The following is a 57671-nucleotide window of genomic DNA, read 5'->3' on the forward strand; positions in this document are numbered from 1 at the left end:
TGATATAAAAAGTCGTTTCTTTAGAAACGGCTTTTTTTCTTAACATCTTTTGGAATGACTTTTGACGTATTTAATTAAACCTTAATTAAGTAATAAGGTCTAATCATTATGCATAGCAAACACATACAACATTTATATTGGAGAGCTTGTTTTGGTATACTTCCAAAACAACAGTATGCGATTCAAAATTATTCCAGAAAAGAAGTTGTTGTCGAATTACTCAAATCAACAAGGAAGGTTAAGCCTATTAAAATTGATCTTTCTCATTATGATGGCGTTAGCTTTATGCAGTTTAAAAATGATAAAAACTTACGTAAGAACCTTGCAGCTATAAATAGGGAAAAGATAAGAAAGCTTAATACAGCTTGGATTAATAGTTTAATGAATAATGGTGACTTAACAGAGCGTATGACTTTGTTTTGGGCCAATCATTTTTCTTGTGAAGATTCAAGTCCAGTGTATATGCAGCAGTTTATCAATGTTTTACGCAAGCATGCTCTTGGAGATTTTGGAGATTTCATTAGAGCAGTTTCTAAATCTGCTGCTATGATAAGGTATCTTAATAACAACCAAAATAAAAAAAGTAGCCCAAATGAGAATTTTGCAAGGGAGTTATTAGAACTTTTCACCTTAGGAATAGGGCATTATTCTGAAAATGATATTAAAGAATGTGCGAGAGCATTTACAGGTCATGGACATAATTTTGAAGGGAAGTTTTTCTTTAGAGCCTACCAACATGATTATGGTGTTAAATTTTTTCTAGGCAGATCGGGAGGTTTTGATGGTAACGATATTATTGATATAATTTTAAAGGAAAAACAATGCGCACGTTTTATCTGTGAAAAGATTTATTGTTATTTTGTTAATCAAAATCTGGTAAAGGAGCATATTAACCAAATGGTTGAGGTGTTTTATGGGAATTATAATATCGCTAAATTAATGCGTTTTGTATTTATGTCTAATTGGTTTTATGATAATAATAATATAGGCACAAAAATAAAATCTCCAATAGATCTTTTAGCAGGAATATATAAGACTATACCTGTAGAGTTTGAAGATGAAAAAGACATCTTTAAAATTCAATATTTGTTAGGACAAGTATTGCTAAAACCACCTAATGTTGCTGGCTGGGAAGGTGGTAGCTCTTGGATTGATGTCAACACCATTATGGTTCGTTTGCGTTTACCTTCTTTATTATTGAATCATGCTCAAATTCCTTATAAAGCTAAAGGTGATTTTAATGATGCTTTTAGAGACTATTACACTAAGAAAAATAAAAACAAATTACCTTTTAAAGTAAAAGCTAGTTGGGATTACTTTTTCAAATCTTATGGTCATTATTCTAATACAACATTAAGAGACAACCTCATCAATTCTAGATTAAGTGAAGGAACACGACAATATTTAGACTCATTGAGTAAAGTGTCACAACGAGATTTTTGCGTGCAATTGATGTCTATACCAGAATACCAAATGTGCTAGTTATGGAGAGAAGACAATTTTTAAAAAATTCAGCCCTAGCTAGTAGCGCATTTATGGTGCCTAGCTTTGTTAAAGCCTTGGAAGGCGCAACATTTAGAACCAAAGGATTTAAACGATTAGTTATTGTGCAATTGTCTGGTGGGAATGATGGACTAAATACTATAATTCCTTACACTAATGATTTTTATTACAAGGCTAGACCAAGTCTTGGTATTGCTAAGAACATTATTAAAATTAATGGCACGCTAGGTTTTCATGAGAGCTTGGAGCCTTTACAACGATTATATGATGATGGCTACCTAAGTATTGTAAATAATGTTGGTTATCCAAATCCTAATCGATCTCATTTTAGATCCATGGATATTTGGCAAACAGCTAGTGATTCTAATTCATATTTAAAAACAGGTTGGATTGGTAGGTACTTGGATATGCATGCTAAAAAAGCTTACAATGCTATAGAGGTAAATGAAACTTTATCCTTGGCAATGAAAGGTAAGCATCATAGAGGTATTGCAACTAAAGATCATAGGGTACTTTACAGAACAGGTAAAGATCCTTTTTTATCAGATATTGCTGAACATTATAATGATGCGCATTTAAGTGAGCATAACTTAGGTTATTTGTATAAAACGCTTATTCAAGCCAAATCTTCTGCCCAGTATATTTACGAAAAAACAAAAATAAAGTTAGGTACTGCAGATTATCCGCAACATTCATTTGGCAAGCAGTTAAAAACGACAGCTCAATTTATTAATTCTGGTTTAGACACATCAGTATATTATGCCTCTTTGGGAGGTTTTGATACACATGCTAACCAGCAAGGAACACAAAAGCGTTTGCTCGGAATTTATGCAGAAGCTATTGAAGCTTTTGTAGAGGATTTAAAATCTCAAGACACCTTTAGAGATACACTTATTTTAACCTTTTCAGAATTTGGAAGACGAGTAGCTCAGAATGCAGCTAATGGAACAGATCATGGTACAGCAAATAATGTATTTATCTTAGGCGAAGATTTAAAAACACCAGGATTCTACAATGAACTTACTAAACTAAACGATCTTGATGATAATGGAGACATTAAGTTTGAAATTGATTTTAGAACAATCTACGCAACAGTCTTAAATAAATGGTTAGAAGTGGATGATAGAGAAATATTAAATAAAGAATTTAATTATCTAAACTTCATTTAAGTGTAGAACAAAAAAAATCTTGCTCAACTGACCGTCGCCAACTTTACAAGATTTGTTTTATTGATTAATAGCAGTACAAACATCGCTATTAAGTTTTAAGGATTCTAAAAAAACCTACAAAAAGCATAAAAAATCTACAAAAAACAACAGGTGGTATTTAGTCGTTTTTTAAGGTCGTTTATCGTGCTGTTTATTTTTTTTTGGATAAGATTTTGCAGAATGAAAAAAATCTTGACGAATACAACATAAGTTGATCCAATCAAGATTTATCCCATTGATTAATAGCGAAGTAAATTTGAGGATAATTAATGTAATCAACGTTGATAATAGTATAATTGGTAAGAAAAATTGTATAGTTGGTAGCTGTGGATTATTGGATTAACTATACTTTACTTTTCGTAAAATTCTTACAGCTTCTTTATAGGCTACATAAGCTGCTTTATGATGTGTTTTTAAATAAGGTTTTGCTTCGTGAAGCTTATCTAAAGCATCATTAAAATTGTTTAAATAGCATATCAAATAGGTAGCTGGAAGGTTATTAACATCCACCAATTCATTTTTTGTTAGCTTTAATCCTTTCTTTATTTTTTCTAATAAAGCGTTATTGGCATTGAGAATATGATATAATGATCGTTTATTAAACTGTGGAGGCTTAAATAATAATTGAGTGTCTATTTGGTAATTAGCATTATCATCAAATTTAATAATGGTCTGTTCAAGTTCAAGATACTCAAAAGAGTTTTGAAGTCCTAAACTCACATACTCAACAATTTCAAAAGAATCATTATTATAACTAATACTGACCTCGTCTAAGGTTGAAAAAAATAAACGAACTTGTTCGTTAATGAGTTCTATATCTACTCTTGAATAAAGTGTTTCGTTTTTTATCATCTTTTTTAAACCAGACCAACACACCACAAAATACTCTTTAAAGACTTTATACTGAGGATTAAAATCTTGTCGCTTTTCCATGAATTCAAATACGGCATCTAAAGTGTACTGAATATTATTTTGAGCATGCGCTTCAATAGCTGCGACTATTTTAGAATTAACGTCTTCAATTTTAATATCGAAAACTTTTGGCATACTCATGCTTCCGTCTCTAAAAAACACAGAGCCTCCATAATATTTCCAAATATTTTTTCTGAGCGAGGTTAGTTTTTCAATAGCTCTAATGGTTACTAAACCAACAACCTTATGATCGGGAAGGTGTGGAAAAGGAATATTCTCGTACTGAACAATTGGTGGATTTTCTAAATACGCATTAATTAGGTTTTGAATTTTACTGTCATCAAAAAAATCAACACCAATAATTTTATTGTCTTCATCTTGGACACCAACCACGATGTAAGAGTTGTTTTTTGGGTTGCTATTAGACAGTGCGCAAATATGTTTCAAAAATTTAGCCTTACCTTCTTTTTCGCTAATGTTTATTTTTCGTTTTTTATCATAGAAACTGTTCTCATCATTGTGAGCCAAAAGATTCTTGATAAGTAAACGTTTATTAATCATAATTGTCATTCCTTTAAGGCAGGAATCTTCTTAATTTATAATGATTTTTTAACTATTGTTGAGTTTGCCTGTGCTTGAGGAAACACTAAAACATCAGCCATATTAACATGTGAAGGCCTACTTATGCAGAAGTGAATAATTTCTGCAATGTCTTCTGCCTGCAACGCTTTATAACCTTTGTAAACATTATCTGCTTTAGCATCACCTTTAAAACGAACCTCGGAAAATTCGGTTTCAACTAAACCTGGATTAATAGCAGAAACTTTAATATCGTAAGGATTCAAATCAATACGCATACCTTCTGTTACAGCCAAGACAGCATGTTTACTTGCACAATATACATTACCTTTAGGATAGACTTCTTTACCAGCAGAGGAACCAATATTAATAATATGACCAGATGTTCTATCTTTCATTTGTGGAATAATGGCTTTACTAACGTATAGTAATCCTTTTACATTAATATCTATCATTGCATCCCAATCATCTAAAGAGGCAGTATCTACAGGATCAAGACCATGAGCATTACCAGCATTATTTATTAATATTTCAATATGTTTATAATCTTCAGGAAGATTATTAATTGATTTTAGTATAGCATCATTATCTCTAACATCAAAGTTTAAGGTTGTTACTTTAGTTAGTTTTAATAGGTCTTTAGAAATAGAATCTAAGCGATGTTGTCGTCGTCCACAAAGTATAAGTTTATAGCCATGTTTGGCTAACTCATAAGCCGTTGCTTTACCAATACCACTAGTGGCTCCTGTTATTAATACTGTTTTACTCATAATTAAATTATTAAGGAACTTTATGACCTTGACAAGCCACTAATATTAAAAACCAATCTTCTAACTCTAACTCAATTTTGCAAGCCTCCATAGCTTGTGATAGTCGTTTAGTAATAGTTGTACCAATAACTGGGGAAATGTTAGCAGGATGCTTAAGTATCCAAGCTAATAATAGCTGATCTTCAGTTGCATTATACTTGTCTAGTAATTCACCCAATTGTTTATGTATACGTCTGGTTTGCTCAGTATCGTCTCTAAAAACGTTTCCTAATGGCGACCAAGCCATTGGTTTAATGCCGCAAGTTTTCATATAGTCTAGTGTTCCATCGTGCATAGCACTATGTTGAGTAAGTGAAAACTCAATCTGATTGACATCTATATCTGAACGCAAACTAATCATTTCTATTTGCGAAGGCGTAAAGTTTGAAACACCAAAGTCAATGATTTTACCGTCTTTTTTTAAAATAGCTACAGCTTCTGCTATAATGTTGGCATCCATTAATGGACTTGGTCTATGAAGTAATAGTAGGTCTAAATAATCTGTTTCTAAATGTTTTAGTGACTCTTCAACAGACCAAATTATATAGTCTTTACTATAGTTATAGTGTTTTACTTTATTAGTACGATTTTCAGCCATATACTGAATGCCACACTTAGAGATTAGTTGTATTTCTGATCTATCTATATTGCTATTTGTCAATGCTTTACCAAATTCTTTTTCAGTGGTGTAACCTCCATAAATATCGGCGTGATCAAAAGTTGTAATACCTAATTCTAAGCAATGATTAATTAAAGAAACCATGCCATTTGTATCTAATGCTTTTCCCCATTGTCCCCAAGTCATGGTTCCAGAAATGATTTTGGAATAATTTCTATTCTTCATAATTTAAATTTCGAGATTAAAAATAGAAAACAAAAAACTCTTAAACCTATTTTAAATACTGAATTTTTAACCAATTGTTAACAGCAATACAAGAATAATTTTAACAATTTGCATCTCTTAAAAAACGAACCTAAATTGGAGGCTCAAAATTTTTTAAAATATGGAAGAAACAGGTACAATTGATATTAAATCGATTAATGAGAAAATAGAAAAGGAAAGTGCTTTTGTAGACTTATTAACCTTAGAAATGAACAAGGTTATTGTTGGACAAAAACATATGGTTGAACGATTGCTGATTGGTTTGTTAGGACAAGGTCATATTTTACTAGAAGGTGTTCCGGGTTTAGCAAAAACTTTGGCCATTAATACCTTATCTCAGGCTGTTGATGGTAGTTTTAGCCGAATTCAATTTACTCCAGATTTATTACCAGCAGATGTGGTTGGTACTTTAATCTATAATATTAAAGAAAATGATTTCTCAATAAAAAAGGGGCCTATTTTTGCCAACTTCGTTCTTGCAGATGAGATTAATAGAGCTCCAGCTAAAGTGCAGTCTGCTTTGTTAGAGGCTATGCAAGAGAAACAAGTAACTATCGGAGATGAAACCTTTATTTTAGATAAACCATTTTTAGTTATGGCTACTCAAAACCCTGTTGAGCAAGAAGGAACGTATCCTTTACCAGAAGCTCAAGTAGACCGTTTTATGCTAAAAACTGTAATCGATTATCCAAAATTAGCTGAGGAACAATTAATTGTTAGAGCAAATTTAAAAGGTGCTTTCGATAAGGTTAATCCTGTAGTTTCTGTAGAACAGATTCTAAAAGCACAAGAGGCTGTGAGAGAAGTTTACATGGATGAAAAGATAGAGAAATATATTTTAGATATTGTTTTCGCTACACGTTATCCAGACCAATATAAATTATCTGATTTGCAGCCATTAATTTCTTTTGGTGCATCGCCACGTGGAAGTATTAATTTGGCTACAGCAGCAAAATGCTATGCTTTTATTAAACGCAGAGGTTATGTAATACCAGAAGATGTTAGAGCAGTTGTTCACGATGTTTTAAGACACAGAATAGGCATAACTTATGAGGCAGAAGCAGAAAATGTAACCTCAGAGGATATCATTAATAAAATTGTTAATGTTATTGAAGTACCATAGTATTGTCATTCCTGCGAGGGCAGAAATCTCATGAATATTTTTAACAAATCTAATTTGATAGATTCCGCATCAAGTGCGGAATGACAAAGCAGAAAAATGGATACTAAAGAATTACTAAAGAAAGTTCGTAAAATTGAGATTAAGACACGTCGTTTGTCAGATCACATTTTTGGTGGCGAATATCATTCAACATTTAAAGGTAGAGGTATGACCTTTTCTGAGGTAAGACAATACCAATATGGTGATGATGTTAGAAATATAGATTGGAATGTTACTGCGCGTTATAATGAGCCTTACATAAAAGTTTTTGAAGAAGAGCGTGAGTTAACCATGATGCTTATGGTCGATGTTTCAGGATCAGAACTCTTTGGTACTGAGCAACAATTTAAAAATGAAATTATCACCGAAATTGCAGCAACACTTGCTTTTTCTGCAACCCAGAACAATGATAAAATAGGACTTATATTGTTTTCAGATGAGATAGAATTATATATTCCTCCAAAAAAAGGAAGATCTCATGTTCTTAGGATTATTAGAGAACTCATAGAGTTTCAGCCTAATAGTAATAAAACAGATATTGCTGAAGCTTTAAAATTTTTGTCTAATGTTATGAAGAAAAAAGCCATTGTGTTTTTAATGAGCGATTTTATAGCCCAGGATTATGAGCAGACTTTAAAAATTGCCTCTGGCAGACATGATGTAACAGGAATACGTGTCTATGATAAGCACGAAGAATCCATTCCAAATATTGGTGTTGTGCAGATGCAAGACGAAGAAACAGGTGAGCTTCTTTTAGTGAATACAACATCAAAAAAAGTAAGACGTAATTACGAAGCATTTTACAAGGACAAAGTTGACTATTATAAAAATAGTTTCACAAAATCTGGAGCAGGAATCATTGACTGTAGAGTTGGAGAAAGCTATGTAAAAAAACTATTAGGATACTTTAAACGAAGATGATAAAACGACTAATATTTATGACTAATAATTTTAGATTTAAAAACCTTAATAAAGTTTTAGGTTTTAAACCTAAAGCTTCATTATGTGTATTTATTTTCTTTTTTCTAGTCTCATACTTTTCTTTTTCGCAGGTAACGTCTTCCATAGACACGACCTCAATAAAAATTGGTGAACAAATCACCTTTAAAGTCCAAGTAGAAACGGATACAACTAAAGTTGTAATTTTTCCTAAAGGTCAGACGTTTTCACCTTTAGAAGTTATAGAATCTTTTGATATTGATACCACAAAAAAAGATGCCAGATATAAACTCATTAAAAAATACGGACTTACTCAGTTTGATTCTGGTCGATATAGTATTCCTCAGCAAAAAATAGTTGTTGGTGATAAAGTTATCCTAACAGATTCTGTAAGTGTAGAAGTTAATAACGTCGTTGTAGATACCACAAAACAAGGGCTTTATGATATTAAACCAATTATTGAAGTTGAAAAACAAAGTAGTAATTGGTGGTTATGGTTGCTCTTAATTATTTTAGCTGTAGCACTTGTAGCATTTTTATTGTATTGGTTTATTTGGCGAGTAAAACCCTTAACCGAAGAAGAAAAAGTAGCCTTATTACCACCATACGAGCGCGCAAAATTAGCCGTAAAAAATGTAGCTGAGAGTAATTATTTAGAGTCAGGTGAAATTAAAAAATACTATTCCCAGCTCACCTTAGCCATCCGAAAATATATTGATGAAAAAGTATACAATCGTGCCTTAGAAAGTACTACGAATGAACTTGTAGATAGATTAAATTTACTAAGAGAAGGTAATCAATTAGATATTAGTGCTGATACCATAAAAAATATTGACTCTATTTTTAAACGTGCCGATTTAGTGAAATTTGCTAAGTCAACTCCAGATTTTGAATTAGCACGTTTTGATAAAGATACAATTGACAAAGAATTAGATGAAATAAAGCAAACGTTACCAGAGCCTTCCGAAGAAGAAAAATTATTAAATGAAGAATATAAACAACAACAAGAACATAAAAAGAAACGACGTAAAGTACTATTAACAATAGCTATCTCTTTACTTCTATTGATTGCAACTTTTATTGGTTTTGGACTTAAATATGGTTTTAATTACGTAAAAGACACTATTGTTGGTAACGAAAGCAAAACTCTGTTAGAAGGGAAATGGGTAAGGAGTGAGTATGGTTTCCCATCAATAATTATTGAAACTCCGCAAGTATTAAAACGTCTTGAATTAGAAGTTCCAGAGGATTTTAAAGATAAAATTGAAGTTGCTGAGTTTGGTTTTGGTGACTTAACCAGTCCTTTAGGAATTGTTAGTAAAACACAACGTAAAAAAGCGTTGCAGCAAAATCTACAAGGTCAAGTTCAAAATGCACAGCCACCTAAAATAGACCCGAATGTTTACATAGAAGCTATGTTAGCATTAATGGAAGAAAAAGGTGCAAAAAACATCATTACCAAGAGTGATAAATTTTCAACACCAAATGGTGGAGAAGGAATCAAAACAGCTGGATCTGCTGATTTCCCCTTAACCAATTCCGAAGAATTAGAAAAAGGGAAATATGCTTTATATACTTTTATTTCTGATAATGGTAATGTGCTTCAACAAGTATATTTAACTTGGAGAACAGATGATGATTATTTAGAAGATATTATAGATAGAGTGGAAGCATCCATAGAAGTACAAGAAAAACAAGAAGCTCCAAAACAAAACAATTAATGTTAGAACAGTACGAATTTTTAAATAAAGAACTTTTCTGGTTATTCTTGTTAATACCATTAGCAATACTATGGTATATTTTAAAATATAAAAGACAAACAGCCGAACTTAAAATCTCGAGCTTAAAAGGGTTTAAAGTAGGGAGTTCTATCCTACCAAAACTAAGACATCTTTTATTTGTTTTAAGATTACTAGCTCTGGCAGCTCTTATAATTGCTATTGCAAGACCAAGAACTGTAGATGTAAGTTCTAAAACAAAGACTACAAAAGGAATTGATATTGTAATGGCAATAGATGTTTCGGCAAGTATGTTGGCAAAAGATTTAAAGCCTAATCGTTTAGAAGCCCTAAAAAATGTAGCTTCAGAATTTATTAAAGGAAGACCAAATGATCGTATTGGTTTGGTAGAATATGCTGGTGAAGCTTTTACGAAAACACCAATAACTACAGATAAGGCTATTGTTCTTAGATCTTTAGGAGATGTTCGTTATAATAGAATCATTGAAAGTGGCACAGCTATAGGAATGGGATTAGCTACTTCTGTAAACAGATTAAAAGATAGTAAGGCACTGAGTAAAATAATTATTCTACTTACTGATGGTGTTAATAACTCTGGAGAGATAGATCCAAAAATCGCTTCAGATTTGGCTGTAGAATTTGGTATTAAAGTATATACTATTGGCTTAGGAACCAATGGTATGGCGTTATCACCAGTTGCAGTAAAGCAAAACGGCGATTTTCACTACAGCAGAGTCCAAGTAGAAATAGACGAAGAGCTTTTAAAGGAAATTGCAGAGGTTACCAATGGTAAATATTTTAGAGCAACAAATAATAAAAAATTAGCTCAGATTTATGAAGAAATTAATAAACTAGAAAAGACTGAAATTGAAGAATTTAAGTTTTATAATTACGAAGAAAAATATAGACCGTTAGTTTTATTAGCTGGTTTATTATTACTATTTGAGTTTTTACTTCGATTTACCATTTTTAGAAGTTTTGTATAGATGTATCAGTTAGAAGAAAAAATATGGTTTTGGGCTTTTATTATAATTCCAGTAATACTAATGGTATTTATGCTATTACAGTTCTGGAAAAAAAGAGCACAAAAGCGTTTTGCTAATTCAGAGATATTAGAACGTTTAAGTCCTAATAAATCTGTTTTAAAATCAACAATTAAAGTTTTAGTACTCAGTTTAGCTTTTGCATGTTTAATTATAGGCTTGGTGAATCCTAAAATAGGTACCAAGTTAGAGACTATTAGAAGCCAAGGTGTGGATATTGTATTTGCTCTAGATGTTTCCAAGAGTATGTTGGCCGAAGATATTGCACCAAATAGATTAGATAAATCTAAACAACTCATGACCCAGATTATCAATAATTTGGTGAGTGATAGAATTGGTATCATCGCATACGCAGGAAAAGCGTTTCCTCAATTACCAATTACAACAGATTATGCGTCTGCTAAGATGTTTTTACAAAACATGAATACAGATATGCTATCATCACAAGGTACAGCGATTAACGAAGCCATAGAATTAGCCAAAACGTTTTATAATGATGATGAGCAAACGAGTAGAGTACTTATTATTATTTCTGATGGTGAAGATCATAGCGAGGTAGCAGCTGATGTTGCAGAGGAAGCCAGTGAAGAAGGGATAAGAATTTTCACGATAGGTGTTGGTGATGTTAAAGGCGGTCCAATTCCTATTAAGAGAAATGGTGTAATACTTAATTACAAGAAAGATAGCAATGGCGAAACGGTAATTACAAAACTTAATGAAGAGACTTTAAAAAATATAGCTAATGAAGCCAATGGTGCTTACATAAATGGTAAAAGCACAACTAATGTAGTGGAGTCTATAAAAGAAGTTCTTATTAGGATGGATAAGAAAGAGTTTGAAGCCAAACAATTTGCTGATTTTAAATCACAGTTTCAATGGTTTTTAGGATTTGCAATTTTGCTCCTATTTGCAGACATATTTTTATTAGAACGAAAGACTGCGTGGTTAAAACGCCTTAATCTATTCAATGAAAATTTATAGCAATGTTAGTACAAAGGAGCTTCTATTCATTAAACTTGAAGTCAAATTTTATGAAAACATTAAAACGATATCATTTTTGAGTTTAATATATTGCTAAAGAAGATGACAACAATAAAAATGAAAATATTTTTTGCAATTATAGCATTGATTTTTAGCAGCTTATCTTTTTCCCAAGAAGATGATAAAAAAGATTTAAAAGCTCAGAAAAAAGCAACAAACTATGTTTTTGAAGCTAATAAATTAGTCTCTGAAGATTTTGTCTCTGCTGAAATGGAATACAGAAAAGCTATTTCAGAATCAAAAAAAGCTGTTGCTGCGCCATACAACTTAGCACATTCTTATTATAAAGAAGGGAAGTTAGAAGAATCTCTGATACGCCATCAACAAGCCGCACGTTTAGCTTCAACTAAAGAAGAAAAACATAGAGCATATCATAATATTGGTAATATTTTAATGCAAAACGAGCTTTGCAAAGAAGCTGTTGAAGCCTTTAAAAATGCACTTAGAAACAATCCATCAGACGATGAATCTCGCTATAACTTAGCTATGGCAAAAGAGTGTGCAAAAAACCAAGATGGAGGAGGAGAAGATGAAGATAAAAAGAAGGACGAGCAAGAACAAAATAAAGAAGACGAGCAGAAAAAAGACGACCAAGGCGACGAGAAAAAAGAAAATAAAGACCAAGGCGAAGACGACAAAAAAGAAGGGGAAGAAAAGGAAGATGAAAACGGAAAGCCTAAAGACGAAAAACAGAAACAAGAGAATGAAAAAGGTAAAGGCGATAAAGAAAAAAAGCAACAAAAACCTAAACCTCAACCAGGTAAGCTATCGAAGCAACAAATAAAAAACTTGTTGCAAGCCATGAACGATAAGGAACAAAAAGTTCAAGAAAAAATAAACGCAAAAAAACAAAAAGGAGCTAAAGTAAAAACTGATAAAGATTGGTAGATACAGCAGTAAGATTTCATGTTAATGAATCTAATTTGAAGTTATGAAAATGAAGGCGATTTCATATGTTTTTTTCTTTTTGATGTTGATTGCATCAACAACATCTTATGCTCAAATAAAGTTTGAAGCCAAAGTCAGTAAAAAGAAACTTGGTATTAATGAAAGGCTAAGAATTGACTTTGAGATGAATAAAGATGGTGATAATTTTAATCCACCTAGCTTCTCTAATTTCACTGTTGTAGGAGGTCCTAACACTTCTGTAAGTAATTCTTGGTTAAATGGTAAGCGTTCTTTTAAAAAAACATACACCTATTTTTTAGCACCGAAAAAACGAGGAACATTTACAATTAAACAAGCTACTATAGAAATAGAAGGGAATGTTTATAAAACGATTCCTGTAACAGTAACAGTGACTAAAGCTGTTGATAAACCAAAGGATGGTAATAATGCAGAGTATATTGCATCAGAAACGGTTCATTTAGTTGCTGAGGTGTCTAACTCTAAACCTTACTTAAACGAACCTGTAACAGTAGTTTACAAACTCTATGTGTCGCCAACAACAGGTGTAAGTAATTGGAGAGAAGTAGACAATCCAAGGTATAATGATTTTTGGAGTCAAGACATAGAAATAAAATCGTATAAAGAACAAAATGCTACTTACAAAGGCGAAGATTATAGGTATGTTGTTTTAAAACGCACAGTACTTTACCCACAAAAAACAGGTAAGTTAGAGATTGAGCCTTTAAGTTTAGATATTACTGTTGAAGTACCTACAAATCGTCGTGATCTTTTTGGTACTCGTATAATGAGTCAGGTACATAAAATTGTATCGGCTGGTAGTAGAACACTAAATGTGAAACCTCTACCAGAACAAGGGAAACCTGATAATTTCACTGGAGCAGTAGGCGATTTTAAATTTAATGTATCCACATCTAAAAAAGAATTAGAAGCCTCAGAATCGTTTCAGCTTAAAGTCGAAGTTTCAGGAAAAGGAAATTTAAAATTATTTGAACTCCCAACACCAGTTTTGCCAAGTTCACTTGAAGTTTATGAACCAGAAAAAAATGATAGAGTCAGAACTTTACTTTCTGGCATGTCTGGTAGCAAAAGCGAAAGTTATACTGTTGTTCCGCAATACAAAGGAAAATATCCATTACCAAAAATGACGTTTTCCTATTTTGATTTAAACACTAAAAACTACAAAACATTAAGCTCAGATGAAATTATCATTGATGTTTTAGGCGGACCAGTTAATACAGAAAATCAAACGGTTGTTGAAAATACTAAAAAGCAATCAGTACCTACAATAAGTAATCAGTTTGCATTTATTAAAACGAAAACAAAATTCACACCTGTTAAACCAAGCTACTTTTTTAAAAGTAACTTGTTTTGGGCATTACTATTAGTTCCTTTTTTAATTATTCCGATAGCTATTTTTGTAAGAAAGAAAAAAGCTGAACGAGATGCAGATGTTAAAGGTAATCGCATAAGAAAAGCTGATCGTTTAGCTAAAAAATATTTAAGTAAAGCTAAATCTGAACTAGGTAAAAAAGAATCTTTTTATGTTGCTTTAGAGAAAGCACTTCATAATTATCTTAAAGCAAAGTTGCATATAGAAACTAGTGAGTTTAGCAAAGATAAAATCAAGGTGCTATTAAATGAAAAAGGAGTTGATGAGACTACAATTTCAAATTTTATCGCGATTCTAGAAAATTGTGAGTTGGCTAGATATACACCAATAACACAAGTTACCATGAATCATGATTATGAGAAGTCTGCATCAACAATTTCATCCATAGATAAACAAATGAGATAAGTAATGTTAGAACTAAAAAAAATTCATATTAAACAGATTCTTATCACTGTGGTTTTTTTTACTACTAGTATTATTTACAGTCAAAATGAAACCTTGTTTCAAAGAGGGAATGATTTGTATAATCAGGGAAAGTACGAGGATGCTATTGAGATTTATCAAAAAGTTATTGATAGTGACAAACACTCTTCAGAGTTGTATTTTAATTTAGGTAATGCGCATTATAAACTCAACAATATCGCTTCTAGTATTTATAATTATGAAAAAGCACTAATCCTTTCGCCTAGCGATAAAGAGGTAGAAAATAATTTGGCATTTGCGCGTAATATGACCATTGATGCCATAGATAATAGTCCTGAGGTAGGATTTAGTAAGCTCTTTAAATCGGTAGTAAATAAATTTTCATTTGATCAATGGGCAAAATTATCTGTAGGTTTTGTTATTGGTTTTGTACTTTTCTTTTTACTGTATTATTTTGCATATAATACCACTAAGAAACGAATTGCATTTATTGCTAGTACATTGTGTTTGTTTTTAGTATTAGTATCTCTAGCATTGGCATTTAAAAAGTCTGAGCTTGTAAAAAATGATACATCTGCTATAGTTTTTGCCACAGAGAGTATAGTAAAGAGCGATCCAAATTCTACAAGTTCCGATTTATTTAGATTACACGAAGGCACTAAAATCAAAGTATTAGAATCTTTTGATGATTGGGACAAGATTAAATTATCAGATGGTGAAACGGGTTGGATATCTTCTGAAGATATCAAACGCATAGAGTTTTAATACACAAATAACTAGTTACAACCTAAATCATTTTGAGATGTAGTGTCATTGTTTGGAAAACAATTACCAGACATCACAGAACTTGGTGTATAACGATTAAGATTATTATCATCTAAAGCCTCTTCAATAAAAATAGCTAACAAATTAATGTCTTGCTCAGTAAGCCCAAGAGGTAAAAACCTAGAGTCTAAAGCAGAATCTGGAACAGCAGCATTTTCTTTAACGCCAGCATTTTTATATTCTATTATAGATTTAATAGAGTTAAAAGAAGAACCATGACCATAAAAACCATTGTACTTTATACTATATAGTTGAGGTACTTTAAATTTATAATCATCTTCAGTATTTAGTGTAAAACCACCTCTACCTTTTTGAGTAGCTTCGTCTACTGTAGTAAAAATATCAGAACCTTCCAAGTCTTTAACACCAATCGCTGCAAATTCCATAGCACCTAATGATGGACCACTATGACAAGATACACATTGCGCTTTATCAAAAAACAATACAGCACCTTGTTTAGCTTCTTCAGACATTGCTGTATAATCACCTGCTAACCATTGTTGAAAAGGAGCTTCGTTAGCTAGTAAGGTTCTTTCATAAGCTGCAATAGCTAAGCCAGCAGTAGTTAAAGTATAACGTTCTGAAGGATCTATTTCTGGGAATGCAGCATCAAACATAGCTTTATAACCTAAATCGGTAACAATTTGCTCATCTACGACCATTCTATGCACACCAAGACCAGCAATTGCTTGTATCTCAACGCCTTCAAATCCTAAATTATTAGTTTCTTTTGGTGTGCCAACTGTCCATTGTGCTTCAGTTCCAATATTTTGATCTGTTGCACCAAATTGACCATTCCAAAGCATTAATTTTTGATAAGCACTATTTAGTGCTGTTGGAGATTTAATAGGTTGAACATCCAACATATCTGGAGTATATAACGGATTTATATCACGCGTTTCGCCAAATAAACCAAAACCCATTCCACCATCACCAATACCTTGTCGCTTACCAGCTTGGAAACCAGCATCTGCATGATGGCAACTTGCGCAAGAATAAGTTTCCATACCTTCATCTAACATAGGATTTTTTCCTAAACCAGTTTCATGAAAAAGTAATTGACCTAATTCTACCTTTTGAGGTGTTATAGGATTATTAATATCTTGAGGAATCTCTATATAGTTATCACTCTCTGGCAGCATAAAAAACGATTTACCTTGATTATTGGAGGCAAGCATTAATGCGTCCTCTAAAGCTAAATCTATACTAGATATAGGAACATAATTATCATCGTTGTTACATGAAAAAAGCGTAAGAACTATTGATAGTGCAAAGATTTTTGAGGCTTTCATAATAGTAAAATTTGGTTGTCAAATAAATAAATTCTAATGTGTTATAACAAAAACCAGTACTTATTTTAGATATAAGGGTTAAAATTTTGGAGCAAATAAAATTCCAAGTAATATTTATCGATTAAAAGCAAACTTATTTTGTGAAAGAATCTTTAATATTTGTTTAACAAAATTTCGTTTATATTTGTCATAATTAACTTATATCGATGACTAAATTCTTTGCTTCTTTGTTGTTTTCTTTAGCCCTATTGGGTTTTACAACAGCGCCAACAATTATTACAATATTAGATTGTGATTATGAGTTATCTATTTTCTCAGATGGTGAAGAGGAAGAAAAAGAAGGTAAAGAGTCTTTAAAAGATGTTGAGGTTAAACTTTTACAAGATTCAATTACACGTTCAGATTTTATAGATCAATATTCTTTATCTGAATTTGAATATTATTCGAAATTATATTCATCTACAATTAAGGAGCTTAATTCACCTCCACCAGAACGTATTTCGTAACATTTATTATCGCACATAAGTGCAATTCAAGTTTTATATTCAATTTAATTTCAGTATCGATTTCATCGATAAAAAAGTATAGTTTATGTTTAAAAATTTAAAAAATGACTTGCCAGCGAGTATAGTCGTATTCTTTGTCGCACTGCCATTATGTTTAGGTATTTCAGTAGCCTCTGGTGCCGAACCAATTACAGGTTTAATAGCTGGAATTGTTGGTGGTATAATTGTAGGTGCTGCTTCTGGTTCTAAAATAGGAGTCAGTGGACCAGCAGCTGGTTTAGCAGTAATCGTAGCAACAGCAATTGGGAACCTTGGTTATGAAAATTTTCTGGTAGCTGTAGTTTTAGCTGGTGTATTTCAAATAATTCTTGGTGTTTTTAAAGCTGGAATTATTGGCTATTATTTTCCGTCTTCAGTAATAAAAGGTATGCTTACAGGAATTGGTATTGTCATCATCTTAAAAGAAATCCCATACTTTTTCGGAATAGATAAAAATCCAGAAGGTGACTTTGCCTTTTTGCAAGTCGATGGTGAAAATACACTGACTGAATTATTGAAAGTAATCAATGCCTTAATTAGTGGGAATTTTGATTATGGTGCTACAATAATAGCTGTAATTGCTATGGCCATACTTCTATTATGGGGAAATGTACTAAGCAAAAAAGGTAAGTTTTTTCAGCTTGTACAAGGTCCTTTAGTTGCAGTTGTTATAGGTATTGTATATTATTTTTTAACTAAAGACTCTGGTTTAGAATTAAGTAAAGACCATTTGGTGTCTGTACCTATTCCTGATGGATTATCTGGATTAAAGGATTTACTTACTTTCCCTGATTTCTCAGCATTAACTAATCCAAAGATTTATATAACAGCATTTACTATTGGTTTGGTAGCGTCTTTAGAAACCTTATTATGTGTAGAAGCGACGGATAAATTAGATCCAAATAAAAATGTCACACCTACCAACAGAGAATTATTTGCACAAGGATCTGGAAATATAGTGTCAGGTTTAATTGGTGGATTACCAGTAACTCAAGTAATTGTTAGAAGTTCTGCAAATATTCAATCTGGTGGTAAAAGCAAAGCATCAGCTGTTATTCATGGGTTTTTTCTTTTAATTTCTATAGTGACAATTCCTACTGTACTTAATCTTATTCCACTTTCTGTTCTTGCTGCTATATTATTTATAGTAGGCTACAAATTAGCCAAGCCTTCTACATTTAAGGCAATGTACGATTCTGGATGGATGCAATTTGTTCCTTTTATTACAACTATAGTTGGTATCGTATTTATTGATCTCTTATGGGGAATTGGACTTGGACTGGCCGTAGGTATTTTTATTGTACTTTATAAAAGTTTTGGAAACTCTCATTTCTTACATAAGGAAGGCGAGAACGTAGATGATGGGAAAATAAAAATGACTCTAGCTGAAGAAGTAACCTTCTTTAATAAAGCTTCAATTTTAAAAGAATTAGATCAATTACCTGAGAATTCGTTTTTAGAGCTTGATGTAAGAAAAACGAGATATTTAGATAATGATATTATAGAAATTTTAGAAGATTTTGCATTTAAGGCAAGAGAACGTAATATAGATATTAAACTTATTTCTGAAAGAGGAATTATTGAAAATCCAGACAGCTTTATTGAGTTTTTTAAGCTTAAAAAACCAACAGAATAGAACTCAACATTAAAACTAAATAGTGAGTAATAACACAATAATAAATAAACAAATGAAAAGTATAGCAATAAATAAAGAAATGCAAGCTGCATTAACACCAAGCGCAGTATTACAAGATTTGCTCGATGGTAATACTAGGTTTACAGGTGGAAAGATACAGGCTGTAGATAATAGTGCTTTGGTTAATCAAACTACTACAGGTCAATATCCAAAAGCAGTGGTATTATCTTGTATAGACTCTAGAGTACCAGTAGAAACGGTTTTAGACCAAGCTATAGGTGATATTTTTGTAGCCAGAGTTGCCGGAAATTTTGAAAATGTAGATATACTTGGTAGTATGGAATATTCCTGTAAAGTTGCAGGGAGTAAGCTTGTATTAGTTTTAGGCCATGAAGCATGCGGAGCAGTCAAAGCAGCATGTGATGGTGTAGAATTAGGAAATATTACAGCCTTATTAAATAACATTATGCCAGCTGTTCATATGTCTGCAGAAGAAGTTGAAGGAGAAGCTAACTCAACTAACAAGGCATTTGTTGCTGCAACAGTGGCTAATAATGTAAAATTAACAATACAACGTATCAGAGAAAAATCTCCAATTTTAAAGGAAATGGAAGACAATGGAGAAATACAAATTGTAGGAGGTGTTTATAATTTACATTCAGGTAAAGTAGAAATGCTATAAAATCTTAAATACAATACTATATCTTTAAAGCCACTTGGTTATTGAGTTTCTCGTAATATAAGTGGCTTTTTTATACTTAAGTATCAGACTCTGAAGAATCTTCTTCATTTAAAATGCTAGGAAAAATCAATGGTGCTATTGATTTTACAGGACTGTAAAGCACAGAATCTTCAAGGTCTTCTTTTTCTAGAAAAGGCAAAGTGTTATTCATTCTATCAAATACAATGAGTAGTACACTTAAGATTAATCCTATTTTTAAAGCACCAAAAACAGCACCTAGAAGCTTATTTAAAATACCAAGTGAAGCAAAATCTGCAAGCTTAGTTAGAGCCTTTCCTGCTAGGCTAATTGCTAAAACTATAATTGCAAAGGTGATTGCAAATGCTGTAATATTAATGGTTTTTTCGGTCCAATCTGTTCTGTTTTGCAAAAAATCAGCAGCAAAATTGCTGAAATGGATAGCACCATAAACGCCAAGCACAAGTGCTAAAAGAGAGGCGACTTCAACAAATAAACCTTTAAAAAGACCACGAATAAGACCAAAGAGCAAGAGTGCTCCAATTACAATATCAATAACTGTCATACAAACCAAGATTTCTACAAATGTATAGGAATTCTCCTAATGTTAAGCGTAGTGAAGAGTCATATAACTTTTTTAGGTGTTTAGTTGTATTTATAACGGCTTTATACGTTCTATATTTTATAAGTACTTAAATTTGCATCATATAAGCTTATTATATTAAAATAAAGCCATGGCAAGAGATGAGAAATTAAAAGAGCGTTGGGAACAGGTAGTTGAAAAACTATCCAATCAATTTGCTGATGGTGATGTATTAGATTTAGATGCTATTATCTACTTAATTGGTGTACAAGAATTAGGACAGTTAGATAGAACATTTAAAAAAGATCATAAGTTAGATTTAATGCATATTGCTATCTGTAAGCTTTTAACACCATATGGTTTTTATGAATTAAACTTTGTTGATGAAGATGGTTGGCCACATTATAAAGTTAAAGCACAATTACCACATTTAAAGGCTGGCGAACAAAGTGTACTAATGAAGGAAGCCATAGTAAATTACTTTGTTGAAAACGAGTATATAGACTAATAATTATTAAATTTGCCATTCATTTTTGAGCTAGAATATGATAGATAAGATTAAAGAACTTATTACTGAAGCAGAAGCATTTAAAGCACAATCTAAAGAAGAGGTTGAAGCATTTAGAATTAAGTATTTAGGAAAAAAAGGCCTTTTAAATGACTTTTTTGCTGAGTTTAAAAATGTTGCTAATGATCAGAAAAAAGAATTTGGTCAAGCTATTAATGCGCTTAAAACAACAGCTCAAAATAAAGTAAATACACTTAAGGAAGAGCTAGAGGGTGCACAAGAGGAACAAGGTGTATATGGTGATTTAACACGTCCTGGAGCACCAACTGCTATTGGTTCTCGTCATCCTATTTCTATTGTTAAAAATCAAATAATCGATATCTTTTCCAGAATAGGCTTTAATGTTAGCGAAGGTCCAGAAATAGAAGACGATTGGCATAACTTTACAGCCTTAAACTTACCAGAATATCATCCTGCACGTGATATGCAGGATACGTTTTTTATTCAAACAGATCCAGATATATTATTACGTACACACACAAGTTCTGTACAAGTGCGTTATATGGAAAACAATAAGCCACCAATACGTACAATTTCTCCTGGTCGCGTTTATAGAAATGAAGCGATTTCTGCTCGTTCTCATTGCTTTTTTCATCAAGTAGAAGGATTATATATTGATAAGGATGTAAGCTTTGCAGATCTTAAGCAAACATTACAATACTTCACTACAGAAATGTTTGGAAAGTCAAAAATTAGATTACGACCATCGTACTTTCCGTTTACAGAACCAAGTGCTGAGGTCGATGTGTATTGGGGACTTGAGACAGAAACCGATTATAAAATGACTAAAGGAACAGGTTGGTTAGAAATTATGGGTTGTGGCATGGTAGATCCTAATGTTCTAGAAAATTGTGGTATAGATTCTTCAGAGTATTCTGGTTTTGCTTTTGGCATGGGAATAGATCGTATTGCCTTATTGCTTCATCAGATTAGTGATATTAGATTACTAAGTGAAAATGATGTGCGTTTTTTAAAACAGTTTAAATCTTCGTTTTAAGTCTTGAAAAAAGACATATTAATACCAGAAGTTAACGATGTATATATTGCAGCAGTTAATGAGTTTAATGACACCTATAAAACTCATGATTGGAATGCCTATATTATTAACACCAAAGATGTAGATTTAGATATTGTTCTTATAATTGTAAGAGGTTATGATCAATATAAAGAAACGTCTATAATGCGTCATAAATTAGAAAGGTTACCTGCAAAATCATATGCTAAGATTGAGTTTTTACAAGACGACTTACTTGCACTTAACAACGAATTTAAAGTCTCTTTTTTTGAAGGCAATTCTATGTTTGATAAGACCTACTTGTTTAGAGAAAACACGATCAATAAAAAAGCATTACAGAATATCCCTTTAATGGGAGTAAAAGGGGTTTTGGTTAAATAAACAAAAATCAGCCGTTTATCAATCCAACTTATCTGTTAATTTCTTAAATACTTTTTTAGGATTTTTCCCGTCGTATAAAATAGCATACACCGCATTTATGATAGGTAATTGCGTTTTCTTCTCATTTTTTTCATTAAGTAAATGTGCACTTTTTGTAGCATAGTAACCTTCAGCAACCATATTCATTTCCATTTGAGCGGACTTTACTGTGTAACCTTTACCTATCATATTACCAAACATTCTATTTCTAGAAAATACAGAATAACCAGTTACCAGTAAATCTCCTAAATAAGCTGAGTTATTGATGTTACGTTTCATTTTATGCATTTTTTTAATGAAGCGCTTCATTTCTCGTATGGCATTACTCATTAATACACTCTGAAAATTATCACCATAACCCAAGCCGTGTGCAATACCAGCAGCAATAGCATAAATATTTTTGAGCATCACAGCGTATTCAGTACCAATGATATCGTCACTTATTTTAGTTTTAATATATGAGCTAGATAATGCGTCAGCTATAGCTTGTGCTTTTTCTGGATCTGCACAAGAAATGGTGAGATAAGATAAGCGTTCTAAGGCAACTTCTTCTGCATGACATGGTCCAGCAATAACACCTATATTTTCAAACGCAATATTATATACATCATGAAAATGTTCGCCAACTAACAACCCTGTTTCTGGTATAATACCTTTTACAGCAGAAACCATTATTTTATTAGATATATCAATAGTTAATTTTTCTAATTCAGAATAAATAAAAGCCGAAGGAATCACAAAAATAAGAACATCAGCCCATTTGGCAATCTCATTAATATCGTTACTTAGTTTTAATTGTTCTAAATTAAATTCAACCGAACTCAAGTAACTGGGATTATGCTGTTCTTTTAATAAATGCTCTTTGGTATAAACGCTACGCATATACCAACCAATCTGAGATTTGTTTTCGCAAAGCATTTTTACAATGGCAGTAGCCCAACTTCCAGATCCAAAAACAGCATATTTATACGAACTCATATTTTAGAGGGTTTGTTCATTCAAAAATACATAAAATATAAGTCATTTAATGTGCTGATAAAGAGCTGATTAATTTTTTGGCACAGCTTTTGGATTAAGTATAATAACTCTATAAATGAAATCTATGAAACGATTAAATTTTAGACATCATTAATCGAAAAACTAAGGCTTATGAGAACTTTGAAATTACTTTTAGGATTTGCACTAACCGCAACATTATTGACCTCGTGCTACACAGAAGTTATTGTAGATGATATTAATCCAAATCAAGGGATTACTCTAAATCAACTCTTAGAATCTCATGATTTATGGTATGTAGATATTAACCAAACTACTGGTTTTGGCGAAACACCTTTTTTACAAATTGCATTTACATTATCGTTTAGAAATGGTACGTTATATGCTAATAACAATTTAGTAGGTTTTGGTCTTCAGGGAAATGGTCTGGGAATACCAGTTGGCAATTATGATACTTACAATATGATTTTAGATGTAGATCATGTCATTGATGGTTATGAAACCTTTGATGTCTATCAGTTAGATGCCAATACTATAGAGCTGTACAATCCATATAACGACACATCGTATTTTTTACATGGTTATCAAACTCATAATTTTGATTACGATTTTATATTCTATGATAATATCCATTATTTCTTACAGGAATATGAAGCTTGGGAGAAAACATATACTAGTGAAATGGGAGTTTTAAATGAGTTTGATAATGAAAACTACTTACAGTTTTTACCAGGAGGAAACGACTCAACTTTTAGAAGCTCGCAAGATGTACCTCCAATTAATATTAACAATATAATTTGGGATTTTACAGGAGTTTATGGCGTTGGAAATGTCTCAAATAATATGTACTTAAAAACATTAACATTAGATTATGATTTCTTTGATAATGAAATCTTTCAACTCAGCGTTATTAATGATGTAACGATAGAGTTATATCATGCATCTTCTGGTACGATTTATGAATTTACAGGAAGAGGATATATTCAATATCTAAGAGAATCTAATACTGATGGTGAAGTAAAAGAATTTAAGGATAAACCTAAGAAGCGTAAACAAAAAACCGTTAAAAAGGATAATCCTAGAGAAAATAGTAGAGGCTAAATTTTGGTTGGTTATTTAGTTTCAAAGAACGCTCATTTAAACGAAAGTTTATTGTGAGCGTTTCTTCTTTAAAATAGTGACCTTGAGCCTTCTAATGTGTCTTATTTTATAGTAGAACTAATTCTTATTACTATAATATTTTGTAATTATAATTAATTTTACTCAACTTTATACAGAAACAATTTCTAACTTAAAAACACATTAAAACTATGAGTATATTTTCATTTATTAAACTTGCAGGTGAGTCTATCTTTGGAGGTAAAAACGAAGAGGAAGAGTTAGTCGCAAAAAAGGCTGCGGCAGAGGCTAATGAACTTGCTGAAGAAGCCGCTATGGCGAGACGCTTAGAAGAAACCATTAGAGATCTAAGCTTAGATGTAGAGGGATTAACAGTTTTTGTAGACGACGACAGAGTCTCTGTTTCTGGAGAAGCACATGACCAAGCAACAAAAGAGAAGGTGGTATTAGTTTTAGGAAATTCTACAGGAGTTGCCTCTGTAGAAGATAACATGACTGTTGAACACACTGAACCTGAAGCGCAATTTCATACTGTGGTTAGTGGCGATTCGTTAAGTAAAATTGCAAAGCATTACTATGGTGATCCAATGAAGTATACACTTATTTTTGAAGCCAATCAGCCAATGCTTAAAGATCCAAATTTAATTTATCCAGGTCAGGTTTTACGTATACCAAGATTAGATTAACTTAATTTAATATCATAAAAAAAGAGGCTAACAAGTCTCTTTTTTTATGCCTTCTTTTTAAAAAGCGGAACAGCTGAGCAAGCCTCTCCATACATTATAGATTTCACAAAAGGTTTTAGTCTATTAGTAAGCATTAAGTAAGCACTTTTTGGAATCGGTTTATTAGAACAACCTTTAATAATCACAGGTGCATTTTTATATGCATCAATATCTAAATCTGCTATGATACTTTGAAATATACGAGTTTCCAATGCTTCTAAGTCGCCAATAATGACAGATTTAGCAAAAGGCTCTAATTCTAAAGTTATTAGCATATAAGCCCAAATAGGCACAATAGCATCAGATGAGCAGGTTAGAGCAATGTAAGCATCTTGGTATTGTAACCAATTGTGAGATGTTATTTGATTTCTAAAGTCCTTTTCACGTAGAACAAAACCTTCGTATAGCCAATCTTTTATGTCAAATAATATACGTGAACCAGAAGGATAAAAATCCTCTAAATCAATAACTCTAAGAGGGCTTTTAGCAACTCTATTTACGATTTGTTCAGCGTTACTCATATTTATTTTTGCTAAAACGGTAAATCGTCGTGCTCTTCTTCATTAAGATTAGAAACAGGTTCAAAGGCTTCAGCAGGAGGTACTGGTGGCATGCCTTCTGGTTGTGCTTCGGATTGTAAATTTTCAATACGCCAACCTTGTATAGAGTTAAAGTATTTTGTTTCACCTTGTGGATTAACCCATTCTCTACCTCTAAGGTTAATACTTATTTTTACATTTTGACCAACTTGGTAGTTGTTTAATAAATCAGTTTTATCTTGTACAAACTCTACCATAATGTGTTGAGGATATTGCTCCTCTGTTGTTATTACAATTTCACGTTTTCTAAACCCATTGCTTCCAAAGGTTTGAGTTTCACCAATCACTTTTACTTTTCCTTGTATTTCCATTGTTATGTATTTATTCTTAATAGTTAGCTTAATAATAATTTCCAAGCACTTTCAACATCACCATAACTGAGATAGTTTCTGGCAATTTTATGTTTTTCTCTATGAGATGCTGTTTTAATATCAGGATAACGTTCACTGACATCTTTTATAAATTCTTCTATGTCTTTTTTAGATGGGAGCTTTTCAACATTGCCAAGCATTCCTAAGTTGTTACCAGTTAAAATCATGCTATTTCTAACATGTTTAGGCATATTGTCTACACCAATACCTAGAGTTCTAAGTGGTTTTGGGATTTCAAAAAAACCAGCTTTTGCTCTACTGTAATAACTTCCGCCAGCTCTCGCTACTAAGTCTAATTCTTCTTGGTCTATGATACCATCACTGTTTAAAACATCTTCACTGATATGAAGTTTCACCACTTCACAAATCACTAAATTTCCTGCGCCACCCTCAGTTCCTAATGAAATAATATTATTTACTTTACACTCTAACTGAATAGGAGATTCTGCTACTCTAAAAGGTTTTACGATATCAGATTTTAGCATAGTAAGTCCAGCTTTGTCAAACTCATTAACACCTTCTCCGTATTCTGTACTACTTAAAGACATTTGGTGTACAATATCATAATTTACAACATTGATAACCACTTCTTTTGTCTGTTCAGCATTTACTAATGTATGTTTGGTTGTATTATCTCTTACACGTCTGGCAGGCGAAAAAATTAAAACAGGAGGTTTAGCACTAAAAACATTAAAGAAACTAAAAGGCGATAAGTTAGGGTTACCTTTGGCATCTATTGTACTGGCAAAGGCAATAGGTCTTGGCGCAACAGAACTCAGTAAATAACCATGAAGTTTACCTGTAGATAGGTCTTTTGGATCTAGTGATACCATCTAAAATTTTATTTATGTACAAAGGTATTGTTTAGTGTCTAAAGTTAAAAGTTTTAAACGTCTAAAGTTATAAGTGATCTTGTGGTTAATGTTTTAATATATAGCTAATTAGTAAGCACTCCATGTAATGTGCAATAAAATTATAAGAATAGCATTATATTTAGGATTGAAAACTATGGTTAATGACACTTTCTCTTAACAGAAATGCAACAAGATGGCTTATTATTATAGCCTCATTTATTATTATTTCATTGATTCTTTGGAATACGTACTCATTTTTTCAAAAATTTAAAGCTGAGGAACGTCTTAAAGTTCAGAATTGGTCTTTTGCTCATAAAGAAATTAATAATGTCACTGACCTCAATGCTGATATTGGAGAATTACCTTTAGAGATAATCTCTAATAATACTACCACACCAATGATAGTATTAAATGATGATGGGAGTTATGGTATAAATAACATTGATGATGAAATCGCTAAAGATTCCATGGAAATTAAGCGATTAATTTCAAAATATGAAAGCGAAAATCAACCCATTGAAATCTCATATAAAGGTAAGGTAAAGAGTACAATTTACTATGGAAACTCACCACTATTAAATAAACTTAAATACTATCCTTTAGCCTTAATACTTATCATTTTATTGTTTGCAGGTGTGGTCTATTTCTTTTACAGAAGCTCAAAAAATGCAGAACAGAATAAACTCTGGACTGGCATGGCCAAAGAGACCGCTCATCAAATAGGGACACCTTTATCATCCTTAGTTGGTTGGGCTGAAATTTTGAAATCAGAGCATGTAAATAGCGACTACATACAAGAAATTGAAAAGGATATTTCAAGGCTACAGATGATTACAGATCGTTTTAGTAAAATAGGATCTATACCTAAGTTAGAGACCTTAGATATTGTAGCTGAAACAAAAGAGACCTATGATTATTTAAAATCTAGATCCTCAAAACTTATAGAATTTGAATTGATACTGCCAAATGACCACATTCAGGTTAATTTGAATAAGCAACTCTATAGCTGGACTATTGAGAATTTAGTTAAAAATGCCATTGATGCTATGAAGGGGAAAGGTAAGCTAAAGTTAGAGATGTTGGATACAGAGAAGTTTGTAAAAATTAATGTTACAGATAATGGTAAAGGTATTTCTAAGAGTCAGTTCTCTAAAATTTTTGAGCCTGGCTTTACCAGTAAAAAAAGAGGTTGGGGACTTGGATTATCATTAGCAAAACGGATCATTGAAGATTACCATAATGGACGTATTAAAGTGCTACAATCAGAGATAGGAAAAGGTACAACAATGCAGATTTCTTTAAAGAAAGTTGATTTATAAATTAGAACTTATTGCTTTAGCAGTAGCTTCAAAATCTTTGGAAGAAAGTAATTGTTTAGATGTAAATCTTGCATCTTCCATGGAGTTTAGTGGAATAAGATGCACGTGTACATGAGGGACTTCTAAACCGATAACAGTCATGCCAACCCGTTTACATGGTATTGACTTTTCTATGGCAATCCCTACTTTTCTTGAGAAAAGCATTAAGCCTTTATAAGACTCTTCATCTAAATCTAATAGTTTATTAACTTCCTTTTTAGGAATGCAAAGTGTATGCCCAATGGCATTTGGATTAATATCCAAAAAGGCGAGGAAGTCATCTGTTTCTGCTACTTTGTAGCAAGGAATTTCACCATTAATAATTTTGGTAAAAATAGATGGCATTGGTTATCTATTAGGTTTCTATAAAAGTAAAAAAGATTCCTAGAGTATAGGAATCTTTTTAGAATAATTTATAGGTTTATGTTATCTAGTAATCTCTAGAATATCAAATTTCATAACACCACTTGGCACTTGTATTTCGGCAACATCACCAACAGACTTTCCTAAAAGACCCTTACCTATTGGAGAATTTACAGAAATTTTACCACTAGCTAAATCGGCTTCGCCATCTGCAACCAAGGTATAGGTCATTTCCATGCCATTAGTCTGATTTTTTATCTTCACTTTAGATAAAGCTAAAGCTTTAGACGTATCTAATTGAGATTCGTCTAATAGTCTTGCACCAGCTAAAGCTTCTTCTAATTTAGCAATACGCATTTCTAACATCCCTTGGGCTTCTTTAGCAGCATCGTATTCTGCGTTTTCACTTAAATCACCTTTATCTCTTGCTTCTGCAATAGCTTTTGAGGCTTTAACACGTTCAACATCTTTAAGTTGACTTAATTCTTCTCTGAGTTTTTTTAAACCTTCTTCGGTATAATAAGATACCTTACTCATAACTTTTTCGTTTTAATAATAGAGCGTTTATATATAAACACAAAAAATCTCGTTGAAACGAGATTAGAGTACAAATATACAAAATATTTAATGCACTATTTTATTTTAGTACATTGCGCTTGCTAAGAAAAGAAATAATTATGAAAAAAATAAGCATAGTTTTTACTGCAATTCTTTTATTACAGAATTGCTCCAAGAATGACCGTGTAAATAACTGTAATTTTTTATTTGATGCTGCTGTAAATGCCACTGTAAATCTAAACTTACCTCAATTTAGCCAACTTCAGTTTATAAGTAATTCGGTTTATATTCCTAACCAAGGTAATGCTGGTATAATAGTAACTAATGTTGGTACAGGTTTAAGAGCTTGGGACGCTGCAGATCCTAATCATGCACCAACCAGTTGTTCTCTACTTTCTATTACAGGTTCTGAAGCTACTTGTGGTTGCCAAGATGCGAATACCTATAGCCTTTTTACAGGTGCACCTTTAGAAAATGGAAATTTAGCTTGTGGTCTAAAAGAGTATCGTGTTTCGCCTTCAGGTAGTAATACGTTTCTTATTACAAATTAAAAATTCAAAGTAAGACCAACTAAAAAGTTGGTTGTAGCCTGTGGATAAAATCCTGCACCTTCAATGGTTGTAATAGTCCCTGGATTGGTGAAATCATCATCATACGTAAAATAATAACCGTTGGACACAAATTTCTCATTAAAGATATTATTGACCAAAGCTGTAAACACTATAGAATTAAAAAATGTTGTTGTATGAGATTCTTCGGTTACGCCATTCCCTCTGAATGACATGGTGTAAGTGATGTTGAAATCATTAGTAAAAAAACTATCTAATTTTGACAATTCGGCTTCTGTATTACTCATATACTGCTCACCTACAAATTTACTTAATAATGATAGTTGTAAATTTTTAGTAGGCTGAAACACTATAGCGTTAGCCGCTATAAATTCTGGTGAAAAAGAAATATCAGTTTTACCAAGATTAACTAATTCACCATCGAAAGGTATTATAGTCTCATTGTTTTTATTTGAACTTAGTGTAGCATTTGTTTGTAAGGTTAATTTAGAAGTTACTGGAATAACGGTTTCTAATTCTAATCCTAAACGATAACTCTCTCCACTATTAGTTCTGATGGGATTACCTACATCATCAAGTTCACCAGAAAGCACCAATTGCTCATTATATAGCATATAGTAGAGGTTAGCATTAAAGCTAAAGTTATTTTTTTTATGTCTCCAGCCTAGCTCAAAATCGTTGAGTTGCTCAGGCTCAATGTTTGGATTGGTTTCAAAATCCGTTCTGTTAGGTTCTCTATTGGCTCTTGCGTAGGAGAAATAAAAGTTGTTTTTATCATTGAGTTCATAAGTAATTCCTGCTTTTGGATTGAAGAATGTGAAATTTTTATCCACTTCAAACGGCACAATATCTGAACTCGTTCCTGTGGTTTCATAAGTTACATTACGTAGTTGTAGATCGCCATAAAGACTAATTTTTTCATTAAGTCTATAATTAGCTTTTGTAAATACTGAGAAGTCGTTTTTAATACTATTGCCATCGTAATAACGATCTCTAATCTCTGATTGACTCGCAAATTCTGCCCAAATAACTTCGCCAAAATGATCGCCGTCATAATGACTGTAGGAACCTCCAAAAATCATATCGAGCATATTGTTTTTGTAGTTTGCTGTAGCATTTATAACGTAAAAATCGTTATCCAACCAGCGTCTTCTAATGAGGTCAGTCGTATTTACAGTTTCGCCATCAACTGTTAATTCCTCTAAGCCATAGGTTTCAAAATCATCATCTTCTCTAAACTGTTCAAAATAACCACGACCATAGGTATAGTTTAGTCCAACTGTTGTTGACCAATGAGAACTATAACGTTGATTCCAATGTAATTGGTAATGGTCTTGGTTATAATTATCTACTTCGTTATCATAAAATTGGATATTGCCATTATCATCAGTATAAATTCCTGCTGGATTAAATGTTCTATCATTTTTAAGTGTTTCAGCATCGATTCCAAACCAAGATTGATAGGTCACTTCTTTTCCACCAAATGTTATAGCTTTAATAAGTGTATTGTCATCTATATATGAACCTTGTAAAAAGTAAGATTTAAGATCTGTAGAGGCACGATCTATATAACCATCTGAAACAATATTGGATAAGCGTCCAGCAATTTCAAAGTGATTATTCATTAAGCCTGTGCTGAACTTTACTGTATGTTTTCTAGTGTTAAAACTACCAAAAGAGTTTGATATTTCTCCAGAAGCTTCTTTAGAGACAGCATCTGTTAGCACATTAATACTAGCACCAAAAGCTCCTGAGCCATTGGTTGAAGTTCCTACACCTCGTTGTAGTTGCAAGCTTTCTACTGAAGAGGCAAAGTCTCCTAAGTTAACCCAAAATGTTCCTAAGGATTCGGCATCGTTGTAAGGTATTCCGTTTATCGTAATATTAGTTGATTGTGCACTTACACCTCTAACACGTATTCCTGTGTAACCAATACCAGCTCCAGCATCTGTTGTTGTTACTACCGAAGGTAAGAAATTAAGTAGGATAGGAATGTCTTGACCCAAATTACGTTTTGCAATCTCCTTTTTAGTAAGGTTAGTGTGTGTAATAGGTGATTTGGCATTAACTCTAACAGCTTTGACTAAAACTTCATCGAGCTTTTCGGTTTTTGTGGAGTCTTGTTGTTTTTCTTGTGAATGTGCAAAAGTTGCTACTAAACAGATTACAAGAGTATAAATTATTTTTTTCATTACGATTAAATACAATAATCGAATAAAAAGAGGTCATTATTCTTTAATATTAAAATTTTGATGAAATGTTTTAAGAGATTGCCACGTCTTCAGATTTATTAAATCTTCATCCACGCAATGACAGTTTACATTTCTGATTTCCTTAGCAGCATTACCTGCTCAGGTTCAATGGGTATGATCTCAGCTTTTTAAGTTTAAAGTTTCATATTCAAAATTCAAAGAGCTTCTTAAAACGACTTTGGATCTTAAATTGTAAACCTTGAACTCAATAGGCACCCCTTTTTTGAGAACGATGCAAAAGTAATAACCAAAAATGAAATAGCTATTATAAAGTAAGTAGTTTTTATCGTTTAAACATCATCGTAATATTGCAATATTACGATGATGATAAATAAAATCAATCAATATCAGGTTTTTTCCTAGATGATTTCTTTTCGGAATTAAAACGCTTGTTTTTTAGACGTTTCTCTTTAACTGCTTTTGGGATTTTTGTAGACTTCCTTTTTTTCATTACGATAAGCCCGTCCTCAATAAGCTTAATAAAACGCTGAATAACCAAAGTTTTATTTCTATGCTGACTTCTAGTTTCGTCACATTGAAGTATAATAAGCCCTTCTTGAGTAATACGCGACTGGAGTGTTAATGTAAGGCGCTCTTTTTCTTCCTCTGATAATACTTGAGAAGCATTAATATTGAAGCTTAATTCAACTTTTGAACTTACTTTATTAACGTGCTGCCCACCTTTACCAGAACTACGTATAGCTTTAAAAGATAATTCTGATATAAGTTGACTAATAATTTGCATTAAGTTATTTGGTGTTGTGCTTTTAGAAGGTCGTTAACCGTTTTTACAGGATTAAAAGTAATGATTGGGACTTCTACGAAAATAGTATTCCAATATGCCATACTTCCATTCCATAGACCAGGCAATTCTAAGGCTTTTAGATCTTTACCCACTTTTGTTTTCATAGTGATAAAAGCAGCTTTATGATCTACAAAGTTCTCTAAGTTAAATTTCTCGCCTTTATAATTTTTCACACCACAAACCAAATCTACTGGATTAAAATGGGTAGCATTTTTTAAGATGTTTTTTTGAATTTTGTCCTTTTGATTAATCTGAGCAGATTCAACAATTTGAAGTGATTGATTCCAACTTTGATCCTTTACCCAAAATGGTCCTCCTCCTGGTTCACCTTCATTTTTTACCATTCCACAGATACGAATTGGCCTGTTTAGTTTAGCTTTTAAATACTCGATTTTATATTTGTCTGAATATTTTTCGAATTCATGAGAAATTTTAACACTTAACTCCCTTGTTAAAAATTCTGCTATTGTAATGAGTTCATCTTCAGTGATTCGTTCGTTTTCTAGATTTCGCAAAAACTGAAATGTTTTATTCTGTAATTTTAAAAGAATCCCTGCTAATACCTTTTTGTATTTTGCAACGTCTTCTTTGTACTTTTTTACAACCACATTATCTATATTCTTTATAAAAATAATATCAGCATCTAATTCATTTAGGTTTTTAATTAATGCGCCATGACCAGATGGTCTAAAGAGTAAGGACTCATTATCGTCTCTAAAAGGCTTATTTTTTAGGGTAACAGCTATAGTATCTGTTGATTCGTGTTGGTAAGAAAAAGAAATATCAAAAGAGACACCTGTTTTTTTCTCTACGTACTCTTCAATACGCCTAAATTCTTTGTCAAATGTATCCTTAAATCGTTCTGAAATAGTAAAGTGAAGCTTCGCATTATTATCATCAGATGCATAGAGAGCAGCTTCGTACAAATGCTCTTCAAAAGCTGTAGAAATATGATTGTTTTTATACTCATGAAATGGCAACAACCCTTTAGGTGAGTTTGCGAAATTAAGCTTATCTTTATCTAGCATTGCACTTACAAAGTGCCATGCTTTATCACTTGTAGATAGTTTTTCAAAACTTATGCCTTTAGATTCTAATTGCTCTAAAACCAACTTATAAAACGGAAATTTTTCTAAACCAACTAAAAACAAGGACAAGTCTTTTAACTTGTTTTTGTTTATATGAGAATTAATAGACTCTTTTTGAGTATTATATTCTTTTAGAAATTTAAATAAAAACTTAAACATTCTTGTAGCTGCACCAGAAGCAGGAACAAATTTTAACAACAATACATTATTCTTTTCTTTCTCGAAATGTGAAATTGAATCCTCAATAAGTGCTTCGTTGAGTTTTAAAATTCCGTTGTCTATTCTTGCAGCTTCAGCAATATTAGTAAATGGAATGCCAGATTCAAAAAGACCAATTTGTGCTTCAACTTTTTTAAGAGTTAATCCTTTAGCTTCTATTTGTCGTATATCCTTTTCGGTAAAACTCATTAATTTTTATCTAATAATTTATCTATATGATGAGTAGCTAATTTAAGCCGTTCTTTTTTTGATCCCTTTAACAACACATAGGGTTTTTGATACTTTATTAAAGTATCTTCAAAAGCGTTAAACATAGCTTCTCTTTCATTTGGTTTATCTCTCAAATCATCTGCTTCCCAAGGCGTGTCAATATAGGTTAAAAAATAAAGTTCATAAAAGTTTTTTAATGCATATTTTTCAATTAAAGGGTCGCAATTCCCTGAGTAATATACCTCAGAATACACCTTAGTTTCTAATAGATCTGTATCACAGATTAGAACAGAATCTGTTTTTTGAGCAGAATTATTTTCTAGAGCCATTTGCCCTATAGCAATAGGCAATAAATCATGAGGTTCACAAGTCTTACGTTCGTTATTCCATTTGTTTTGAAGATACTCTCGTGCATATTCTGGCACCCAAACAGAATTATAGTGCCTGGCTAATTGACGCGCAAGAGTTGTCTTACCTGTAGACTCAGGCCCAAATAAAACGACTCTTATACAGTTTGCAGGTTGTTGTTTAAGCTTTTCTTCCATTCAATATAGCCTTGTATAGCCAAAATAGTAAATATTATGTATTGCAAAGATAACATGCCCAATCCACGATAAGCATAAAGAGGTATGGTAATGAGGTTAGCAATAATCCATAAGATCCAATTTTCTAATTTTTTATTAGCCATAAACCACATTGCAGTAAAAAATATACCTGAAGTTACTATATCTATGTAATTTGGAATTTCTAAACTATAATCATAACTTTTGTAAACGAGATAAGTAACAACCATAGTCATTACAAACATGATTAAGCCAATGATTTTTTCTTTTTTATTGGTTCTTGAAATTGGAACAATGTAATCACCTTCTTTTTTACGAGACCAGTTCCACCAACCATAAATACTCATTATGGAATAGTAGAAATTCATCATCATGTCGCCAAAATATTCATTGATATAGAGCAAATAAACAGTTATAACTGTGCAAATAATCCCTGTTGGATAAACCCAAATGTTTGCTTTTTTGGCAAACCAAACACTTAAAATTCCAAAAACAAAAGCAATAACTTCTAGAACAATAAGATGCGTTGGAGCTTCTTTATAAGCGTCGATAAAAAAATCAATAATTTCTGTCATGATAAGGTGTCAAAAAATAATTCATCGTTTTCAAAAGCAGTACCAATTACTACAAGATCTGCACCAGCATCATAAGCATCTTGTAATTGCTTTTTGCTTCTAATACCTCCTCCTACAATGAGTGGAATGTTAAGGTGTTGTTTAACTTTAGAAATTATTGAGCCTTCAATAGGCTGAGTAGCACCACTTCCAGCTTCTAAATATATGAGTTGCATTCCTAAGAGCTCTCCAGCTTTTGCAGTATCAATAATGAGATCAATATTGTTTCGCTGTAATGGTTTTGTCTCACTAACGCGCTCAACTGCTGTTTGCTTTCCGTTTTCAATAAGGATATAACCTGTTGGAATAACTTCTAACTTGGTGTCAGATAATTTTGAAGCAGCTTCTACATGTTTGCCAATAAGATACTCTGCATTACGACCAGAAATAAGCGATAGAAACAAAAGACCATCTGCTTTGTTGGTAATTTGAATGGTATCTCCTGGGAATAAAATAACAGGTAACTTGGTATGCTTTTTTATTTCATTTACGACAAGTTCTGTAAGACCAGTAGCAACTTCACTACCACCTACAAAAATATGAGTAACAACTGACCGATTTACTTTATTAACAACATTAGAAATGTTTTTAAGCTCAATTTTATCAGGATCTATAAGTACCGCAAGAAGTTTTTTATCTTCTTTTTTGGCATTAATTATATATTGTAAAAGTTTACTCATTTAAGGAATAACATAAGCACAAGTAAACCCTTCGAACTCAAGAAAAGCTGTATTATATCTGTATTTTTTATCATTGTAATCTATCCAAGCTATAGTTTTTTCATCTTTTAGAGCAAATGGAATAACTAAAAAGTGCTCTTTAAACAACATACCTGGAGTGGCAAAAAGCTTATAAAGTGATTCCTTAATTCCCCAAATGACTGTGAGCTTTCTAATGTAATCTTTAGAGTCTTTTTTGAGATAATTAAACTCATAATCCACAAATTTTTTAGCAATGATGCCAATTTTGTCGCGTTGCATTTCTATATCAATTCCAATAGGTTTGTCGCTTATTATAACACCAGAAAACGTAAAAGAATGTGTTATGGATATGTATTTTTCATCTTTTAAATGTGGTTTTCCATTATCATCATAAAATAAATCTTGATCTGTATATCCAAAATCTCTAAGTAAATGCCTTACGCTTAAAAAACCACGTTGGTGCAACTCGCTTTTCATACCTAAAACACGCTCTAAACTATTTGGTTTTAAATCTAAAGGTTTAAGTAAATCGTCATAAGATTCTGTAATCTTCCAGATTTTAACGCAAGTTTGTGAGTTGGGATTGAGCGTTTTATAGAGTGGCATTTAATATTCTGAAAGTTAATGATTATCTTTGCACCGCTTTTTGGCAGACTTGTAAGTTTTATATAAGCTAATTTAACCAAATTTATGGTCTAAAGCCAAAGGTAAAATTTTAAACATTTAGAAAAATATAGAAATGAGTAAAACTATGACTTACGTACCTTACAAAGTAAAGGACATGTCTTTAGCGGCTTGGGGAAGAAAAGAGATTGAATTAGCTGAAGCAGAAATGCCAGGACTAATGAGTTTAAGAGAAGAATATGGCGATTCACAACCTCTTAAAGGCGCTCGTATTGCTGGATGTCTTCACATGACCATCCAAACAGCTGTTTTAATTGAAACCTTAAAAGCTCTAGGAGCTGATGTAACTTGGAGTTCATGTAACATCTTTTCAACACAAGATCAGGCTGCTGCTGCAATTGCAGATGCTGGAATTCCGGTTTATGCTTGGAAAGGGATGAATGAAGAAGAATTTGATTGGTGTATTGAGCAAACGTTATTCTTTGGCGAAGACAGAAAGCCATTAAACATGATTTTAGATGATGGTGGTGATTTAACCAATATGGTCTTAGATAAATACCCAGAATTAGTTCCAGGAATTAAAGGTTTATCTGAAGAGACAACAACAGGTGTTCATAGATTATATGAGCGTATGGAAAACGGAACGTTACCTATGCCAGCAATAAATATTAATGATTCTGTAACAAAATCTAAATTTGATAATAAATATGGTTGTAAAGAAAGTGCAGTAGACGCTATTCGTCGTGCAACTGATATTATGTTAGCAGGTAAACGTGTAACAGTTTGTGGTTATGGTGATGTTGGTAAGGGAACTGCTGCATCTTTTAAAGGCGCTGGAAGTATTGTAACCGTTACCGAAATTGATCCTATTTGTGCATTACAAGCAGCCATGGATGGTTTTGAAGTTAAGAAGCTAGAGACAGTTATAGGTAATACTGATATTGTAATCACAACGACTGGAAATAAAGACATTGTCCAAGGGAAGCATTTTGAAGCCTTAAAAGACAAAGCTATTGTTTGCAACATTGGTCATTTTGATAATGAAATTGACATGGCTTGGTTAAATGATAACTATGGCGACACTAAAGTAGAGATTAAGCCTCAGGTTGATAAATATACAGTTAACGGAAAGGATATTATTATCCTTGCTGAAGGTCGTTTAGTAAACCTTGGTTGTGCAACAGGCCATCCAAGTTTTGTGATGAGTAACTCGTTTACAAACCAAACTTTAGCGCAAATAGAACTTTGGAATAATATAGAAAACTATAAGAACGAAGTTTATATGTTACCAAAACACCTAGATGAAAAAGTAGCTAAACTACATTTAGCTAAAATTGGTGTAGAATTGACTGAGCTTAGAAAAGACCAGGCCGATTATATTGGTGTAAAACAAGAAGGCCCTTATAAACCTGAGTATTACAGATACTAATGTCATTCAGAGCTCAAGCGAAGAATCTTAATTATAATAAAAAACCCTTACAGAAATGTAAGGGTTTTTATTGCTAAAATTTACTTAGCTTAGAGCATGATTAATCGAAAACCCGAAACACTTCGACCTCTTTTAGAAGAATTGGCAAGTTATAAGAACAAGAAAAACCAGCGAAAGCATTCAGTATCTAACTCTGATGTGGCATGGCAAATAGACCATTCGTTACGAGTTTTTAACCTAGTCTCTAAAACATTCTTAGAGTCTAATCCCAAGGATTATGTAAGCAAGTTTAATAAATGGCGCTTATTATTTTTTACCTTAGGGTATTTCCCAAGAGGAAAAGTAAGAGCTCCAAAAGTTGTAAAATCACCAGAGGTTATAGCGATAGAAACTATTAATCAACAACTAGAAATAGCATTTCAAAATCTTGAAAAGTTAAAAACCGCAGATTGGAATGCACATTTTAAACACTTTATTTTTGGTGTGCTTAACAAACCAAGGACGATTAGGTTTTTACAACTTCATACGACGCATCATCTGAAGATTATAGATGATATTTTGAAATAAAAAACCCTTTCTATTTCTAGAAAGGGCTCAATCAACTTTAAAAAAATATGAAATTTAATCCTTGCTAAGATTAAGATTTCCTAGTTCATGAAATAAAAACTCTTTAGAATCGGTCATTGAGACAAACAATCCATTTGGGAATTTACTTCCTAAATTAACTGTGGTAACCTCACAACCATCTGTTTCTACCGTTCCCAGATTTATGGCTTTAATAAATGCGTTAGTGTTTCTATCAAATATTGAAAAACTATGATTTTGCTGGTCTGAGACTACTAAAAACCCTGAGTTGTTTTCATATTTTACAATAGCAATACCTTCGATATCGTCTCTAAAATAATCTGCGCCAAAACACGCTATTTCCTCATTTCCTTTATCAGGATTGGCATAATATTTTCTGACACAATGACCTTCGTCTGAGTAATAGACAAAACCCAATTCTTCATCTACAGCAATAGCTTCAATCTCTTTTTTACCACTAAACGCACCAAATTTTCTAACCAATTTTGATTGTATTCCTGTGCTATCACACTCAATTGCATATTGGTATAAATAATTGGTTTTAGAACCTTCTTTTCTACTCACTATGACATAGGTAGATTCGGTTTTAACATCTGTATAAAACGCAATACCCATTGGTCTCTTAAATGCAATATCTGTTTCGTCTTCGAAGACTTTAAAACCACCATTGTCTAACATTTTCATATCTGGCACAGAAAACAAACGGATTTGATTTTTTCCACGTTCTGTAAACGCTAAGACATCTGTTTTGGTAGAATCGTTGAGCTTAAAATTGTACGCAACATCAACATTGTTGGGGTAACTTATGTTTGTAATGGATTTTCCTTTGATTATTTTTCCATCTAAATTAAAGGCATAAACACCACCATTAATTTCATCTTTATCTGTGCCAAAAACAATACTATTTTCTGGATTAGATATGTTAACCCAAATTGCTGGGTCATCGGTATCATGAGGTATTAGCTCTGTTCTTAAAACTGGTTCTATAACAGGAAGGCTATTTTTCTTGCAGCTCATAAAAACCATAAGAAAAATAACTATTACGTAGAGCTTATTTTCTTTTAAATAAATCATATTTTAATCCAAAGGTTAAACGTCTTCCATAATATTCTGCTTGCATTGTTCTATTACTTACACCCTGAAAATAACGTAACGGTTGGTCGGTAATATTATTTAAATCGGCATAGATTCTTAAGTTAGGATTTATGGCATAGCTTACATTAAAATCTAATAAAAACTGCTCGTCATAGTAACGGTCTTCAAAAGCACTGCCGCCAATTTCGTCGATGTATGCATCAGAATAATTTGCAGATAATCGTATGTTGAATTTCTTATCGGTATAAGCTAACGACCCATTAAACATATTTGGTGCTGTGCCTGGTAAATCTAAATCGGTACGCTCGTCTCCATCTTCGTTTCTAACACCATCTGCAGTAGAGTTAAGATAGGTGTAGTTTAGGTAAATATTGAAGTTTTTTGCAAAACCTGGTAAGAAATCTAACTGTCGTTGAAAAGCAAGCTCAAATCCAAAGATATTTGCAGAGTCTCCATTTCTTGGCTGAAACGCGTCAAAACCTGAAGCTGCATCTTCGAACTGAAAAACGTAAATAAAATCATTAATACTCTTATAAAAGGTACCTCCAGAGATTATACCTACATTTTTAAAGTAATGTTCTGCCATGAGGTCAAAGTTCATTGATGTCGTCGCATCGAGATTTGGGTTACCTAATACAAGCTCTTCATCTTCATTAACCACATTTCTAAACGGTACTAAATCTATATAGTTTGGTCTCGCCAATGTGTTTGTCCATGCAAATCTAATTATGGTTCTATCATTTAGGTCGTACTTAAAATGTAAGCCAGGTAGTATATTGGTATAGGTATTGTCCTCTTTTATGACATTGACCGAATCAAAATCACCATCCTCATCAAAAATCACCTCATTGCCTTGAGTTTCTGTTTTGGTGCTTTCTAATCTAAGACCTGCTAATACGGTTAACTTGTCTGAGAGTTTTTGATTGGCCATTACATAACCAGCAAACACATTTTCTGAAACCTCAAAATTACCAGCAAGAAACTCATCTACAACAGATTCGCTTTCAAATTGTGAAGCGTTTGATAAGTTTAATTGGCCTAAAAACTCTGGCGCTACGTATTGACCAGCCGCATATTGACTACCAGCTAAAAAGTCAGAATCGGTCTGGCTAGTTAATGGTAAAGCATTAAAATTATCAAAGTCTGAAGTCTGTGGACTAAACTCAAAGAAATTATTATCTCTGTTTTTGTCTTTAATTTTTAAGCGTCCACCAAATTTTACAAACCCATCGCCTTTATCAAAAAAGTCTGCTGGTAATTCAAAATTGGCAAATATGTTAAAGTCTTTTTCTTCAGTAAACTGATTTTCTTCCGTAATCTCATTTAACTCAAATCTATCTAAAGTAACATCATTAGAATTTACTGCTGTAATTACAGGAAATTCTGGGTTAGACAAATTTACATTAAAAGGAATTGGGTCTCCAGAATCATTCTCTTCTAACTCATACTCTATGTAACGTTCGTTTAATCGCTCTTCGGAAGCATTTGCATAAGACGCCATCCAGTCCATCTTTACAGTGCCAAAAAGATGATTACCTCCTAAACTATAATTTTGCATACGCTGGTCTTCAAGGCGTCTGTTTTGGTTTCTATTATTATCTAAACCTCCTTTGGTTTGCCTTCTAATCTCACCTTGGTAACCGTTTATGTTTTCTGTCCCGTCTTCAAAAATTGGTTCAATACTTCTAAAACGTAATCTGTAACGGTTTTCTCTATCATCTCGCCAGTTGTACATTGTTTTTAAGAAGATAGAATTATTAGCATTAAAATTATAATCGAAATTTGCTGAAAAACTACGTCTTACACGTTGTACAAGATAGGTTCTAATATCATGTTCTTCGACAAAAGGTGAAACCTCTATATCTTCATCTGTTACAGGACTTTCAGCTTCGTTTACCCATTCAAATTCTATATTATCTGAACCAAAATCGTTATCATTTATTGAGGCTGAAAGCATCCAACCAAATTTTCCGTCTTTACTTCTGTCTCCCACTAAAAAAGACCCATTTAATATACGTTTGTCCGTTATAAAACTAACACCAGAACCAGCAGTTGCAGACACTCTAAAGCCTTCTGGTGCAGTACGAGTTACAAGATTTACCGAGCCACCGAGTGCATCGCCATCCATATCTGGTGTTACGGCCTTGTTAACTTCTATTTGCTGAATCATATCCGCAGGAATTAAATCCATTTGAATATTTCTATTATCACCTTCAGCAGATGGAATACGTGAGCCGTTTAATGTTACAGAATTTAACTGTGGTGCTAAACCTCTTACAATAACGTTTCTTGCTTCACCTTGGTCCACTTGCATAGTAATACCAGGAATACGCTTAACGGCATCACCGATATTTGCGTCTGGGAATTTACCAACCTGGTCAGAAGACACAATGTTTGTAATGTTTTGCTTATTTTTTTGTGTGTTAAGCGCTTTGGCTTGCCCACTTGCAAAACCCGTTAAAATAACGCCGTCTAATTCTTCAACTTGAGGTTTTAAAACTATTTTTACCTCAACCGTTTCGCCTTCTTTAACTTCTACTGACAGCTCTTGGCTTCCATAACCTAAATATTCAATTTTTAGGGTTTGGTTTCCTATTGGAACTTTTAATAATAAAAATTTACCTTCAGAATCGGATACAGTTCCTTTATTTAAATCTGGAATACTTATCGTTGCATAAGGCACAACTAGACCTTGTTCATCACTTATAGTTCCTTTAATATTGCCTTCTTGAGAGAAAGAAAAGGCATATAGCAAAACGAAAATTGCTGCTAAAAAATACTGTTTTTTCATTGGTTGATTATTGGTTAATTAATAGTTAACCAAGTAAATAATTACAGTTTACAGTAGAATTATCTTATGTTTATGATATCTTTATTTTTAATGATTTTTTTAACTTTTTTTCTGAAGAATTAACCTTAGTTTAAAGTTTAGACTTTAAAAAGCTCACAAAAAATGGGTTATCGCTATGCAACACCAATCCAAATTACCTAATGTTGGCACCACTATTTTTACTGTGATGAGTCAGCTTGCCAACAAGCATGATGCTATTAATCTGTCTCAAGGCTTTCCTAATTACCCAAGTTCAGAACAACTTAATGATTTTGTGACTAATGCCTTGCATAATGGCTACAATCAATATGCGCCTATGCCAGGGAATTTGGATTTACGATTAGCCATAGCACATAAGTACGAGAAACTTTATAGTAGTTCATACCATCCTGAAACAGAAATAACAATAACAGCTGGCGCAACACAAGCTATTTATACCATTGTGTCTGCCTTTGTGAAAACCAATGATGAGGTTATTATTTTTAAACCAGCTTATGATAGTTATCAACCCAATATAGAAATCAATGGAGGTAAGGCAATTACTGTTCAGTTATCTGCTCCTGACTATACTGTAAATTGGCAAGAAGTGGCATCGTTGATTTCTTCTAAAACCAAAATGATAATTATTAATACACCTCATAACCCAAGTGGAACTATTTGGTCTAAAGACGATATGCTTGAGCTTCAAAAACTAACCAATGGTACTGATATTATTGTACTTAGTGATGAGGTCTACGAACACATTATTTTTGATAATGAACAGCATCAAAGTGTTTGTTTATTTGAAAGTTTAAAGCAACGTAGTTTTATAACAGCTTCTTTTGGTAAAACATTTCATAATACAGGATGGAAAATAGGCTACTGTTGTGCACCAGATTACTTGATGGCTGAATTTAGAAAAGTGCATCAATTTAATGTGTTTTCGGTACATCATCCTTCGCAAAAAGGTATTGCAGATTATATGCAAAATGCTGAAACGTATTTAGGCTTAAATTCTTTTTTTCAACAAAAACGCGATTTATTTTTAAGTCTTATTTCTAATTCTAGATTTAAGTTTAAACCATCCCAAGGCACCTACTTTCAGGTGTTAGAATATTCAGGTATTTCTAATGAGTACGATGTAGATTTTGCAAAACGCCTAACGATAGATAAAGGATTAGCTTCGATTCCGTTATCTATTTTTAATGAGCAGCAAAAAGATGATAAAGTACTACGTTTCTGTTTTGCTAAAACAGAAGACACATTAATAAAAGCCGCAGAGATTTTATGTAGTATATAATCATAAAGTAACTTTTATTAATTTTATGTGTCTAATCAATAAAATTATTAACGCATACATAAATGAAACTTATAGCAACTGTAATTTGCCTTTGTTTAGGATTACTATTAAATGCACAACAGGTAGAAAAAGATGGTAAGCAATACGAAGTTAAAAAAGATAAGATCTTTTTAAACGATCAGGATGTTACAGAGACACTTTCTGTAGAAGATCGTTCAGCTATTTTAGCAAGTGCTCAAAAAATCACTAAAACCAAAGAGCTAAAAGAAGCTAAAGAAAAAGCAGAGAAGAAAAGAGAAAAAGAATTAAAGAAGGCTGAGAAAGCTCAAAAAAAAGCAGAGAAAGAAGCTAAAAAATCGGCAAAAGCATTAAAGAAAAAAGAAAAAGCTCAAAAGAATTTTGATAAATCCTCAAGTGCTTTAGCTAAAGCTCAAAAAAAATACGAAAAACTAAAAAATAAAGGTAAGCTGTCTCCAGAAGATGAAAGAAAATGGATAGAAAAGATTGAGAAGCTTACCGAAAAAGTGGTAAAATCTAAAAAGAAGATGTAGATTTTTTATAGAGCTTACTACAAGAAAGCCATAAGGAGTTAACTACTTATGGCTTTTTTGTGCTCTATTTTTTTTATTTTTAGAGGATGAGTAATACTTTAAAAATTGGCTTAGTACAAACAAATTTAGTTTGGGAAAACCCAATACAAAATAGAATAAACCTTAAAGAGAAAATAGAAGCTATAACTGAGCCTGTAGATATTATTGTACTCCCAGAAATGTTCACCTCTGGTTTTACTATGAATGCTAGCTCTGTGGTAGAAACAATGCAAGGGGAAACAGTTAGTTGGCTTAAAGAATTAAGCAAAAAATGTAATTCAGCTATTACTGGAAGTATTGCTGTTTCTGAAGATAACACCTTTTATAACCGATTACTTTTTGTGACTCCTAAAGGAAAAATATTTACCTACGATAAACGTCATACATTTACTTTGGCAGGTGAACACAAAGTGTATAAAGCAGGTACCGAAAAGGTTATTATTAACTATAAAGATTGGAAGATATGCCCATTAATTTGTTACGATTTACGTTTTCCAGTTTGGGCTCGCAATACTCAAGATTACGATTTATTATTTTATGTTGCTAATTGGCCAAAGGTAAGAGTTGATGCATGGTCTGCATTATTAAAAGCAAGAGCTATTGAGAATATGAGCTATTGTATTGGAGTTAATAGAGTAGGTTTAGATGGTAATGGATTTGAGTATACTGGTCACTCTGCAGCGTATGATGTGTTAGGACAACGCATAGATACAATTCCAGAAGGTGATGAACATACAGAGGTCGTAGTTATAGAGAAAAGTCATATTTTAAAATACAGAGAAAAGTTACAATTTCTAACGGATAGAGATACTTTTAATCTAACGTAAATATAATTTGTGGAGCCCAATTTGCTCTAGCTTCAGCAAATTCCTTCATATAGCTAACTCGTTCTGGTGGAATACGTTTTAAGAAATTACCAGAATCCCATTTTCCATTTTTGTTAATATCAAAAATAACCTTTACATAATAATCTTTAGGTGTAATATGCTCAAAATCAATAGGTCTATTTTCAGATACATAGTCTTCATAAAATACTTTGTCGTTATTATCTACTAACTGAACAATGACAGGATATTCTGCATTTACCAGAGTAAGCCTAATATCTGAATATTCTGCATATTCTTTAGTATTAACAGAATGCTGTATAGTGTCATTAGTGTTTCCGAAGAAATCTTCTAAAGCATTTGGTAATATCTCTACATTGTATTTGTAAGCTTCTTTTTTATTAAAGTCTATATGGTAGGTATTATCTAAACTATCAAGTTTAAAAGAGTAGTCAACCTTTAATGAATCTTGATCTAAAATGGTAATTAAGCTTTTGTCTAATTTAGTAAAAGGAATTGATCCTTTTATTTTTAAAGGCTCATCGTATTTTAAGGTTCCACGAGGTTCAACAACTACAGTTAATGAATCTTTATCTAAAGATCTAAAGCGATGTTTTAAGGTATCATTGTAATTGTGTTTTTTTAATATGAATTGTGTAGAATCTAATTCTAATTTTGGTTTGTACCAATAATACAAGGTGTCTGCATTTTCTTGCTTGGTTATTCTGTGAGAGAAATCATTTGGAGTGTCTGATAAAATATTAATAGTAAGTTTATCAGGATCTCCTTCATACGGAAAAGCGATTTTTTGCCCAGCACTTTGTTTTGGCCTAAGTCCTTTGAAATCGACAACTTCATTAAAAAGTTTTATTTCATATAATGTGTCTTTAGGAACATCAATAAAATCTTTATAGAATCCTATTTTATCTGTTTTTGGATCAAAAGTAAAGTTGCTATTCTCTTCCTTTAGAGCAACTAACAAATATTTTCCTTCTTTAATATTATCAATACTAAACGTTGTAGTACTATCTAGAGTGTTGGTAATATATTTTGGTTTCTGTTTATAAATTATTGAATCGTTATACGTAGAATCAACAGGATAAAGCATCACAGAAATAAAAGTATCTGTTATTCTGCTTTCAGCGTCCATAACACTTCCTTTTACTGAGAGCGAATCTATAGTTTCGCCAGTAGAAAATACGTAACGATAGTATGGATATGGATTTTCTTCGTTATTATCCACAACACTTTGTCCAAAATTAAGCGCATATGTTGTATTGGGCTCTAGCGTATCTTTGATGGTTATTTTAATATACTTACTCGCAGCACTTAAAGGCATAATTTCTGGAGCAGGATCCATAGGTGGAGAAACAATAAGCTGCTTCTGTATATTTTTAAGTTTAATATATTCATCGAAATAAATTCTAATTTCATTTCCCGAGAAATCAGTCGAAAAATTCTCTGGTACAGATCTAATAATTTCTGGAGGAATGGTGTCTTTTTCACCACCAGAAGGTGTACCACGATTAGCACATCCTATGATAGAAATAGCAAGGATTATAATAAAACTAAAAGTTTGAAACTTTTTTGACATAGATTCAAATTATTCCGAAAAGCAAAGAAACAATTTATTTAGGATTCTAACGTAAAAATCAATCTGTAATTGCCATAGTGGCTACACTTAATGTTATGCTATTAATTTGAAAAAGCTGATTAGAACAAGCTTCAATAGTTGCACCTGTTGTGATTATGTCATCGACTAAAAGAATGTGCTTGTGTTGCAAGTTTTCTGTACTTTTTAGACTAAATTTCTCTTCGGTATTTATCCAACGACTAAGTCTATTTTTAAATACCTGTGTTTTAGAGGCTAAAGTTTTTGTAAGAACATCATCTCTATATTCAGCATCAAGTGCTCTAGCGATTTCTTGAGCAAATTTTGCAACCTGATTATAGCCTCTGGTTTTAAGTTTAGACTTGTGCAAAGGCACAGGGATAACAATATCTATAGATTTATAGCTCTCTAGTGTAGATAATTCATAACCTAACCATTGTCCTAATACAGTTCCTATGGTTTCATGGTTTCTATATTTTAGGTTATGCAATAATTGCTGAACATTACTTTTTTTGTTAAAATGCAAAAGAGCAGTTGCGTTTTTTAATAAAACCCTTCCGTATAAAATCTTTTTTATGACCTCAGAATTGTCAAAGTGGAAATTAGTAACAGGAAGCTCTTGTCGACAAGAGGTACAAATATACTGCTCATTGTCACTAAGCATATTTGTACATGCATAGCAAACCTTAGGAAAAAACAAGTTTAACAAATTTATCATCACTTCATCGATTAAAATGAATTTACAGTTTTGGTGCTTCTATTTTTGTGCTTTGAAATTATGAAAATTAATTATGATAGTTAACCCTCAATTTTTTAACTACAGATTAATTATTGGTTCATTAATTATGGCCATTGCAGTTTTATCAGTTTTTAGCTACAAAAACTATCAATCCATTGAACGAGAACGTGCGTTTTTTGAAGCTGAAAAAAAACTTGTTGAAAGCGAACTGTCCCAAATAATCTCGAGATATGATGCATTAGAAATTAACAACTCAGACCTAGCATCACAACTCGAATTCGCTAAAATAAATACTGAAATAGCATTGGATTCACTTAGTTTATTGAATAGTGATTTATCCGTTATAAATAAATACAGAGCGCAATTAAATAGGCTTAAAAGTAAAAATTCGGCTCTTGTTGCAAACATAGATTCTCTAGAAGATGTAAATACAGATTTAGTCTCTGAAAAACAGATTACGACTAACGCACTTACACTTCAACAGAATAAAAATGCAATGTTAAGCAAAGAAAATTCTAAGTTAAATTCTACTATAGACGTTGCCTCGGAACTTACAGCAACTTCTTTTAAAGCTTTAGCTTACAACTCTATATTAGGTAGTAAGGTGGAAACGACGAAAGCTTCTAAAGCTAATGCTATTGATGTGTGTTTTACTTTAGCAAAAAATAGCTTAACTACGCCAGGAAAAAAGAATATCTATATACAAATTGTTAGTCCTAATAACAATGTCCTTTCAGATAAAGGTGCTATTAAATTTGGAAATTCTACGCTTATTTATAGTTTAAAAACAACAATAGATTACAACAATAAGACTTTGGATATTTGCAAATCTATTAAGGCTACAAAAACTGAAAAGCCATTATTAAAAGGTACTTATTATGTTAATGTTTTCCATCAAGGCAAAAAGCTTGGGAGCACAAAAGTGAGATTAAAATAAAACCAACCATAAATTTACTTTAAACCGTTCTATTTAATTAGAGCGGTTTTTTATTTTTGCAGCATGGCAAATAAAGATGACAAGTTTAAAAAAGTAATAGCACACGCTAAAGAGTATGGTTATGTGTTTCAGAGTAGTGAAATCTATGACGGATTAAGTGCAGTTTACGATTATGCTCAAAATGGTGTAGAGCTAAAAAAGAATATAAGAGATTATTGGTGGAAAGCCATGGTGCAAATGCATGATAATATTGTTGGCTTAGATGCTGCAATTTTTATGCACCCAACGACCTGGAAAGCGTCTGGCCATGTCGATGCATTTAATGATCCTTTGATTGATAATAAAGATTCTAAAAAGCGATATAGAGCAGATGTTTTAATTGAAGATTATTGTGCTAAGATTGAAAATAAGATTGAAAAAGAAGTTAAAAAGGCAGAAAAACGCTTTGGAGACGCTTTTAACAAAGATGAATTCATATCTACTAATCCGCGTGTTTTAGGATACCAAGATAAAATCGATACTATCTTAACCAGAATGGCAAAGTCTTTAGAAGCAGAAGATTTACAAGATGTAAAAGCATTGATTGAAGAGCTAGAGATTGCTGATCCATTAACAGGTTCAAAGAATTGGACTGATGTAAAACAGTTTAATCTTATGTTCGGAACAAAACTTGGAGCTTCAGCAGAGCATGCAACAGATTTATATTTACGTCCAGAAACTGCGCAAGGTATTTTTGTTAATTTTTTAAATGTTCAAAAAACTGGACGAATGAAAATACCTTTTGGGATTGCTCAAACAGGAAAAGCGTTCAGAAATGAGATTGTTGCAAGACAGTTTATTTTTAGAATGCGAGAGTTTGAACAAATGGAGATGCAATTTTTCATAAAGCCTGGTACTCAAAAAGAATGGTATGAGCATTGGAAAGACACACGTTTAAAGTGGCATTTATCCTTAGGAATGGGAGAGGAGAATTATCGTTTCCATGATCATGAGAAACTAGCACATTATGCTGATGCAGCATCAGACATTGAGTTTAAATTTCCATTTGGATTCAAAGAATTAGAAGGTATTCATTCTCGTACAGATTTCGATTTAAAACAACATGAAGAATTCTCAGGTAAGAAATTACAATATTTTGATCATGAGGATAATGCTAGCTATACACCATATGTTTTAGAAACTTCTATTGGCTTAGATAGAATGTTTTTAGCTGTATTTTCAAGGGCTTTACAAGACGAAGAATTAGATAATAATACAACACGTACTGTTTTAAAATTACCTGCGGTTTTAGCACCAACTAAAGCAGCTGTTCTGCCTTTAGTTAAAAAAGATGGCTTACCAGAAATAGCACGAAGTATCGTAGAGGATTTAAAATGGTACTTTAATGTAACTTATGATGAAAAAGATGCTGTTGGTAGGCGTTACAGAAGACAAGATGCTAATGGTACTCCATTTTGTATTACAGTAGATCATGATACTATAGAAAATAATACCGTTACTATTCGTCATAGAGATACTATGGAGCAACAACGAGTTAAGATTGAAGATTTAAAAACCATAATTAAAGCCGAAGTTGATGTTAAATCTTGGTTAATGAAAATGTAACTAAAAATAAATATGTTCAACAAAAAACCCAAGACATCGTCTTGGGTTTTTTGATAGATGTATTGTTTAATTAATACTTAGCAAATTTCTGAGTTCTAATGGTATCATTAGAAATAATCCTTAAAATATATTGACCAGCTTGTAACGCTGTAACATCAATTTTCGTTTCAGAATTAAGTCTAGCATTTAAAATACGTTTCCCATTAAGGTCAAACACAGAGTAAATTGCATCACTCAATCCTATTGTAGTATTTAAGTTTAAGAAATCTTTGGTAGGATTAGGATATAAAATTAAATCTTCAACTAGTGACTCATTAACAGAAAGTGTAAAATCACCTTCAGGTATGACGATTGTAGAGTTTATTGCTGGATTATCAATTTTATCAATCTGTCCAGATGGCCAATATACTGTGATAGAAGTTATCGCATCCTCTGTACCAATTCCAAAATGAGTATTTAATGTGTTTGCATATTTGAAACCATCACCAGCTCTAACATCTCTAATTTGCTTACCAGAAGAAGTTTCTAATACAACTCTAGCGCCAATTCCATTTCTATTACTTCTGTTTGGAAGGCCTTCATAAGATTTACCTATGGTTACAATTTTCACCCAATTGTTACCAGATTCTTTATTGTTTGTATAGATAGCACCTGAAGCAAAGAAATCTAAATAGCCATCATTATTAAGGTCTCCTATCGCTCCACCATATGAAGAAGGTAGAGTTAGATCAGATACTCTTGAAAAGGTCATATCTCCATTACCAAATAAAATTGAACCATTAGTAAAGATGTCTAGGTTACCATCGTTATCAAAATCATGAGCTATACTTTCATGTCCAATAGTTTGATTTGAGGTTATTCCAGAATTAACTCCAGAAATAGGATCAATAGTTACATCAGTAAACTGAGGAAATAAACCTGTATCTTCTACGCCTTCAGGCTCAACTGGATCTATTAAGCCATCATTACGCATTAATGTGTGGTCACTCCCTGTACTAGAACCTACATAAACATCCATATCACCATCATTATCAAAATCACCCCAAGCTGATGACCAAGTCTGAACATCGTCCCAAAGGTTTACTCCTGGTTCATTTGAAACTTCTGTAAAATCTTGAGAAAAATTTCTCTTAACATCATCAATTAACTCACTGTCGTTTCTGTATAATTGATTTTTTGGTCTATCTCCAGATCCACCACATTTAGCCATAAACATGTCGATATCAAGATCATTATCATAGTCAATCCAAATAGAGGCATAATTTCCACCAGATGAGAAATCACCTAAACCATTAGAGTTATCACGAATGAGATTATTATTACCATCATTAGTAAAAGTAACACTTGGAGCTACATCATGACACATAAAGGCATCTAAATGACCATCATTATTAACATCTACAAAATTTCCTCTCTGTGAAAAAAGGAAAGGTGCTTGTCCATTTTCGTCTACAGGATTTACTTCAGTATACCCAGTACCATCACTATTAGCTCTCATTAAAGTAACACCACTACCTGCACCATACATTAAATCACTATATCCATTAGAATCATAATCAGCGATAGTTAAACTCCATCCAGGTAGATAATCTGCATTAGTTGTAGTAATTTCAACAAACTCAAAACCAGTAGGCTCAGAATCATCTTGGTAATTAATGTAAATTCTATTTCCGCTAACAGAGACAGGGTCATCCAAGAAATCACCATTCATATCCACCAATCCTAAGTCATAAGCTCCTGGAGCACTAATAGCAGTTTGAGTAAATGAGATAGGAGATTCTGCAGGAGGAGGAGGGAGAGCACCTTCGGTTAAAATAAAATCGAAGTCACTACTGTTATTCCAACGATCATCCCAAACGATATAGTATGTAGTTCCTGCCGTAGAATTAAATTCTGCAACTGAAAGGTAACCGCTACCATCATCATCATCACCTGTAACACATACAAGGCTTCCGCAAGAACCTGTATAAATTTGAACTCTGGTGTCTTTACCTGTGTTTTGATCTAAATCTGAACTTACAGTTACTAAAGCATCTGCAGTAGCAACGTATTTGACCCATTCCCCAAAATCCACGTTGTTTCCGTTCCCTTCACAGAATAAATTAGATGACTCACCATCTAATGTCCCTACATTGTAAACAACATCTTTTACAATAGTAGAAGATGCTTCTGCAGCATTACAGCTATTTTCTGTTTGAGCCGTTATACTTGTGATAACAGCAACAGAGGTTAATAATCCTAGTAATGTTTTTTTCATAATTATTTTATTTAATCGCAATTCGTATTTAAAGTATTTATCCAATCCTCTACAAGGGCAATACCTTTATCGTGATTTAAGCGTCTTGCAAGTAATGGCATTCTTAATGATTCTTCTATTGTACTAATTCTATACGCTAATATGGAACGATCAGCATTTCCTGGCTCAACGATTTTAGTAAGAGCTGAGTCAAATACCTCATGCGCATCAACACATACGCCTAAGTTGGCAATGTCCTCTCCAGATTCTTTAAAAGAAAATCTAACAGGTCTGTAGTTACAGTGTCCGTTTTCAGAGTGACAATGTGCACAATTAATATCTAAATAAGATCTAACACGTAGCTCTAAGGATTGAGTGTCATCAGTATAGTCTACATGGCTCACAATATCAGTTGGGTACCCAGAGGATAGATAACCCTGTTCTTCTAATTTTTCTAATTGATTCATTGAACCATTAGTGTAATTGTAATTTTTATTAAGACTTTGAGGTTTCATTCCTATTGGGAATGGTACATCGTTATCAGATTTATGACATGTTAAGCATTGAGAGCCAGCTGGGACAGAGTAGTTTACATTTCTAATAACGCCATCAATTTCAAATTCGATTGGCTCAGAACTGCCATTTAAATCGAGTATAGCTTCTGTTTGTACATCATTCCACTTATAATTAGCGAAAACCCATCCACTTTCTTTCTTTATTTGTAAGCGTGTTTCCATAATACGTTTTGTATTTGATGGAAGTACGTTATCATAATAAAAAGATTTGATAAGGATTGTTCCTACCGGAAAATCTAAAATACTATAGTCATTCACATAACTTGCTTTTTCTCCAGATGGCATCCAAACAAATCGTTTTTTACTTGCGTAATCTGAGAAAAGAGGTGTTATTAAATCATAAGGTAATACACCAAAAACTGGATCTAAATCAGACATGTCTCCTTGAAAAAAGTTGTACTCATCTAGAGTATCGTAAGGCATATTGTCTAAATTAAAATTTACTGGTGAAACTCCAGTAACGGTTACAGTTACTGTTGCTGTATCACAATTTTGTTCAGAAGTACAAATGGTGTATTGAAACGAATCTTCACCAAAGAAGATACCATTAGGAATATACCTAATCATATCATCACTTGGGTTTGAAGGCGTATTATTATTCAAAACTTCTATAGTTGCATTTGCAGAAGTAGTTGCATTAAGAGTGCCTTCTTCAATTACATTAATATCATTAGAAAGCACATCTATAGTTATAGATGCATTTTGAAATACCTGAGCAGTATCATCTAGCGCATCTACATTTAATGGTTGGTAACTTGTACTATCATCACTAGAACAACCAACTAAAAAAAGCGAAGACACTAAAACTCTAATTAAATTATAGTAACTTTTCAGCATTTATAGTAAAATTTGGACTTCGAAGATACTAAAAACAAGGACTGAAGTTGAAATTAATTAGTCGTAAGGTAGAATTTTCTGATGATCAGAAAATAAAATCGATAAACTGCGTTATCAATCGTCTATTAAACTATTAGTTACAAGGTATTCAGCTATTTGAACAGCGTTGGTAGCAGCACCCTTTCTTAAATTATCACTCACTATCCAAAGATTTAAAGAATTTGGTTGGGAGCCATCTCTTCTTATTCTACCAACAAACACATCATCTTTACCATGGGCAAGTATTGGCATAGGATAGGTATTAGTATTTGTGTTATCTTGGAGAACAACACCTTCAGTTTTATCTAAGATGTCTCTGATATCATTAAGTTTAAAATCACTTTTAAATTCTATGTTAATAGATTCACTGTGACCACCAGCAGTTGGTATTCTAACAGCTGTTGCAGTTACTGCTATTGTTTTATCATCTAGTATCTTTTGCGTTTCACGGACTAACTTCATTTCTTCTTTGGTGTAACCATTTTCTTCAAATACATCACAATGTGGAAGTGCGTTGCGATGAATTGGATAAGGATAAGCCATTTCTCCTTTAATTCCAGCCATTTCATTGTCTAATTGATGTACTGCTTTTAAACCTGTGCCTGAAACTGATTGGTATGTAGAAACCACTAATCGCTTAATTTTATAGCGTTTGTGTAAAGGTGCTAAAACCATAACCATTTGAATCGTTGAGCAATTAGGATTAGCTATAATTTTATCATTCTTGGTTAGCGCTTTTGCATTAATCTCCGGGACTACTAATTTCTTGTCTAAATCCATTCGCCAAGCAGAAGAGTTGTCAATAACAGTTGTGCCAACTTCAGCAAATTTTGGAGCCCATTCTTTTGAAGTGTTTCCTCCAGCTGAAAACAAAGCTATATCTGGTTTTTGATCAATAGCAGTTTGTATACTTTGAACAGTAAAGGGCTTGCCTTTAAATTCAATTGTTTTCCCAATACTTCTTTCTGATGCTACAGGGATTAATTCAGACACAGGGAAATTACGTTCTGCTAAAACGTTTAGCATTACTTCTCCAACTAAGCCTGTGGCACCAACAACTGCTATTTTCATAGTAAAAATTTAGAAGTACAAAAGTAAGTAAGATTGTTTAAAAAAAACAACCGCTTCTTAAGAGAAGCGGTTTAGTTTAAAATATGTAGTGTAGCGTATATCTATTTTTTTAGAGCATCTCTAATTTCTGTAAGTAAATCTACTTCAGATGGTCCTGCTGGAGCATCCTCAACCGGTTTTTTAGTTTTGTTATAGGCTTTTACAATCATAAACATTACTAAACCAACGATAATTAAATTAATAATTGTATTTACCCAACTTCCCCACATAATTGCATTTTCGGGAGTTACAACAGTTCCAGCTGCGTCTACAACGGCCTCATCTAAAATGATTTTTTTGTCTGCAAAATCTGTTCCACCAGTAAAATGGCCTACAAAAGGCATAACAATATTATTTACAAAACCTGTAACAACTGCGCCAATAGCACCAGCCATAATTACGGCAACGGCAAATTCTATTACATTTCCGCCAGTAATAAATTCTTTAAATTCTTTAATCATGATAAAAATAATTTAGTTAATAGTTAGGTTACTAAAATAAACAAAATGTTACGTTAAAAAAAGCACACTTGTATCAACTTAATATTGAGCGTTTTACGCGTTGAGAAATAGACGTTAATATCTCATACGATATGGTATTTACAGCGATGGCTAACTCATTAGCTTTATGTGAGTTGTCAAAAACTATGACTTCATCACCTTCATTACACTCAATATCAGTGATGTTGACCATGATCATATCCATACAAATGTTACCAATAATAGTGGCCTTTTTATTATTAATTATTACATAACCTTTACCATTACCAAACTGTCTACCAATGCCATCTGCATGACCAATAGGAATCGTTGCAGTTTTTTCGAAATGCTTAGCAGTGTAAGCTCTGTTATAGCCAACTGTTTCATTAGGTTCTAATTTGTGAATTTGAGAAATCACAGACTTTAAATTAGCAATAGGTTTTAAATTAGAATTTTCTTTAGTTGAATTTCCAAAACCATAAAGACCAATACCACAGCGTACCATATCCAAATGTGCTTCAGGATAATTAATTACTCCAGATGTATTACATAAATGAGTCCAAGGACTGTAATTTATTTTACTTTTAAACTCTGTAACTAGAGTTTTAAAAGTATTGATTTGATTTTTAGTAAAACGTTCTTCGTTTTTGTCCTCACTAGCAGCTAAATGCGAAAACAAAGATTTAGCGATAATACTATTGGTGTTTTTTAATTTTGTAACAATGTAATCAATATCATTTTCCCAAAATCCAAGCCTGTTTAATCCTGTATTAAACTTAATATGTACAGGATAATTATTTTGAACTTCTTGTTCTGCAACTGAAATAAATTCGGTAAGAATTTTTGGACTGTATAGACTTGGTTCTAAACAACCTTCAATAATTTTTTTGAAATTAATGGGTTGAGGATGTAATACGAGAATTGGTAAGGTAATCCCTGCGTCTCGTAGGGCAATACCTTCTTTGGTGTAAGCGACTGCTAAATAATCTACATGTAAGTTTTGTAAATGTTTAGCAATACAAATGGCATCACTACCATAGGCAAACGCCTTAACAACAGCTAAAAATTTAGTATTGGGTTGTAACTTAGATTTTAGGTAGTTAAAATTATGAGTAAGCGCACCCAAGTTTATTTCTAAAACAGTTTCTTGGGCTTTAGCCATTAGATGCTTTTTGAGATTTAGAAATTACCTCCTCAGCGTCATTAACTTTCATGTTTCGTACTTTATCACGGAGCATACTTTTGTAATATGCAGCTCTGCTGAGTGGTTCATATTCGTCAACTTCGCCCAATAAAACCAAATCATCACTTTTGGCTTTTCTGTAACTATACTGAGCTAAATTTCCTGTTTTAGTACAGATAGCATGTACTTTAGTAACATATTCAGCAGTAGCCATTAAGTATGGCATTGGCCCAAAAGGATTGCCTTTAAAATCCATGTCTAAACCAGCAACAATAACACGAATACCTTTATTAGCAAGATCATTACATACTCTCACTATTTCATCATCAAAAAATTGTGCCTCATCAATACCAACCACATCACAGCCATCTGCTAAAATAGGAATGTTAGCAGCTGCTGGTACAGGCGTAGAACGTATGGAATTATCGTCATGAGAAACCACTTCATCTTCATTATAACGCGTATCTATAGCAGGTTTAAAAATTTCTACTTTTTGCCTAGCAAACTGAGCTCGTTTTAAGCGTCTGATGAGTTCTTCTGTTTTTCCCGAAAACATAGAGCCACAGATAACTTCTATCCAGCCAAATTGTTCTTTATGATTTACTGTATTTTCGAGAAACATTTTGTAATTTTAAAGACTAAAACGAAACAGATTTCGTTTCTATAAAGGTGACGCAAATTTAATAAAAATCAAAAGGTATTAGCATATTAATCTTTTAAATTATGAAGAAGAAACTAGAATCAGAACTTATAAGCATTGCGCATAGAGTTCTAAAATTAAAAGGTAAGGAAGATGTAAAGAAGATGTATGATGAGGTAGCACTTCTTCAAGAAAAATTAGCTGTTTTAAAGTTTGCTCACGAAAATTTTGAAGACGACATACCAACCATTGGAAGTAACTCTTCATTTTTTGGCATGTTGGATGCAGCTTTCAATAATAAAGTAAGTGATAACATTGAAGTAGAGGATAAGATC

Annotated in this window: 56 protein-coding genes (1 of these 56 cut by a window edge); 28 read left to right on the forward strand and 28 right to left on the reverse strand. The window is 32.5% G+C overall.

What is annotated here, in order from left to right:
• Window positions 1-108 precede the first annotated feature (108 nt).
• Window positions 109-1482, forward strand: coding sequence for a DUF1800 domain-containing protein (locus RM697_RS06035; RefSeq protein WP_311426961.1), 1374 nt, complete (start codon window positions 109-111; stop codon window positions 1480-1482).
• Between the two features lie 2 nt (window positions 1483-1484).
• The gene (locus RM697_RS06040) at window positions 1485-2672 is read left to right on the forward strand and encodes a DUF1501 domain-containing protein (protein ID WP_311426962.1); all 1188 of its coding nucleotides are present in this window, start codon (window positions 1485-1487) and stop codon (window positions 2670-2672) included.
• Window positions 2673-3050: 378 nt separating this feature from the next.
• Here the strand turns inward: RM697_RS06040 and RM697_RS06045 are convergent, their stop codons facing one another.
• Genes RM697_RS06045 through RM697_RS06055 form a run of 3 tightly spaced genes read right to left on the reverse strand, consistent with a single transcriptional unit; the run spans window position 3051 to window position 5855 of the window.
• Window positions 3051-4184, reverse strand: coding sequence for an ATP-binding protein (locus tag RM697_RS06045; protein ID WP_311426963.1), 1134 nt, complete (start codon window positions 4182-4184; stop codon window positions 3051-3053).
• 35 nt (window positions 4185-4219) lie between these two features.
• Window positions 4220-4972, reverse strand: coding sequence for an SDR family NAD(P)-dependent oxidoreductase (locus tag RM697_RS06050; protein WP_311426964.1), 753 nt, complete (start codon window positions 4970-4972; stop codon window positions 4220-4222).
• 10 nt (window positions 4973-4982) lie between these two features.
• The gene (locus tag RM697_RS06055) at window positions 4983-5855 is read right to left on the reverse strand and encodes an aldo/keto reductase (RefSeq protein WP_311426965.1); all 873 of its coding nucleotides are present in this window, start codon (window positions 5853-5855) and stop codon (window positions 4983-4985) included.
• A 160-nt stretch (window positions 5856-6015) separates the two neighbouring features.
• On the opposite strand from RM697_RS06055, the gene RM697_RS06060 reads away from it, so the two are divergent.
• The 8 genes from RM697_RS06060 to RM697_RS06095 all read left to right on the forward strand — a co-directional run bounded on the left by RM697_RS06060 (window position 6016) and on the right by RM697_RS06095 (window position 15305).
• Window positions 6016-7017, forward strand: a complete 1002-nt coding sequence (locus tag RM697_RS06060; protein WP_311426966.1) for an AAA family ATPase — start codon at window positions 6016-6018, stop codon at window positions 7015-7017.
• Window positions 7018-7113: 96 nt separating this feature from the next.
• Window positions 7114-7977, forward strand: a complete 864-nt coding sequence (locus RM697_RS06065; protein ID WP_311426967.1) for a DUF58 domain-containing protein — start codon at window positions 7114-7116, stop codon at window positions 7975-7977.
• Entirely contained in the window at window positions 7974-9716 is a 1743-nt protein-coding gene (locus RM697_RS06070; RefSeq protein ID WP_311426968.1) for a hypothetical protein, read from the forward strand. Before RM697_RS06065 ends, RM697_RS06070 begins: the two co-directional genes overlap by 4 nt.
• Entirely contained in the window at window positions 9716-10720 is a 1005-nt protein-coding gene (locus RM697_RS06075; protein ID WP_311426969.1) for a vWA domain-containing protein, read from the forward strand. The genes RM697_RS06070 and RM697_RS06075 overlap by 1 nt, the downstream gene beginning before the upstream one ends.
• Window positions 10721-11758 carry a vWA domain-containing protein gene (locus RM697_RS06080; RefSeq protein ID WP_311426970.1) on the forward strand — a complete coding sequence of 346 codons (1038 nt, stop codon included), beginning with the start codon at window positions 10721-10723 and terminating at the stop codon, window positions 11756-11758. It begins immediately after the preceding gene.
• Window positions 11759-11875: 117 nt separating this feature from the next.
• Window positions 11876-12706 carry a tetratricopeptide repeat protein gene (locus RM697_RS06085; RefSeq protein WP_311426971.1) on the forward strand — a complete coding sequence of 277 codons (831 nt, stop codon included), beginning with the start codon at window positions 11876-11878 and terminating at the stop codon, window positions 12704-12706.
• 49 nt (window positions 12707-12755) lie between these two features.
• Window positions 12756-14522 carry a BatD family protein gene (locus tag RM697_RS06090; protein ID WP_311427034.1) on the forward strand — a complete coding sequence of 589 codons (1767 nt, stop codon included), beginning with the start codon at window positions 12756-12758 and terminating at the stop codon, window positions 14520-14522.
• Between the two features lie 3 nt (window positions 14523-14525).
• Window positions 14526-15305: a tetratricopeptide repeat protein gene (locus RM697_RS06095; protein ID WP_311426972.1), complete on the forward strand. Its 780-nt coding sequence runs from the start codon at window positions 14526-14528 to the stop codon at window positions 15303-15305.
• 11 nt (window positions 15306-15316) lie between these two features.
• Here the strand turns inward: RM697_RS06095 and RM697_RS06100 are convergent, their stop codons facing one another.
• Window positions 15317-16657, reverse strand: a complete 1341-nt coding sequence (locus RM697_RS06100; RefSeq protein ID WP_311426973.1) for a cytochrome-c peroxidase — start codon at window positions 16655-16657, stop codon at window positions 15317-15319.
• Between the two features lie 206 nt (window positions 16658-16863).
• Here RM697_RS06100 and RM697_RS06105 point away from each other — a divergent pair, with 206 nt between their 5' ends.
• The 3 genes from RM697_RS06105 to RM697_RS06115 all read left to right on the forward strand — a co-directional run bounded on the left by RM697_RS06105 (window position 16864) and on the right by RM697_RS06115 (window position 19520).
• Window positions 16864-17163, forward strand: a complete 300-nt coding sequence (locus tag RM697_RS06105; RefSeq protein WP_311426974.1) for a hypothetical protein — start codon at window positions 16864-16866, stop codon at window positions 17161-17163.
• Between the two features lie 85 nt (window positions 17164-17248).
• On the forward strand, window positions 17249-18838 hold the full coding sequence (locus tag RM697_RS06110) for a SulP family inorganic anion transporter (RefSeq protein WP_311426975.1): 1590 nt from the start codon (window positions 17249-17251) through the stop codon (window positions 18836-18838).
• 52 nt (window positions 18839-18890) lie between these two features.
• Entirely contained in the window at window positions 18891-19520 is a 630-nt protein-coding gene (locus RM697_RS06115) for a carbonic anhydrase family protein (protein ID WP_311426976.1), read from the forward strand.
• A 76-nt stretch (window positions 19521-19596) separates the two neighbouring features.
• Here RM697_RS06115 and RM697_RS06120 read toward each other — a convergent pair whose 3' ends face one another.
• On the reverse strand, window positions 19597-20103 hold the full coding sequence (locus tag RM697_RS06120; protein ID WP_311426977.1) for a CvpA family protein: 507 nt from the start codon (window positions 20101-20103) through the stop codon (window positions 19597-19599).
• A gap of 169 nt (window positions 20104-20272) precedes the next feature.
• On the opposite strand from RM697_RS06120, the gene RM697_RS06125 reads away from it, so the two are divergent.
• The 3 genes from RM697_RS06125 to RM697_RS06135 are packed head-to-tail and all read left to right on the forward strand — an operon-like array spanning window position 20273 to window position 22085.
• Window positions 20273-20629 carry a hypothetical protein gene (locus RM697_RS06125; RefSeq protein WP_311426978.1) on the forward strand — a complete coding sequence of 119 codons (357 nt, stop codon included), beginning with the start codon at window positions 20273-20275 and terminating at the stop codon, window positions 20627-20629.
• Window positions 20630-20666: 37 nt separating this feature from the next.
• Window positions 20667-21686 (forward strand): phenylalanine--tRNA ligase subunit alpha, encoded by a 1020-nt coding sequence (pheS, locus tag RM697_RS06130; protein WP_311426979.1) that lies wholly within the window; start codon window positions 20667-20669, stop codon window positions 21684-21686.
• A 3-nt stretch (window positions 21687-21689) separates the two neighbouring features.
• A complete protein-coding gene (locus RM697_RS06135) occupies window positions 21690-22085 on the forward strand; it encodes a hypothetical protein (protein WP_311426980.1) in 396 nt (131 codons plus the stop codon).
• Between the two features lie 18 nt (window positions 22086-22103).
• Here the strand turns inward: RM697_RS06135 and RM697_RS06140 are convergent, their stop codons facing one another.
• Complete coding sequence (locus RM697_RS06140) at window positions 22104-23102, reverse strand: NAD(P)H-dependent glycerol-3-phosphate dehydrogenase (protein ID WP_311426981.1); 999 nt, start codon at window positions 23100-23102, stop codon at window positions 22104-22106.
• A 171-nt stretch (window positions 23103-23273) separates the two neighbouring features.
• On the opposite strand from RM697_RS06140, the gene RM697_RS06145 reads away from it, so the two are divergent.
• Both RM697_RS06145 and lysM read left to right on the forward strand, forming a co-directional pair.
• Window positions 23274-24221, forward strand: a complete 948-nt coding sequence (locus tag RM697_RS06145; RefSeq protein WP_311426982.1) for a nicotinic acid mononucleotide adenyltransferase — start codon at window positions 23274-23276, stop codon at window positions 24219-24221.
• Between the two features lie 209 nt (window positions 24222-24430).
• On the forward strand, window positions 24431-24925 hold the full coding sequence (gene lysM, locus RM697_RS06150; protein ID WP_311426983.1) for a peptidoglycan-binding protein LysM: 495 nt from the start codon (window positions 24431-24433) through the stop codon (window positions 24923-24925).
• Window positions 24926-24969: 44 nt separating this feature from the next.
• Here lysM and RM697_RS06155 read toward each other — a convergent pair whose 3' ends face one another.
• From RM697_RS06155 to RM697_RS06165, 3 genes are read right to left on the reverse strand one after another with little or no spacing between them, the layout of a single operon-like run.
• Window positions 24970-25485, reverse strand: a complete 516-nt coding sequence (locus tag RM697_RS06155) for a DUF2480 family protein (protein ID WP_311426984.1) — start codon at window positions 25483-25485, stop codon at window positions 24970-24972.
• Between the two features lie 11 nt (window positions 25486-25496).
• On the reverse strand, window positions 25497-25874 hold the full coding sequence (locus RM697_RS06160; protein ID WP_311426985.1) for a DUF3127 domain-containing protein: 378 nt from the start codon (window positions 25872-25874) through the stop codon (window positions 25497-25499).
• Window positions 25875-25897: 23 nt separating this feature from the next.
• Window positions 25898-26767, reverse strand: coding sequence for a flavin reductase family protein (locus RM697_RS06165; RefSeq protein WP_311426986.1), 870 nt, complete (start codon window positions 26765-26767; stop codon window positions 25898-25900).
• 182 nt (window positions 26768-26949) lie between these two features.
• On the opposite strand from RM697_RS06165, the gene RM697_RS06170 reads away from it, so the two are divergent.
• Window positions 26950-28107: a sensor histidine kinase gene (locus RM697_RS06170; RefSeq protein ID WP_311426987.1), complete on the forward strand. Its 1158-nt coding sequence runs from the start codon at window positions 26950-26952 to the stop codon at window positions 28105-28107.
• Here RM697_RS06170 and RM697_RS06175 read toward each other — a convergent pair.
• Window positions 28102-28491 carry an HIT family protein gene (locus RM697_RS06175; protein WP_311426988.1) on the reverse strand — a complete coding sequence of 130 codons (390 nt, stop codon included), beginning with the start codon at window positions 28489-28491 and terminating at the stop codon, window positions 28102-28104. The two genes, RM697_RS06170 and RM697_RS06175, sit on opposite strands and share 6 nt — an antisense overlap.
• Window positions 28492-28572: 81 nt before the next feature.
• Window positions 28573-29046, reverse strand: coding sequence for a transcription elongation factor GreA (greA, locus tag RM697_RS06180; RefSeq protein WP_311426989.1), 474 nt, complete (start codon window positions 29044-29046; stop codon window positions 28573-28575).
• Window positions 29047-29186: 140 nt separating this feature from the next.
• On the opposite strand from greA, the gene RM697_RS06185 reads away from it, so the two are divergent.
• Complete coding sequence (locus tag RM697_RS06185; protein WP_311426990.1) at window positions 29187-29618, forward strand: Rieske (2Fe-2S) protein; 432 nt, start codon at window positions 29187-29189, stop codon at window positions 29616-29618.
• Here RM697_RS06185 and RM697_RS06190 read toward each other — a convergent pair.
• The 7 genes from RM697_RS06190 to RM697_RS06220 form a co-directional block, all read right to left on the reverse strand.
• Window positions 29615-31828, reverse strand: a complete 2214-nt coding sequence (locus RM697_RS06190; RefSeq protein WP_311426991.1) for a TonB-dependent receptor — start codon at window positions 31826-31828, stop codon at window positions 29615-29617. The genes RM697_RS06185 and RM697_RS06190 overlap by 4 nt on opposite strands.
• Window positions 31829-32225: 397 nt before the next feature.
• The gene (gene arfB / locus RM697_RS06195) at window positions 32226-32633 is read right to left on the reverse strand and encodes an alternative ribosome rescue aminoacyl-tRNA hydrolase ArfB (RefSeq protein ID WP_311426992.1); all 408 of its coding nucleotides are present in this window, start codon (window positions 32631-32633) and stop codon (window positions 32226-32228) included.
• A complete protein-coding gene (locus RM697_RS06200; RefSeq protein WP_311426993.1) occupies window positions 32633-34189 on the reverse strand; it encodes a DUF4301 family protein in 1557 nt (518 codons plus the stop codon). The genes arfB and RM697_RS06200 overlap by 1 nt, the downstream gene beginning before the upstream one ends.
• Entirely contained in the window at window positions 34189-34755 is a 567-nt protein-coding gene (locus RM697_RS06205; RefSeq protein ID WP_311426994.1) for an AAA family ATPase, read from the reverse strand. Before RM697_RS06205 ends, RM697_RS06200 begins: the two co-directional genes overlap by 1 nt.
• Window positions 34716-35348 (reverse strand): nicotinamide riboside transporter PnuC, encoded by a 633-nt coding sequence (gene pnuC / locus RM697_RS06210; protein ID WP_311426995.1) that lies wholly within the window; start codon window positions 35346-35348, stop codon window positions 34716-34718. Before pnuC ends, RM697_RS06205 begins: the two co-directional genes overlap by 40 nt.
• The gene (locus RM697_RS06215; RefSeq protein WP_311426996.1) at window positions 35345-36067 is read right to left on the reverse strand and encodes a phosphoglycerol geranylgeranyltransferase; all 723 of its coding nucleotides are present in this window, start codon (window positions 36065-36067) and stop codon (window positions 35345-35347) included. Before RM697_RS06215 ends, pnuC begins: the two co-directional genes overlap by 4 nt.
• A complete protein-coding gene (locus RM697_RS06220) occupies window positions 36068-36694 on the reverse strand; it encodes a 4'-phosphopantetheinyl transferase family protein (RefSeq protein ID WP_311426997.1) in 627 nt (208 codons plus the stop codon).
• Window positions 36695-36827: 133 nt separating this feature from the next.
• On the opposite strand from RM697_RS06220, the gene ahcY reads away from it, so the two are divergent.
• A complete protein-coding gene (gene ahcY / locus RM697_RS06225; protein WP_311426998.1) occupies window positions 36828-38141 on the forward strand; it encodes an adenosylhomocysteinase in 1314 nt (437 codons plus the stop codon).
• Window positions 38142-38237: 96 nt separating this feature from the next.
• Window positions 38238-38708 carry a DUF1569 domain-containing protein gene (locus RM697_RS06230; protein WP_311426999.1) on the forward strand — a complete coding sequence of 157 codons (471 nt, stop codon included), beginning with the start codon at window positions 38238-38240 and terminating at the stop codon, window positions 38706-38708.
• Window positions 38709-38762: 54 nt separating this feature from the next.
• Here RM697_RS06230 and RM697_RS06235 read toward each other — a convergent pair whose 3' ends face one another.
• On the reverse strand, window positions 38763-39743 hold the full coding sequence (locus RM697_RS06235; protein WP_311427000.1) for a phytase: 981 nt from the start codon (window positions 39741-39743) through the stop codon (window positions 38763-38765).
• A 34-nt stretch (window positions 39744-39777) separates the two neighbouring features.
• Window positions 39778-42612 (reverse strand): TonB-dependent receptor, encoded by a 2835-nt coding sequence (locus RM697_RS06240; protein WP_311427001.1) that lies wholly within the window; start codon window positions 42610-42612, stop codon window positions 39778-39780.
• A 175-nt stretch (window positions 42613-42787) separates the two neighbouring features.
• Here RM697_RS06240 and RM697_RS06245 point away from each other — a divergent pair, with 175 nt between their 5' ends.
• From RM697_RS06245 to RM697_RS06255, 3 genes are all read left to right on the forward strand, one after another.
• Window positions 42788-43930: a methionine aminotransferase gene (locus RM697_RS06245; RefSeq protein WP_311427002.1), complete on the forward strand. Its 1143-nt coding sequence runs from the start codon at window positions 42788-42790 to the stop codon at window positions 43928-43930.
• A gap of 62 nt (window positions 43931-43992) precedes the next feature.
• Entirely contained in the window at window positions 43993-44481 is a 489-nt protein-coding gene (locus RM697_RS06250; RefSeq protein ID WP_311427003.1) for a hypothetical protein, read from the forward strand.
• Window positions 44482-44567: 86 nt separating this feature from the next.
• Window positions 44568-45347: an amidohydrolase gene (locus tag RM697_RS06255; RefSeq protein ID WP_311427004.1), complete on the forward strand. Its 780-nt coding sequence runs from the start codon at window positions 44568-44570 to the stop codon at window positions 45345-45347.
• Here the strand turns inward: RM697_RS06255 and RM697_RS06260 are convergent.
• Together RM697_RS06260 and RM697_RS06265 are read right to left on the reverse strand one after the other, a co-directional pair.
• Window positions 45334-46938, reverse strand: coding sequence for an Ig-like domain-containing domain (locus tag RM697_RS06260; protein WP_311427005.1), 1605 nt, complete (start codon window positions 46936-46938; stop codon window positions 45334-45336). The genes RM697_RS06255 and RM697_RS06260 overlap by 14 nt on opposite strands.
• Before the next feature lie 58 nt (window positions 46939-46996).
• Complete coding sequence (locus RM697_RS06265; RefSeq protein WP_349254587.1) at window positions 46997-47674, reverse strand: ComF family protein; 678 nt, start codon at window positions 47672-47674, stop codon at window positions 46997-46999.
• Window positions 47675-47747: 73 nt separating this feature from the next.
• Between RM697_RS06265 and RM697_RS06270 the strand changes: the two genes are divergently transcribed.
• Both RM697_RS06270 and RM697_RS06275 read left to right on the forward strand, forming a co-directional pair.
• On the forward strand, window positions 47748-48632 hold the full coding sequence (locus RM697_RS06270) for a DUF8428 domain-containing protein (RefSeq protein WP_311427007.1): 885 nt from the start codon (window positions 47748-47750) through the stop codon (window positions 48630-48632).
• Window positions 48633-48695: 63 nt separating this feature from the next.
• Window positions 48696-50237, forward strand: a complete 1542-nt coding sequence (locus tag RM697_RS06275; RefSeq protein WP_311427008.1) for a glycine--tRNA ligase — start codon at window positions 48696-48698, stop codon at window positions 50235-50237.
• A 70-nt stretch (window positions 50238-50307) separates the two neighbouring features.
• Here the strand turns inward: RM697_RS06275 and RM697_RS06280 are convergent, their stop codons facing one another.
• The 6 genes from RM697_RS06280 to RM697_RS06305 form a co-directional block, all read right to left on the reverse strand.
• Window positions 50308-52494 carry an FG-GAP-like repeat-containing protein gene (locus RM697_RS06280; protein ID WP_311427009.1) on the reverse strand — a complete coding sequence of 729 codons (2187 nt, stop codon included), beginning with the start codon at window positions 52492-52494 and terminating at the stop codon, window positions 50308-50310.
• Window positions 52495-52505: 11 nt separating this feature from the next.
• On the reverse strand, window positions 52506-53885 hold the full coding sequence (locus RM697_RS06285) for an Ig-like domain-containing protein (RefSeq protein ID WP_311427010.1): 1380 nt from the start codon (window positions 53883-53885) through the stop codon (window positions 52506-52508).
• A 114-nt stretch (window positions 53886-53999) separates the two neighbouring features.
• The gene (locus RM697_RS06290; RefSeq protein ID WP_311427011.1) at window positions 54000-54995 is read right to left on the reverse strand and encodes an aspartate-semialdehyde dehydrogenase; all 996 of its coding nucleotides are present in this window, start codon (window positions 54993-54995) and stop codon (window positions 54000-54002) included.
• Between the two features lie 101 nt (window positions 54996-55096).
• Window positions 55097-55495, reverse strand: coding sequence for a large conductance mechanosensitive channel protein MscL (gene mscL, locus RM697_RS06295; RefSeq protein ID WP_311427012.1), 399 nt, complete (start codon window positions 55493-55495; stop codon window positions 55097-55099).
• Window positions 55496-55568: 73 nt separating this feature from the next.
• Window positions 55569-56675, reverse strand: coding sequence for an alanine racemase (gene alr, locus RM697_RS06300; protein WP_311427013.1), 1107 nt, complete (start codon window positions 56673-56675; stop codon window positions 55569-55571).
• Entirely contained in the window at window positions 56668-57318 is a 651-nt protein-coding gene (locus tag RM697_RS06305; protein ID WP_311427014.1) for a thymidine kinase, read from the reverse strand. Before RM697_RS06305 ends, alr begins: the two co-directional genes overlap by 8 nt.
• A gap of 101 nt (window positions 57319-57419) precedes the next feature.
• On the opposite strand from RM697_RS06305, the gene RM697_RS06310 reads away from it, so the two are divergent.
• A protein-coding gene (locus RM697_RS06310; protein WP_311427015.1) for a DUF8457 domain-containing protein crosses the window boundary here: on the forward strand, window positions 57420-57671 show its 5' end (the start). The gene runs 492 nt beyond the window's last position; only the first 252 of its 744 coding nucleotides appear in the window; it begins with the start codon at window positions 57420-57422; its stop codon lies off the right edge, out of view.

The sequence above is a fragment of the Microcosmobacter mediterraneus genome, from assembly GCF_031846265.1.
GTDB lineage: Bacteria > Bacteroidota > Bacteroidia > Flavobacteriales > Flavobacteriaceae > Microcosmobacter > Microcosmobacter mediterraneus.

Bases quoted from the DNA above. Each gene is read 5' to 3' on its own strand.
- RM697_RS06035 (WP_311426961.1), top strand. From the start codon at position 109: ATGCATAGCAAACACATACAACATTTATATTGGAGAGCTTGTTTTGGT.
- RM697_RS06040 (WP_311426962.1), top strand. From the start codon at position 1,485: ATGGAGAGAAGACAATTTTTAAAAAATTCAGCCCTAGCTAGTAGCGCA.
- RM697_RS06045 (WP_311426963.1), bottom strand. From the start codon at position 4,184: ATGATTAATAAACGTTTACTTATCAAGAATCTTTTGGCTCACAATGAT.
- RM697_RS06050 (WP_311426964.1), bottom strand. From the start codon at position 4,972: ATGAGTAAAACAGTATTAATAACAGGAGCCACTAGTGGTATTGGTAAA.
- RM697_RS06055 (WP_311426965.1), bottom strand. From the start codon at position 5,855: ATGAAGAATAGAAATTATTCCAAAATCATTTCTGGAACCATGACTTGG.
- RM697_RS06060 (WP_311426966.1), top strand. From the start codon at position 6,016: ATGGAAGAAACAGGTACAATTGATATTAAATCGATTAATGAGAAAATA.
- RM697_RS06065 (WP_311426967.1), top strand. From the start codon at position 7,114: ATGGATACTAAAGAATTACTAAAGAAAGTTCGTAAAATTGAGATTAAG.
- RM697_RS06070 (WP_311426968.1), top strand. From the start codon at position 7,974: ATGATAAAACGACTAATATTTATGACTAATAATTTTAGATTTAAAAAC.
- RM697_RS06075 (WP_311426969.1), top strand. From the start codon at position 9,716: ATGTTAGAACAGTACGAATTTTTAAATAAAGAACTTTTCTGGTTATTC.
- RM697_RS06080 (WP_311426970.1), top strand. From the start codon at position 10,721: ATGTATCAGTTAGAAGAAAAAATATGGTTTTGGGCTTTTATTATAATT.
- RM697_RS06085 (WP_311426971.1), top strand. From the start codon at position 11,876: ATGAAAATATTTTTTGCAATTATAGCATTGATTTTTAGCAGCTTATCT.
- RM697_RS06090 (WP_311427034.1), top strand. From the start codon at position 12,756: ATGAAGGCGATTTCATATGTTTTTTTCTTTTTGATGTTGATTGCATCA.
- RM697_RS06095 (WP_311426972.1), top strand. From the start codon at position 14,526: ATGTTAGAACTAAAAAAAATTCATATTAAACAGATTCTTATCACTGTG.
- RM697_RS06100 (WP_311426973.1), bottom strand. From the start codon at position 16,657: ATGAAAGCCTCAAAAATCTTTGCACTATCAATAGTTCTTACGCTTTTT.
- RM697_RS06105 (WP_311426974.1), top strand. From the start codon at position 16,864: ATGACTAAATTCTTTGCTTCTTTGTTGTTTTCTTTAGCCCTATTGGGT.
- RM697_RS06110 (WP_311426975.1), top strand. From the start codon at position 17,249: ATGTTTAAAAATTTAAAAAATGACTTGCCAGCGAGTATAGTCGTATTC.
- RM697_RS06115 (WP_311426976.1), top strand. From the start codon at position 18,891: ATGAAAAGTATAGCAATAAATAAAGAAATGCAAGCTGCATTAACACCA.
- RM697_RS06120 (WP_311426977.1), bottom strand. From the start codon at position 20,103: ATGACAGTTATTGATATTGTAATTGGAGCACTCTTGCTCTTTGGTCTT.
- RM697_RS06125 (WP_311426978.1), top strand. From the start codon at position 20,273: ATGGCAAGAGATGAGAAATTAAAAGAGCGTTGGGAACAGGTAGTTGAA.
- pheS (WP_311426979.1), top strand. From the start codon at position 20,667: ATGATAGATAAGATTAAAGAACTTATTACTGAAGCAGAAGCATTTAAA.
- RM697_RS06140 (WP_311426981.1), bottom strand. From the start codon at position 23,102: ATGAGTTCGTATAAATATGCTGTTTTTGGATCTGGAAGTTGGGCTACT.
- RM697_RS06145 (WP_311426982.1), top strand. From the start codon at position 23,274: ATGAGAACTTTGAAATTACTTTTAGGATTTGCACTAACCGCAACATTA.
- lysM (WP_311426983.1), top strand. From the start codon at position 24,431: ATGAGTATATTTTCATTTATTAAACTTGCAGGTGAGTCTATCTTTGGA.
- RM697_RS06155 (WP_311426984.1), bottom strand. From the start codon at position 25,485: ATGAGTAACGCTGAACAAATCGTAAATAGAGTTGCTAAAAGCCCTCTT.
- RM697_RS06160 (WP_311426985.1), bottom strand. From the start codon at position 25,874: ATGGAAATACAAGGAAAAGTAAAAGTGATTGGTGAAACTCAAACCTTT.
- RM697_RS06165 (WP_311426986.1), bottom strand. From the start codon at position 26,767: ATGGTATCACTAGATCCAAAAGACCTATCTACAGGTAAACTTCATGGT.
- RM697_RS06170 (WP_311426987.1), top strand. From the start codon at position 26,950: ATGACACTTTCTCTTAACAGAAATGCAACAAGATGGCTTATTATTATA.
- RM697_RS06175 (WP_311426988.1), bottom strand. From the start codon at position 28,491: ATGCCATCTATTTTTACCAAAATTATTAATGGTGAAATTCCTTGCTAC.
- greA (WP_311426989.1), bottom strand. From the start codon at position 29,046: ATGAGTAAGGTATCTTATTATACCGAAGAAGGTTTAAAAAAACTCAGA.
- RM697_RS06185 (WP_311426990.1), top strand. From the start codon at position 29,187: ATGAAAAAAATAAGCATAGTTTTTACTGCAATTCTTTTATTACAGAAT.
- RM697_RS06190 (WP_311426991.1), bottom strand. From the start codon at position 31,828: ATGAAAAAAATAATTTATACTCTTGTAATCTGTTTAGTAGCAACTTTT.
- arfB (WP_311426992.1), bottom strand. From the start codon at position 32,633: ATGCAAATTATTAGTCAACTTATATCAGAATTATCTTTTAAAGCTATA.
- RM697_RS06200 (WP_311426993.1), bottom strand. From the start codon at position 34,189: ATGAGTTTTACCGAAAAGGATATACGACAAATAGAAGCTAAAGGATTA.
- RM697_RS06205 (WP_311426994.1), bottom strand. From the start codon at position 34,755: ATGGAAGAAAAGCTTAAACAACAACCTGCAAACTGTATAAGAGTCGTT.
- pnuC (WP_311426995.1), bottom strand. From the start codon at position 35,348: ATGACAGAAATTATTGATTTTTTTATCGACGCTTATAAAGAAGCTCCA.
- RM697_RS06215 (WP_311426996.1), bottom strand. From the start codon at position 36,067: ATGAGTAAACTTTTACAATATATAATTAATGCCAAAAAAGAAGATAAA.
- RM697_RS06220 (WP_311426997.1), bottom strand. From the start codon at position 36,694: ATGCCACTCTATAAAACGCTCAATCCCAACTCACAAACTTGCGTTAAA.
- ahcY (WP_311426998.1), top strand. From the start codon at position 36,828: ATGAGTAAAACTATGACTTACGTACCTTACAAAGTAAAGGACATGTCT.
- RM697_RS06230 (WP_311426999.1), top strand. From the start codon at position 38,238: ATGATTAATCGAAAACCCGAAACACTTCGACCTCTTTTAGAAGAATTG.
- RM697_RS06235 (WP_311427000.1), bottom strand. From the start codon at position 39,743: ATGAGCTGCAAGAAAAATAGCCTTCCTGTTATAGAACCAGTTTTAAGA.
- RM697_RS06240 (WP_311427001.1), bottom strand. From the start codon at position 42,612: ATGAAAAAACAGTATTTTTTAGCAGCAATTTTCGTTTTGCTATATGCC.
- RM697_RS06245 (WP_311427002.1), top strand. From the start codon at position 42,788: ATGCAACACCAATCCAAATTACCTAATGTTGGCACCACTATTTTTACT.
- RM697_RS06250 (WP_311427003.1), top strand. From the start codon at position 43,993: ATGAAACTTATAGCAACTGTAATTTGCCTTTGTTTAGGATTACTATTA.
- RM697_RS06255 (WP_311427004.1), top strand. From the start codon at position 44,568: ATGAGTAATACTTTAAAAATTGGCTTAGTACAAACAAATTTAGTTTGG.
- RM697_RS06260 (WP_311427005.1), bottom strand. From the start codon at position 46,938: ATGTCAAAAAAGTTTCAAACTTTTAGTTTTATTATAATCCTTGCTATT.
- RM697_RS06265 (WP_349254587.1), bottom strand. From the start codon at position 47,674: ATGATAAATTTGTTAAACTTGTTTTTTCCTAAGGTTTGCTATGCATGT.
- RM697_RS06270 (WP_311427007.1), top strand. From the start codon at position 47,748: ATGATAGTTAACCCTCAATTTTTTAACTACAGATTAATTATTGGTTCA.
- RM697_RS06275 (WP_311427008.1), top strand. From the start codon at position 48,696: ATGGCAAATAAAGATGACAAGTTTAAAAAAGTAATAGCACACGCTAAA.
- RM697_RS06280 (WP_311427009.1), bottom strand. From the start codon at position 52,494: ATGAAAAAAACATTACTAGGATTATTAACCTCTGTTGCTGTTATCACA.
- RM697_RS06285 (WP_311427010.1), bottom strand. From the start codon at position 53,885: ATGCTGAAAAGTTACTATAATTTAATTAGAGTTTTAGTGTCTTCGCTT.
- RM697_RS06290 (WP_311427011.1), bottom strand. From the start codon at position 54,995: ATGAAAATAGCAGTTGTTGGTGCCACAGGCTTAGTTGGAGAAGTAATG.
- mscL (WP_311427012.1), bottom strand. From the start codon at position 55,495: ATGATTAAAGAATTTAAAGAATTTATTACTGGCGGAAATGTAATAGAA.
- alr (WP_311427013.1), bottom strand. From the start codon at position 56,675: ATGGCTAAAGCCCAAGAAACTGTTTTAGAAATAAACTTGGGTGCGCTT.
- RM697_RS06305 (WP_311427014.1), bottom strand. From the start codon at position 57,318: ATGTTTCTCGAAAATACAGTAAATCATAAAGAACAATTTGGCTGGATA.